Source organism: Dactylosporangium sp. CA-152071 (genome assembly GCF_050936335.1).
Taxonomy (GTDB): domain Bacteria; phylum Actinomycetota; class Actinomycetes; order Mycobacteriales; family Micromonosporaceae; genus Dactylosporangium; species Dactylosporangium maewongense.
Genome location: NZ_JBNJMZ010000002.1, coordinates 3743542 through 3799776, shown reverse-complemented (window position 1 = coordinate 3799776; position 56235 = coordinate 3743542). Strand labels below are relative to the sequence as shown.

Sequence of the window (56235 nt, the reverse complement as noted above, 5' to 3'; positions counted from 1 at the left end):
GGGCCGCCAGGAGCGCCGCCGCGACGCTCGCGGTCCAGACCGCCCACGCCAGGTGCAGCGACGGCATCGCCGCGTACTGGTCGGCGGGCACCTGGCCGCCGTGGTCGAGGCTGAAGCCGGCCTCACGGATCGTGTCGACGTAGCCGCCGCCGGGCATCAGCCGCGGCGGCATGACCGGCAGCAGGTAGAAGACGGTCATCCCGGTCACGTTGGTGATGACCAGGGCGTTGCGCATCGGCCGGTACAGCTCCGGCCCGGCGATGTAGCACCAGATGAGCGCCGCGAGCGCCACGCCGATGTGGGCGAACTGGTACCAGTACACCGCGGCCAGGGCGAGCGGCGGGTGGTCGGTCAGCCACCGGTTGGCGGCCAGCTCCCAGTCCAGGTGCAGCAGCCGCTCGATCGAGAGCACCTCGGCGCCGTGCCGGTGCGCGGGTGCCTCCCGGACCGCGGCCAGGGAGCGGATCAGGTCGTACACCTTGACCAGCAGCACCACGATCAGCAGCTCGCCCAGGATGTTGGGGCGGCGCCGCCGGGTGGCCGGAGCGGTGACAGGGCGTTCCGTGACGGGGTTCAGGGTCACGCCGCCGCCTCCGCTGCGCTCCGGAGCCGGCGCGACCCGGCACTGTGCCAATGGTGACCGGGCACTCCGCTGCGCTCCGGCCCGGTCACGCGCGGGCGCCGATCGGAGCGCGGTGCGCCGCGGCGGCCAGGTCGTACATGCTGGTGGTCCGGGCGAGGACGTCCGGCCACGCGACCGGTGGCGACGTCGCCAGGTTGTGCGCGGCGATACGGCCGCGCCGCTCCGGATCGGTGGCGAGCGCGGCGATCGCGTCGGCCATCGCGGCGTCGCTGTCGACCAAGACACCCTCCCTGCCATCGGTGATGAAATGGCCGATTCCGCCCTCGGCCCGCGCGACCACGGGAAGCCCGGCGCACCGGGCCTCCAGCGCCGCGATCCCGAAGGACTCCAGGATCGCCGGCGCGACGAACAGGTCGGCCTGCGCGAACAGCGACCTGATCTGCGACCGGGACAGCCTACCGGGCAGGCTCACCCATCCGGCCATTCCGTGGCGACGCAGGTAGCGCTCCATCGCCGGGCGGCGCGGGCCGTCGCCGGCGATCACCGCCCGCAGGCCGGTCGTCTCGGGCAGCGCCAGCCGGGCCCGGCGCAGCATCCGCAGCAGCTGCAGCGGGCGCTTGCGGGCGGCCAGGCGCATCACGGCGACGACCAGCACGCCCCGCGGGTCGGTGGGGTGCGGCTGGATCCGCCACCGGTCGGCGTCGATGCCGTTGGGCAGCACGTGCACCTGCGCGGGCCACACCAGGCGCCGCAGGGGCTCCGCGGCGACGTCGCTGACCGCCGTCCACACCGCCGGCCAGCGCGACCAGCCGGCGGCGCCGTCGAGGGCCCGGAACGCGTACTCCAGGTGTGACAGCAGTGAGTGGATCGTCACGACCGTCGGGACGCGCTCGGCGAGCCCGGCGGCGGCGAAGGCGAGCGGCGAGGCCGGCCCGGCGTGCACGTGCAGCACGTCGTACCGGCCGGACAGCAGCAGCGAACGGCCCGCCCGCAGCACGCCGGGGCGCACCTCGGCGGGCAGCACGAAGAGCCGCTCCGACAGCCGGTGCACCCGCAGCTCACCGTCGTCCGCGGAGGTGCCGGGCGTGGTGGTGACGATCTCGACGTCGTGGCCGGCCGCCTGCTGACGGAGGGCCAGGTCGTGCACGTGCATCTCGATGCCGCCGAGACGGGGAAGGTAGAAGTCGGTGACGTGCGCGATTCTCATGAACTGCGGCTCCGAGGTGGTGACGGCCGACGTCCCGGGAGAGATGGGAGCATTGGCCGGTGCCGTACACGATGGTGTCGTTTCATGCGCATCCCGACGACGAGGCGCTGCTGACCGCCGGGACCCTCGCCCGGGCCGCCGCGGAGGGGCACCGCGTGGTCCTCGTCGTCGCCACCGCCGGAGGGGCCGGGCTGGCGTCCTCGGCGGTGCTCGCGGAGGGGCCCCTCGCGCGGCGCCGCCTGGCCGAGCTGCACGCGTCGGCGGAGGCGCTCGGCTGTGCCCGGGTCGAGTGCCTCGACTACGAGGACTCCGGGATGGCCGACGCGCCGTCCGGGGCGGCCGGCGCGTTCGCCGACGCGGACCCCCGGGAGGCGGCCGGGCGGCTGGCCGCGCTGCTGGCGGAGGAGCGCGCGGACGTGCTGACCGTCTACGACCCGGCCGGCGGCTACGGCCACCCCGACCACGTGCAGGTGCACCGGGTCGGGACCCTCGCGGCGCAGCTCGCCGGGACGCCGGTGGTGCTGGAGGCGACGGTCGACCGGCGGCTGCTCCAGCGGGTGCTGCGCGCCGTGCACTGGCTGCCTGGCGTGCCGGCGGACTTCCACCCGGCGCGCTTCGCCGGCACCTTCGCCGACCCGGAGCGCATCACGCACCGTGTCGACGTGCGCCGCTACGCCCCGGCCAAGCGCGCGTCGATGGCCGCGCACGCCAGTCAGGCCGGCGCCGACACCGGCCGGCGCACGCTGGAGATCCTGCAGAAGCTGCCGCGGCCGCTGTTCCGGTTGCTGATGGGGCGCGAGTGGTTCGTCCAGCACGGCCGGGCACCCGGCCGTCCCCTGATCGACGACGTGTTCGCCGGTCTGCGGGACGGCAGGTGACCCGTTTCCCCGAGCAGGCAATGCGCCCCCGATCGTCGATCGCCCCTTGCGTCCGCAACCCAACGATCAGCGAACCGCTGGGGAATTGTAGGTGGTCCGCAGCCGACGCAGGGGGTAGGCACACCCCCTGATCGTCACGTTGTGCTCAGATGCGGGGCCCGGATGCCGAATCTGCCGGGGTGGGAGAACCGCGCCGGTCGATGATCCTCGCCCGGGACAGGACGGCCGCGACGCGCGCCGTCGCGTACTTCCTCATGCTCGGCGGCGCGGTGGTCGGGACCTGCGCATTGCTGGTCCCCGGCTTCGCCGGCAGCGCCGCGGGCATCGTCGCGACGGTGATCACCGCGGGCGCGATGATCTTCGCCGGGGCGTGCTGCCGGCTGGTTCCGCAGCGGGTTCCAGAGCCGTTCTGGGTCGCTGTGCCGATACTCGGCGTAGCGATCATCGGTGGGCTGAATCTCGCCACCGAGGACGTGAGCGTCAGCGCACACCTGTACTATCTGTGGCCGCTCATCTACGCCGCGACGTTCCTGCGCAAGGACGTGGCGTACGCGCTGCTCGCCGCGGCGAGCGTGACCGACGCCGCGGTGACGTTCACGCTGCAGCCGGTGGGGGTCGGGCTCACCGACGTCGCGGCCCTCGTCACCGCGTACTGCGTGCTGACGGTCGTGGTGACGAAGCTGCGCAGCCGCGAGGACGCGCTCGTCACGATGCTGGAGCGGCAGGCGACCACCGACCCGCTGACCGGCCTGCCCAACCGGCGGCGGCGGGCGTTCGACCGTGACCTCGCCACCGCGCTGGACGCGGCCCGGACGACCGCCGCCGAGCACTGCCTGCTCATCGTCGACGTCGACCACTTCAAGACCATCAACGACACGTGGGGGCACGCGACCGGCGACGCCGTCCTGGTCCAGGTCGCCGCGGCGCTGCGCGACGCGGCCGCGGACGGTGCCGTCGCGGCCCGGCTCGGCGGTGACGAGTTCGCCGTGATCGTCGAGGGTGGCGTGCCGGTGGCGCGGCGCATCGCGGCGGCGGTGCGGGCCGCGGTCGCCGGGATCACCGACCTGCCCGACGGGCTGCCGACGCTGAGCATCGGCCTCGCGTCCACCCGGTCCGGCGCCACGAAGGCGGAGGCGCTGCTCGCCGCCGCCGACCGCGCCCTGTACGACGCGAAGGTCCGCGGCCGGGACCGGGTCTCGACCGTGGAGGCCACCCCGCGCCGGCGGTCGCACGTCCCGAACAGGTAGCCACCCGGCCAGTCCCGCGACTATTGACATGTTCCGATCTCGACCCGATGCTGTGAGAGCGCTCTCAGTTAAGAATCTTCACAGATTCGGTACTGGGCGCATGGCGAACCCAACGTCGCGACGGCCCTGCCCGGCCGCCACCGGGCGCGACCGGGGCTGTCCAGCGGAACCGAGGAGCCACCTTGCGCACCACGAGAAGGCTGCTGCGCGCAGCCGCAACCCTCCTGCTGGCGGTACCGGCCATATTGACGGCCGGCACCGCCGCGCAGGCGATCGGGCCCAACCTGCTGCCCATGACCGTCACCAACTCGACCGGCCGCGGCGACGCCGTCTACCTCTACGTGCTCGGCGTCAACCTGAGCACCGGGCGGCTCGGCTACGTCAACTCGGCCGGCACGTTCAACAACTGGCCGGCGGGCGGCCTCCCGCCGACCCCGGCGCCCGACGTGTCGATCGCGGGCCCCGGCAACGGCGGCTCGAAGGTCATCCAGATCCCGCGCGGGCTGTCCGGCCGGGTGTACTTCTCCCTCGGCCAGCGGATCAACTTCTACCTCACCCCGGACGGGCTCGTGCAGCCCGCGCCGTGGGCGGGCGGGGACTCCAACCGCGACATCCTCTTCGACTGGAGCGAGTTCACCTACAACGACTCCGGCCTGTGGCTCAACAGCTCGCAGGTCGACATGTTCGCGGTGCCGCACGCCGTGACCGTCACCGGCGCCACGGGCGCGACGAAGCGGACCGGTGACCTCGTCGCCGGCGGCCGCGACGCCGTCATCAACGGCATCCGGAACCAGGCCGGCTGGGGCGGCTCGATCTACACCCGCGGCGACGGCACCGTGCTGCGCGTCCTCGCCCCGGGCAAGGCGGCCGAGGCGGGCGGGCTCAGCTCCACGTACCTCGACTCCTACATCAACTCGGCGTGGGGCGCCTACGCGTCGAAGACCCTCACCGTGGTGCCCTTCGGCGACCAGCCGAACACGAAGTACTTCGGGCGGGTCTCCGGCACGACCATGAACTTCACCAACTCCGCCGGCCAGCAGGTCGCGTCGTTCCAGCGGCCGACGAGCGCCGACGTGTGGGGCTGCGCCGGCCGCCTCGCCGCGCCCAACGACCTCGTCGTCGGGCCGATCTCCCGCACGCTGTGCGCCGCGCTCAACCGCGGCACGCTCGGCACCATCGACACCCAGCCCAGCACCAACGCGGCGGACTTCTACAAGAACAACCCGACCAACCAGTACGCCAAGATCATTCACGCGAACATGGTCGACGGCAAGGCGTACGCCTTCCCCTTCGACGACGTGGGCGCCTTCGAGTCCCTCGTGCACGACGGCGACCCGCGGGCGGCCGGCATCGTGCTCACCTCGTTCACCGGCGGCGGCAACCCGCAGCCGACCGGCAACCGCATCATCAGCAACATGAACAACAAGTGCGTCGACGTGCCGTCGTCGAACTTCACCGACGGCAACCAGCTGCAGATGTGGACCTGCAACGGCACCGGCGCGCAGAACTGGACGTTCGTCGGCGACACCATCCAGGCCGGCGGCAAGTGCATGGACGTCGCGGCCGGGTCCCTCGCCAACGACGCGAAGATCCAGATCTGGACCTGCAACGGCACCGGCGCGCAGCGCTTCACGCTCAACGCCGCGGGCGACATCGTGAACCTGCAGTCCGGCAAGTGCCTGGACATCCAGTCCTTCAACAGCGCCGACGGCGCGAAGCTCATCCAGTGGACGTGCACCGGCAGCTCCAACCAGAAGTGGCGCCGGGGCTAGGTCCTCCGCGGAGTCGCCTGCACCTGACAGGGGGAACGTGGTCCCGGCCCGCCAGCCGAGACCACGTCTCTCACCGTGGAACGTCAGTGTCGCCGGACGGTTGTCAGAACGTGCCGGCGGTGTTGCACTTGGCCTTCTGGACGATGCAGTCCTTCACCCGCTGGCCGAGGGCCACGTTGTCCCAGGCGAAGAAGTTGTCGCCGTGCATCGACGACGCCATGCCCGACGCGAGGGTGTAGCCGTCCGCGCTGCCGTGCGTGTTGTAGTCGATGACGAAGGAGACGTTCGGGATCGCGACCGGGAACGCCCCGCCGCACTGCCCGTTGACCAGGTTGGTCGACACGTGCGACTTGTGGTCGGGGCTGTCCAGGTTGATCCCGTCCCAGCAGTCCTGGAAGACGAGCTGGAAGGTGAGGTTGGCGGTCTGCGCGCAGATCGGCCAGTTGCCGTCGGCGCTGCGCCCGATCTCGCCGCCCGGACCCGCGCACCAGAACTGGCCCGGCGCGCCGGACGGGGTCGCCACCTGCCGCTTGGCGTCACCGGCGATCATCCGGAAGCCCTGCGGGAACGGCACCGTCTTCGTCGGGTCCTGCAGGCGCGAGCCGTAGTACACGGTCACGCCGCGCGGCTCGATGGCCACGCCCCGCTCGTACAGCGTCGGGATCCAGTAGGCGGAGTGGTCGAGTGCCGGGCCGCAGCTCGACGACGTGTTCGCCAGCAGTGACTCGGTGGTGGTGTTGGCGTTGGTACCGCGGTTGCCCAGGAAGCTGTGCATGTGCGACGCGCCCGGCAGGCCGGGGAAGACGATCGGGTCGTCCTTGAACGAGTGGCTGTAGGTGCACGCGGCGTTGAACTCCGAGACCCGCACGGCGTTGGCGGGCGCCGGGTGCATGGTCATCGCGTTGAACTGCGCGAGCTGCGCGGCCCACTTCGCCTGGTCCATCTTGATCCAGCCGGCGCCGGACGACGCGCTGCCGGTCGGCGTGGGCTGGACGCCGCCGGTGCCGAACACCTGGAACTCGAACAGCGACACCCCGTACTGCGTGGCGCGGACCGTGGTGTTCAGCCGCACGTACCGGCCGGATCCGTTCACGGTGAGCGTCTGCACGCCGCCCGTGCCGTTGGTGGTGGTGTTGATCGTCGTCCACGAGGTGCCGTTCGCGGACGTCTGGATGGTGAAGCCGCGCGCGTAGGCGGCCTCCCAGTTGAGCACGACCTTGGTGATCGTGGCGGTCGCGCCCAGGTCGACCTGCAGCCACTGCGGGTCGCTGAACGCGCTCGACCACCGGGTGCCGGTGTTGCCGTCGACCGCGTTGGAGGCGGGGGTGCCCCCGTTCTCGGTCGAGGACGCCGTCGTCGGCCGGCCCTGTGACAGCGGGGTCTCGGCGGCGTCGGCGGACTGCAGGGCCTGGGCGGTGAGGAACGTGCCGACCAGCGCGGTGAGCGCGGCACCGAGCACCAAGGTGCGCAGCCGTGTTCTGCCCGCGAGGGCACTACGGGACATGACGGGTCCTCCGGTTCTGCGGGAACGGCCGGGGGCGGGGCCCGGCCGGCACCGGGCCCGTGGCAGCGGGCCCAGCGAATGATCTTGCAAGAGAGCGCTCTCTGTAGTTTCACAGTGAACCTCGTACGGGATCGGTGTCAATGGATTCCGACAAATGGGAGAGCGCTCTCCAAGAATCCGCTTTCCCGCAGCCCGTACGCGTGTGTGACCGTCCACGCACCGCGACCACCCCTCACCTCGGTGTCGAGGGAGCGCTCTCCGCGGCGCGGTCCCTGCGAGGGAGTGGCGCTTCCGGTCGCAGGGACGACAGACACAGCGGGGTCACAGCGAACGCGGAAGGTCGGCACACGTTCGGTCCGTATCCGGGACGAACATCGTGGAGAACACGTCGCGGATCGCGGCGGACAACGACGCGGTGTTCGCGGGTCGGGGTCGTCGACGCGAACCATCTCGTGTTCGTCGTCGTCGACGGGCGCAGCAGCGGATACAGCGCCGGGGTCACCATGACGACGTGGTCTGCGCGGACGCCGACGGGCAGCATCGGGTCGAGGACGTCCTGCGGGTGGCGGCGCACGTACGGCGGACGCGGCGGACGACCCTCGGCGTGCGGTGGTTCACCGGGCCGGTGCCGCTGCGCAGCCGGGTCGGCAACGCGCTGACCAGGGTGTGCTTCGCGGCCGTCACCGGCAGCCGGGTCCAGGACACGCAGATGAAGGATCTCCCGTGGACGACTTGATGATCATCGGTGTCGACCTGGTCGCCATCGCCGTACTGACCTTCGGGGTGTACTTCCCCCGCCACCACCGCCGGGACCTCGTCGTGGCGTTCCTGGGGGTGAACCTCGGCGTCCTCGCCACCTCGATGGTGCTCGGCTCGTCGTCGGTCGGCGCGGGCCTCGGCCTCGGCCTGTTCGGGGTCCTGTCGATCATCCGGCTGCGCTCCAACGAGATCGCCCAGCACGAGATCGCCTACTACTTCGCCGCCCTCGCGCTCGGCCTGCTCGCCGGGCTCAGCCGGTCATCTCCAGCGACGACGGCCTCAACGCCTCGGGCTCCTCCAGCAGCTCATCCGGCGGCGACTCGTCTGGCGGCGGCACGGGTGCGCAGGGCGGGCCCGGCGGGCGGCAGGGCGGCGGCGGGGGCTTCGGTGGCGGCGGCGGTGGGGAGGAGGTCGGCGACTTCACGGCCACGATCACCGGCGGCACCCTCGTCAACGGCAGCTTCACGATCAGCGGCGGCGTCCTCGCCGCGGCCGGCAGCTCCGGCATGGTGGTCGCGCCCGGCACCGACTCCCCGCAGGGCTGGCTGTCGGCGACCTTCACGGGCACCGTCGCCGCCGGCACCGCCGTCCAGGTCGTCGACGGCTCGGGGAAGGTGGTCGCCACGTTCGTCACGTCGAAGGCGACCCAGAACCTCGTCTACTCCGCACCCGGGATCACCGGCGGCAGCCAGTACAAGATCTACACCGGCGGGACCCCGACCGGCACCTCCACCGGCGGCCTCGCCCGGGGCGGCACGCTCGGCTCGGCCACCCTGGCCGTGACGGTCACCGCCGGTCAGGCACCGGCCGGCGGGGGGATGGGCGGCCGCTAGGCGGGCGGCAGGCCGGGCGCGCTCCGCTTCAGGAGGCGTCCGGCCCTTCCTTCTGGGTGACCTCGATGACCTTGGTGAGCGCGGCGTGCAGCTGGAGCAGCTCGTCGAGGGGCATGCCGAGCCGGGCGAACACGGCCGGCGGGATCAGCTCCGCCTGCCGCCGCAGCTCCTGCCCCTCGGCGGTCAGCGTGACCGCGAGGAGCCGCTCGTCGTCGCGTGCCCGCTGCCGGCTGATCAGCCCGGCCGCCTCGAGCCGCTTCAGCAGCGGCGACAGCGTGCCCGGGTCGAGCTGGAGCAGGCCGCTGAGCTCTTTGACCGACAGCGGGGCCCGCTGCCACAGCGCCAGCATCACCAGATACTGCGGGTGGGTCAGGCCCATCGGCTCCAGCAGCGGCCGGTAGAGCGCGATGACGTTGCGCGAGGCCACCGCCAGGGCGAAGCACACCTGGCGCTCCAGGGCGAGCGGATCCTCGAGGTTGTCGGTCACGAGATCGAGTGTACACTGACGATTGGTACACCAACTATTGGCACACCAAGCGATTGGGTCTCGGGCATGTTCAAGCGGTCGCAGGGCACACCGAAAGATCGGTTCGGCGAGTTCTTCTTCAAGATCTTCGGCCCGGCGACCGTGGAGGGCGCCATCCAGGGCTGGCACCCCGAGGCCCGTGAGCAGTACAAGCAGCTTCGCGCCCGGCAGAAGGAGGCCGCCGCGCGCCGCGCCGAGGGGCAGTCGTGACACGAACGGGTGCGTCCTGACGGCCACCCGCACCCGACCGTCGGCAGCCGGGTCGGCCCCGACGGAGGTGTCGCCGGCCGTGTGCCCGTCAATACGCTCGGTGGCATGACGTGCCCGATCTGCGCCTTTCCGGGCAACGACGCCGCCGCGATCCGGTGCGCGAACTGCGGCTTCTCGATGCGGCCCGCACCGCCAAACCCCGAGCCGGCCGTCATCGCGCCTGAGCCGGGCCCGATCCCGGACGCCCACGGCCTGCCGCCGCTGCCCCCGCCGCACGTCTCGTGGCCGCCGGTCGCCTGGTCGCCGTCCCAGGACGCCCAGGACGCCGCCGTGCCGGCCTCATGGCCACCGATCTCCGGCCCACCGACCCCGGACCCACTGATCTCCGACCCACCGGTCTCCGGCTCGCCGGACTCCGGGCCGCCGTACGGCATGCCGGTCCCTGGGGCGCCGGTCTCCGGGCCGCCCGTCTCGCTGTCCCCGGCGCCGGGTCCGCCGCGCGGGCTCTACGCGGCGCCGCAGCGGTCCCGCGCCGGCGTCCCGCTGACCGTGATCGTCGCGGTGCTGGTGCTCGCCGGCGCCGTCATCGCCGTCGTACGGATGACCGGCGGGACCCGGTCCACCCCCGCGTCCGCCGGATCGACCGCCGGCGCGGCCTGGCCGAAGATCCCCGGGCAGTCAACCGGCCAGTCAGCCAGCCAGCCAACCGGGCAGTCAACCGGGCAGCCGGCGAGCCAGGGCCAGCCGACGCGGGTCGCGGCGCCGGGCGCGGCGACCGGCGACCCGCGGGCCCAGGCCGCCGCCGTCGACGCGGTGCTCGACGCCAGCGTCGCCAGCAGGACCAAGCTCAACGCCGCCATCGCCCGGGTCGACGACTGCACCGCCGTCGAGCAGGCGGTCGCCGACCTGCGCGCCGTCGGCACCGAGCGGCAGGCCCAGCTGGACGCCGTGGCCGCGGCCGACCTGTCCGCGCTCCCCGAGGGCGAGCAGCTCCGGGGCCTGCTCACCGACGCGCTGCGCTACTCCCTCGCCGCAGACCGCGGCTTCGTCCTGTGGGGCCAGGCCGTCCAGGCCGGCGGCTGCGACGGCGGCGGCCGGGCCGACTACCAGGCCGACTACCAGGAGGCGCAGCGCCAGTCGAGACTGGCCGGCGACGCGAAGGCGCGGTTCCTCGTGGTTTGGAACCCGGTCGCCGCCCGTCACGGCCTGCCCGACCGCTCCTCGGCCGGCATCTGACGCCACCGGACCGGCAGGTCAAGGGCCAGGACGAGGGCCGGAAGGCGGCGGACCCTCGATAGCGTGCATCGACGTACTCGAAATCGTCGATGGGAGGGCGCGATGACACGCTTCAGGCGTGTGCTGGTGTCGATGGCAGTGCCGCTGCTCGGGCTGGTCGGGGCGGTGGTGGCCGGGAGCCCCGCGGCGGCCGCGACCGACATCCGCGACCAGCTCGAGGCGGCCCCGGGCGTGACCGTGCTGGAGGAGCAGCCGGTCGCCGCGCCGTACCGGTTCTTCGTCCTGAGCATCACCCAGCCGGTCGACCACCTGCGGCCGTCGGCGGGCACGTTCCAGCAGCGGTTCACGCTCCTGCACCGGGGCACCGACCGGCCGACGGTGCTGCACACGACCGGCTACAACGTCCCGGGGTACGCGTTCCGCTCCGAGCCCACCCGGCTCGTCGACGGCAACCAGATCTCCGTCGAGCAGCGGTACTTCACCCCGTCGCGGCCCGACCCGGCGGACTGGTCGAAGCTCACGATCTGGCAGGCCGCCACCGACCACCACCGTCTCGTCGCCGCGCTCAAGCCGATCTACTCGCAGAAGTGGATCTCGACGGGCGCCAGCAAGGGCGGCATGACCTCGATCTACCACCGCCGCTTCTACCCCAGTGACGTCGACGGCACGGTCGCCTACGTCGCGCCGCAGGACGTCAACAACGCGGAGGACTCGGCGTACGACCGGTTCTTCACCAAGGTGGGCACCGCGCAGTGCCGGGCCGCGCTCGACGCCGTGCAGGTCGAGGCGCTGCGCCGCCGCGCGGAACTCGTCGCCCGCTACGAGGCGTGGGCCGCGGCCAACGCCCGCACGTTCACGGTCGTCGGCAGCGCCGACAGGGCGTTCGAGTTCATGGTGAACGGCACGACCTGGGCGTTCTGGCAGTACAGCCTGGAGAGCGACTGCGTCGACGTGCCGGCGCCGACCGCGTCCAGCGACGACATCTGGGCGTGGCTGGACGCCATCTACGGCATCGACTCCAACACGGACCAGGGCGTGAACCCCTACGTCCCGTACTACTTCCAGGCGGCCTACCAGCTGGGTTACCCGGACGTGTCGCTGCCGCACCTCGCCGGCCTCCAGCACTACCGGGGCCAGGACCGGGCGCAGTCCTATATCCCGCGCGACATCGTGCCGCGCTTCCAGCCCTTTGCGATGGACGACATCGACGTGTGGGTGAAGCTCTTCGGTCGGCGGCTGCTGTTCGTGTACGGCCAGAACGACCCCTGGGGCGCGGAGCCCTTCCGCCTCGGGCCGGGCACGAGGGACTCGCTGTCCTACACGGCGGCCGGCTACAACCACGGCTCGAACATCAGCCGCCTCACCCCGGCGGAGTCCGCGACCGCGACGGCGGCCGTGCAGCGCTGGGCGGGGGTGTCCGCCCCGGCGGCGCTCGCCCCGGCGGCCCCGTCGTACATCTCCTCCCTCGACGACCGCGACCCGGCCCTGGACCGGCGGTTCAACCTCCGCTAGGAGACCGTGGGCCCGCCCCGTTACGGGGCGGGCTCATCCGAGCGGCGGCGTGCGCCGGGCTTCTCCACGTCTGGAAGCCGGCTGGGGGGTCGCCGCGGCGGCTGTCCGGTCCGGGTCAGGAAGCGGACGGGGCCGGGACGGCGGTCGTGGGGGCCGGGGCGGTGGACGCGGCCGGTGGGCCGGGTCGGCGGTTGCCGCCCTGTCCGGGGCCCTGTCCGGGGTTCTGGCCCGGGTTCTGCCCGGGACGGACCCCGCGGCCGTTGCCTTCGCGGCTGCTGGGGCGGAATCCGTTGTCGCCGCGGTCGTTGCGGTCGATCTTGATCCGGTCGTCGCCGCGGTGGCCGTCGCCGAAGACCGCCACACCGGCGGCGACGATGCCCCCGCCCAGGCAGCAGCCGAGCACCAGGCCGGCGGCGCCGACCAGCACCGGGACGCGGGACCTCCGCCAGCGGCTGCCCGCCGGGTGGGTCCGGAGCGGGGCCGCGGGTGCCGCGTGGCCCGCGGGCGGCGGCTCCGCCGCCCAGACCGGCTCGCCCGGCGCGGGGTCGGGCGTGGCGGCGGCGGCCGGGGCAGCGCCAGCGGCGGCCGGGGCAGCGGCGGCCGGGGCAGCAGCGGCCGGGGCAGCAGCGGCCGGGGTGGCAGCGGCCGGGGTGGCAGCGGGCGCGGCGGCAGCAGGAGCGGCCAGGGGCGCGGCGGCCGGGTCGCTGTGGGCGGGGGTGCTCACCGTCGGGGCGTCCCGGGTCGGGTCGGCGGCAGGCCGGTCCGGGTCGTCCGGGAGTGGTTTCGTGTCGCTCATCAGTGGTCCTCCGGTGCGGGGCGGTGTGGGGCCGACGCTGCCAGCATCGGCCCCGCACCTAAGCTTCGTGTTTAACGTCGTTTCGCCTTCCGGTGGGGCCTGGCGTTGGTCTTCTTGACCGCTGGATAGCGGGTTGCGGGTGTCGACTTTCGACCTTTCGGTCGTCCGGGGCCTGGGCGGGAGGGTTTCGGTGGGTTGGTTGGGCTGCCGATGCGTGGCAGTAGGTGGGCGAAACCGGCCCGGACCCGGCCGGGGGTCATCTTCTCGGCCGCCAGTGGTGGCTGCCAGGGCAGCCGGTGGTCGCCGACGTGGTCGCGGGCCAGGCGCAGTTGGGTCAACGCGGCGAGGATGAGCCAGGTCCACCGGTCGGCTTGCTCGGGGGTACGCACTTTCGGGGTGGTCGCGCCGAGCGTTTGTTTCGCGAAGCGGATCGTGTGCTCGATATCGAACCTGCGGATGTATGCCCGCCAGACCCGGTCCAGGTCGACGGTGGTGCCTGGGGGTCCGGTCCACCACAGCCACAGGGTCTTGGGTTGGCGGTGGCGTCGGCCGGGCAGGCGGGAGACCCGCAGCCGGATGATGGTGCCCTCCACGATGGTGATGGCCCCGTTCGGGTCGCGGTACGTCTGCTGGAGGGGGTGCAGCCGGTGCCAGGCGTGTACCTCGACGTGGCCGTACTGCTCGTTTTCACCGGTGTGTTTCGCGTCCGGTGCTGGCCAGGTGCCCGGTTCGTCGCAGCTGAACCGGGCGCCGTGGCGGCGGGGACGCCCGCCCCGCCCTGGTTGGTGTGGCGGCGGTGGGCCGAAGAATTTTCGGTCGTCGCGGATACGTACCACGATCTGGGCATCGGCATCGCGGAGCCCGACGGTGAGTTGGACGGGGTCGAAGCCGGCGTCGAAGGCGAACAGTGGGGTGGCCGGTGGCGGGCCCAGCCGTGGCAACAGGGCCTGGATGTGGGCTACCGCGACGGTGTTGAGGTTGTCCTGGACAGCCAGGCGGTGCACGTCGGTCGGCGCGGTCCACGAGTCCGCCGTCTGGGACAGCCCGGCGAGCCACAGGTACGACCAGCCGGCCACGATGGGTTGCCCGTTGGAGTGTCGGGACGGGTGGTAGTAGAACCCCCGCTCGGGGGAGCATTCTGCGTCGCAGCGCGCCCAGGTCGTGGCGTCCACGGCGAAGTCTGGCGGCCAGCCGGCGGGCCGGTGCGCGGCCAGCGTGTCGCGCAGCAGGTCGGTGTCGATGTCGCCGTGGGCGAGGGCGGCGTATGCGCTGCCGTGCCCGCGGTAGGCGCTGGGGGCCAGGGTGAGGTGGGCGACACCGGCCACCGGCATCGGGCAGCACAACCCATCAAGCAGTTCGAACAGCCCGTCCGCGCGGGCGGTCAGGCAGTCGTAGCACTCGTTGCGGAAGCGATGCAGTTCGTCTTGGTCGGTCTCGGCCGGGTGAGGGACACTAGCTGGGACGGTCATCTTGTCACCACTTGGGCAGATTCTTCTCTACTCCCAGAGTGGCAAGATGGCCGCCCCACGTCGACATCGGGGTGCGTAAGCCCAGGTCAGAGGTTAAAAGCGAAGCTAAGAGCGACCGGCAGTAGGTGTCACTTGAGTCTGCGGGTGGTGGGTCGGGTGTCCCAGCGGTAGAGGGTGCGGGCTCGTTGGATGAGTTGACGGATTGTGACGATGGCGGCGGCCAGGTACAGGTAGAAGTCGATGGTCTGGGCGTCGCGGTCGGTGCAGCGGCGGATCTTGCCGAAGCCGTTCATCCACGAGTTCGTCCGCTCTACCACCCAGCGTTTGCCGATCTGGATCGGGGCGGGTACGCCCTTGCGGGCGATCTGCGCGTCGAAGCCGAGCTCGTCGAGCAGGTCACGGCTGCGGTTGTTGTCGTAGCCGCGGTCCAGATGCGCGGTGACCTGATCAGGCCAGTGGTGCCGCAGCTGGGTGCTGCACGCGGCGAAGGTGTCGCGCAGCAGCGGGGAGTCGTGCCGGTTGGCGGTGGCGCCGACGATGCCGAGCGGGATGCCGTACCCGTCCACGCCGGTCGAGCGTTTCATGCCGCCCTTGCCACGGTCGACCGGTGACCGGCCGGCCCGGTCCCCGCCGCACGGTGCTTTCGTGATCGCGCCGTCGGCGCTGACGTCGGCCAGGTCCAGGCCGATCATCCGGTCGTAGGCGTCCAGGGCCAGCTCGTGGATCTGCTCGCCGAGCCCGGCGTCGGCCCACAGCCGCAGACGCCGGCGGATCGTGCGGTCAGAACAGGTGTCCGAGGCGACGCGTTCATACCCGGATCCGTGGACCAGCGCGGCGATGACGTGCTCGAACACGACCCGGTCCGGGATCCGGCGGCGGTGACAACCGAGGGGATGCGCCGGGTCGAACTCGGGTTGTTCAGGCCACAGCGCGGCGAACTGGACCCAGACAGGCTCGAACAACGATGATGGCAGCGCAGGCACGGGACTCCATCGGTTACGAAGCGTAGAGAACTCCGATAATCAATGGACCCGTGCCTGCCTCGCACCCGGGGTCCCCACCCGCCCAGATCCTGACCTATTGCCGGTCGCTCTAAGCTTGAGTTTTATCCCTTGAGTGCCTGATTGTTGACTTTTGGTGTGTCCACTGTGGACTTCTTCTTGCCGACTGGGTAGCGGGTTCGCGGAGGCCGGGTGCTACCCACGGGACGGCCGGGACCAGGATTGGTGGTTTTCGGCCTACCGGCCGGAGTGCCCAGATGCCGGCGCAGGTTACGGAAACCCCGGCGGACCCGTCCAGGGGTCATCGACCGCCCCGCAGGGATCGTCTTCTCCCAGGGACGGCGTAGATCAGTCGTGAGGGTCTTCGCCAGCCGCAGCTGGGCGTGCGCGGCCAGGATCAGCCATGTCCAGCGTTCACCCTGCTCAGGAGTACGAATCTGCGGGGCGGTCCAGCCCAGGGTGGACTTGAGCAGCCGGAAGGTGTGTTCCACATCGAACCGGCGGAGGTAGGTCTTCCACAGCAGGTCCAGGTCAAAGACGGTGCCCGGTGGTGCGGTGTGCCACAGCCACAGGTCTTGCGGCGCCCGGTTGCCGGGCAGACGCTCGACCTGGATGCGGATCACGGTGCCAGCCACGACCGGTAGCACCCCCTCGAAGTCGGTCCAGCCGGCCTGTCTGGACAGTTTCTGGTGCAGCCCGTGCCACGCGCTGACCATCACCTCGCCGTATCGCGGGTTCTGCCCACGCAGCCGCTGATCGGGCGCCGGAAGCGCTGTCGGCTTGGACAGTTCGAACCGGCTGCCGTGCTTCCTGGGCCGGCCCGGCCGACCGTCCTTGCGTCGCTTGGGTGCCGGTGCGTAGAACACCCGGTCGCTGCGCACCCGACCCAGGACCTGCACACCCAGACCGTCGAGTCCGGCGAGATAGGTGATGCGGGTCAGGTCGTATCCGGAGTCGAACGTGAACACCGGCGCGGGCCGCCGCGCGAGCGTCCCGGCCTCCTCCAGACGGGCCAGCACATTGGCGATCTGGGCGACCGTCACCACCGTCACGTCGTCGTCCGGGCCGATACGCACCACGTCCAGCAGCGCGGTCCACGACGACGCACCCCACTCCAACCCGGCGGCGAAGGAGAACGGCCAGCCCGGAATCGTCTTGCGGGATCCGTCGCAACGGCAGGAGGTGTAGCAGTGACACAGCCCCGCAGAGGTCACCGCGTCCGGCCGTGGCCACGCCGAGGTATCCACCGCGATCTTCACCGGACCGTCGTCGGCGGGCTGCCACGACGACGCGATCAGCCCAGCCAGCTGTTCAACGTCGAGATCACCACAGGCCAGCGCGTCATACAACGCCCCGTGTCCACGCCGGAACACCTTCTCCTGCGACAGTTCCACCAGGGAGTCCACCGGACCATCAGCGGTCAACACCGCATCCACGAGCTCGAACAACGCGTCCGCGCGTCTGCTGAAGCACGCATACAATCCGGCTCGGAACGCGACCAATGCCGCACGACACACCGAGGCATCTGTTGCCACCACAGCCTGCAAACCTGGCATAGTAGGCCCCACGGCCACCCCGCATCCTTCGAAGCTTCAGCACTCCGAATGATCACGGGTGGCCGTACCCATATCCTTGCGACACACCGAAACGGCCCGGACGATCTTCTGATCGCCCGGGCCGTTGGTTAAATCTCAAGCTAAGCTTGAGTTTTATCCTTTGAGTGCCTGCTTGCGGGCTTTCAGAATGTCCACTGTGGACTTCTTCTTGCCGACTGGGTAGCGGGTTCGTGGGGGCCGGGTGCTGCCCTTGGGACGGCCGGGGCCGGGAGTGGTCGTTTTCGGCCTACTGGCCGGAGTGCCCAGATGCCGGCGCAGGTTACGGAAACCCCGGCGGACCCGTCCAGGGGTCATCGACCGCCCGGCAGGGATCGTCTTCTCCCAGGGACGGCGTAGATCGGTCGTGAGAGTCTTCGCCAGCCGCAGCTGTGCGTGTGCGGCCAGGATCAGCCATGTCCAGCGTTCACCTTGTTGTGGAGTACGGATCTGCGGGGCGGTCCAGCCCAGACTGGACTTGAGCAGCCGGAAGGTGTGTTCCACATCGAACCGGCGAAGGTAGGTCTTCCACAGCAGGTCCAGGTCAAAGACGATGCCCGGTGGTGCGGTGTGCCACAGCCACAGGTCTTCCGGCGCCCGGTTGCCGGGCAGACGCTCGACCTGGATGCGGATCACGGTGCCAGCCACGACCGGCAGGACCCCCTCGAAGCCGGTCCAGCCGGCCTGTCTGGACAGTTTCTGGTGCAGCCCGTGCCACGCGCTGACCATCACCTCGCCGTATCGCGGGTTCTGCCCACGCAGCCGCTGAGTGGGTGCCGGAAGCGATGCCGGCTTGGACAGTTCGAAACGGCTGCCGTGTCTCTTGGGCCGGCCCGGGCGGCCGTCCTTGCGCCCCTTGGGTGCCGGTGCATAGAACACCCGGTCGCTGCGCACCCGACCCAGGACCTGCACACCCAGACCATCGCGTTCGGCGAGATAGGTGATGCGGGTCAGGTCGTATCCGGAGTCGAACGTGAACACCGGCGCGGGCCGCCGCGCGAGCGTCCCGGCCGCGTCCAGGCGGGCGAGCACGTTGCCGATCTGGGCGACGGTCACCACCGTCGCGTCGTCGTCGGGGCCGATACGCACCGCGTCCAGCAGCGCGGTCCACGACGAGGCACCCCACTCCAACCCGGCGGCGAAGGAGAACGGCCAGCCCGGAATCGTCTTGCGGGATCCGTCGCAACGGCAGGAGGTGTAGCAGTGGCACAGCCCCGCAGAGGTCACCGCGTCCGGCCGTGGCCACGCCGAGGTATCCACCGCGATCTTCACCGGACCGTCGTCGGCGGGCTGCCACGACGACGCGATCAGCCCAGCCAGCTGTTCAACGTCGAGGTCACCACAAGCCAGCGCGTCATACAACGCCCCGTGTCCACGCCGGAACACCTTCTCCTGCGACAGTTCCACCAGAGAGTCCACCGGACCCTCGACGGTCAACACCGCATCCACGAGCTCGAACAACGCGTCCGCGCGTCTGTCGAAGCACGCATACAACCCGGCCCGGAACGCGACCAACGCCGCACGACACACCGAGGCATCCGTTGCCACCACGGCCTTCAAACCTGGCATAGTAGGCCCCACGGCCACCCCGCATCCTTCGAAGCTTCAGCACTCCGAATGATCACGGGTGGCCGTACCCATATCCTTGCGACACACCGAAACGGCCCGGACGATCTTCTGATCGTCCGGGCCGTTGGTTAAATCTCAAGCTAAGCTTCGCTTTTAACCTCTGACCTGGGCTTACGCACCCCGATGTCGACGTGGGGCGGCCATCTTGCCACTCTGGGAGTAGAGAAGAATCTGCCCAAGTGGTGACAAGATGACCGTCCCAGCTAGTGTCCCTCACCCGGCCGAGACCGACCAAGACGAACTGCATCGCTTCCGCAACGAGTGCTACGACTGCCTGACCGCCCGCGCGGACGGGCTGTTCGAACTGCTTGATGGGTTGTGCTGCCCGATGCCGGTGGCCGGTGTCGCCCACCTCACCCTGGCCCCCAGCGCCTACCGCGGGCACGGCAGCGCATACGCCGCCCTCGCCCACGGCGACATCGACACCGACCTGCTGCGCGACACGCTGGCCGCGCACCGGCCCGCCGGCTGGCCGCCAGACTTCGCCGTGGACGCCACGACCTGGGCGCGCTGCGACGCAGAATGCTCCCCCGAGCGGGGGTTCTACTACCACCCGTCCCGACACTCCAACGGGCAACCCATCGTGGCCGGCTGGTCGTACCTGTGGCTCGCCGGGCTGTCCCAGACGGCGGACTCGTGGACCGCGCCGACCGACGTGCACCGCCTGGCTGTCCAGGACAACCTCAACACCGTCGCGGTAGCCCACATCCAGGCCCTGTTGCCACGGCTGGGCCCGCCACCGGCCACCCCACTGTTCGCCTTCGACGCCGGCTTCGACCCCGTCCAACTCACCGTCGGGCTCCGCGATGCCGATGCCCAGATCGTGGTACGTATCCGCGACGACCGAAAATTCTTCGGCCCACCGCCGCCACACCAACCAGGGCGGGGCGGGCGTCCCCGCCGCCACGGCGCCCGGTTCAGCTGCGACGAACCGGGCACCTGGCCAGCACCGGACGCGAAACACACCGGTGAAAACGAGCAGTACGGCCACGTCGAGGTACACGCCTGGCACCGGCTGCACCCCCTCCAGCAGACGTACCGCGACCCGAACGGGGCCATCACCATCGTGGAGGGCACCATCATCCGGCTGCGGGTCTCCCGCCTGCCCGGCCGACGCCACCGCCAACCCAAGACCCTGTGGCTGTGGTGGACCGGACCCCCAGGCACCACCGTCGACCTGGACCGGGTCTGGCGGGCATACATCCGCAGGTTCGATATCGAGCACACGATCCGCTTCGCGAAACAAACGCTCGGCGCGACCACCCCGAAAGTGCGTACCCCCGAGCAAGCCGACCGGTGGACCTGGCTCATCCTCGCCGCGTTGACCCAACTGCGCCTGGCCCGCGACCACGTCGGCGACCACCGGCTGCCCTGGCAGCCACCACTGGCGGCCGAGAAGATGACCCCCGGCCGGGTCCGGGCCGGTTTCGCCCACCTACTGCCACGCATCGGCAGCCCAACCAACCCACCGAAACCCTCCCGCCCAGGCCCCGGACGACCGAAAGGTCGAAAGTCGACACCCGCAACCCGCTATCCAGCGGTCAAGAAGACCAACGCCAGGCCCCACCGGAAGGCGAAACGACGTTAAACACGAAGCTAAGAGCGCCGGTCCGCGACCTTAAGAGTTGGATGAGAAAACGAGCGCTTCCCGTGCCTCGGTGAGCACGGCGTGCGATGTCGACGTGGTCAGGATGTGCTCGAGGGCCTTGCGGTGCGCGACGGTGAGCGCGTCGCCGGCCGCGACGGCGATGTCGGGGACGACGCCGGTGCCTTCCCAGTTGGTGCCGGTGACCGGGTTGACCGAGCGGGCGTTGGGCACCGCGACCTCCAGCGTCGGCGAGACCGGGAAGCGGTCGGTCGGGTGCGCGCCGCCCCGGGTCACCTCGCCGACGAGCGTGGCCCTGCCCAGGGCCTTGAGGTTGTAGGCGAACTCTTCCCCGGCGGAGAAGGTGAAGGCGCTGGTCAGCACGTAGACCGGCCGGTCGAGGTAGCGGCGGCCCGGCACGTACGCCAGGGTCCAGAACTGCCGTGTGCGGGTCGTGCGGCCGTCGTAGATGTCGTTGAGGTGGGTGTCGGAGTCGGGGAACAGGTAGCTGAGCCACAGCTGGACCCCGTCGGGGTCGCCGCCCTTGTTGCGGCGCAGGTCGAAGACGAGCGCGCCGGTGTGGGCGACCAGCTCCATCGCGGCGGTGACCGCGGCGCCGGCGGTGCCCGGTGCGGCGACGCCGCGCAGGTCGATGTAGCCGACGTTGCCGTCGAGCCGCTGCACGGCGGCGATGTGGTGGCCGGCGAGCCGCTGCGCTTCCAGCCAGGCGGCCTCGGCCTCCTCCGGCGTGACGGCGGCGCGGTGGTCGGGTGAGCGGACGAGCAGCCGCAGGTGCTTGTCGCCGCTGACCGCGTGGAAGCACTCGGTCACCCGGGCGGCGAGGTCGTCGTCGCCGAGGTCGTCGAACTCGCCGGCCGCGGCGCGGGCCTCGATCGCGGTGACGACCTCCGCGGCGACGGACGGGAAGATGTAGTGCTGCCGGACGAGGTCGAGCACGTCGGTGAGCAGTTGCATGGGTGGATCCCTTCGCACTTCAGGTCACAGGTGGTCGCAGACCCGGGCGTGCGTGGTGCCGCGAGAAGGCCTCAGCGGCGGACGGTGACGCCCGGGCGGTGGCAGGCGCGCTCCATGGCGTCACCCCCTTCGTCGTGCATCGGAGAGCAGCAGCATAGCCGCTCGACGGTTGACGGCCGTCCCGAAAAACATACACTCCAAGTGCATATACTCCGCTGGGATCGAAGGAGGGGCATGAGCGAACATGTGGGGCGGCTGGCGGGACGGGTCGCCGTCGTCACCGGTGCGAGCCGGGGCATCGGCTTTGGCATCGCCCGGCGGTTCGTGGAGGAAGGCGCCAAGGTCTGCATCACCGCCCGCAAGCCGGACGCCCTGGAGGAGGCGGTCGGCGCGCTCGGCGGGCCGGTCAACGCGGTCGCCGTCGCGGGCCGCGCCGACGACCCGGAGCACCGCGCCGAGACGGTCCGGCGCGTCGCGGACCTGTTCGGGGTGCCGGACATCCTCGTCAACAACACCGGGATCAACCCCGTCTACGGGTCGCTGCTGGAGCTCGACCTGGACGCCGCCCGCAAGATCTTCGAGGTCAACGTGGTCAGCGCGCTCGGCTGGGTGCAGGAGGTGTTCCGCAAGCCGCCGCCGCGGGGCGGGGCGGTCGTGAACGTGTCGTCGGTGTCGGCGATCCACCCGCCGGCCGGGATCGCGTTCTACGGCGTCACCAAGGCGGCGCTCAACCACCTGACGTCGTGCCTGGCCACCGAGCTGGCGCCGGCGGTGCGGGTCAACGCGGTCGCGCCGGCGGTGGTGAAGACGCGCTTCGCCGCCGCGCTGTACGAGGGGCGCGAGGAGGACGTCGCCGCGCTGTACCCGATGCGCAGGCTCGGCGTGCCGGGCGACGTGGCGGGTGCCGTGGCGTACCTGGCCTCCGACGAGGCGAGCTGGGTCACCGGCCAGACCCTCGTCGTAGACGGCGGCGTCACCCTGGCGAGGCGGGCCGGATGAGCGGGCTGCAGCTCAACGGCGCCGCGGTCGTCATCACCGGGGGAGGGTCCGGGATCGGCGCCGCCCTCGCCCGCCGGCTCGCCGGCCTCGGCGCGCAGATCGTCGTCAACGACCTCGACGCCGGCGCCGCCCGCCGCGTCGCGTACGAGATCGACGGCCTCGCGTTCTCCGGCGACGTCGCCGACCCCGACGAGGTCGACCGGCTCGTCGACTTCGCCTGGGACAAGCTCGGCGCCCTCGACCTGTTCTGCGCCAATGCCGGCGTCGCCCCCGGCGGCGACGCGACCGCCCCCGACGCCGCCTGGCAGCAGGCCTGGCAGGTGAACGTGATGGCGCACGTGTACGCCTCCCGGGCGCTGCTGCCCCGCTGGCTCGCCAAGGGCCGCGGCCGGCTCCTCGCCACCGTGTCCGCGGCGGGCATGCTGACGCTGCTCGGCAAGGCGCCGTACGCGGTCACCAAGCACGCCGCGTTCGCCTACGCGGAGTGGCTGCGCGTCACGTACGCCCACCGCGGCATCGTCGTGCAGGCGCTGTGCCCGCAAGGGGTGAAGACGCCGATGCTGGCCCGCGGCGAGGGCCCCAGCCGCGGCCTGCTGGACCGGTCGGCGCTCACCCCGGAGCAGGTCGCGGACCGGGTCGTCGAGGGGCTCGCGGGCGAGGAGTTCCTGATCCTGCCGCACCCCGAGGTGGCCACGTACTACGCCCGCCGCGCCGAGGACCCCGACCGGTGGCTCAACGGCATGAACCGGCTCCAGCAGAAGATCGACCAGGGCAGGCTGTGATGGACTTCGAATTCGACGCCGTGACGCAGGGCTACCGCGAGCGGCTCCTGGCGTTCATGGACGAGCACGTGTACCCGGCGGAGGCGCGGCCGCACGCGGAGGCCCTCGACGAGCTCCGCCTGGAGGCCCGCCGGCGCGGGCTGTGGAACCTGTTCCTGACCGGCGAGCACGGCCCCGGGCTGACGAACCTGCAGTACGCGCCCCTCGCCGAGATCATGGGTCGCAGCCCGTCGCTGGCCCCCGCCGCCCTCAACTGCGCCGCCCCCGACACGGGCAACATGGAGCTCCTCGCCGGGTTCGGCACCGGGGAGCAGCGCGACCGGTGGCTGAAACCGTTGCTGGACGCCCGGATCCGGTCCGCGTTCTGCATGACGGAGCCCGACGTCGCCTCCTCGGACGCCACGAACATCGCCACCCGCATCGAGCGCGACGGCGACTCGTACGTCATCAACGGCCGGAAGTGGTTCGCCACCGGCGCGATGAGCCCGCACTGCGAGCTGCTGATCGTGATGGGCAAGTCGGATCCGGCGGCCGACCGGCACCGGCAGCAGAGCATGATCCTGGTGCCGCGCGACACCCCCGGCGTCGTCATCCGCCGCGGCCTGCGCACCTTCGGCTACGACGACGGCGACCACGGCGGTCACGCCGAGATCGATTTCGCCGGTGTACGGGTCCCGGCCGGCCATCTGATCGGCGGCGAGGGCGACGGCTTCGCGATCGCCCAGGCGCGCCTCGGCCCGGGCCGCATCCACCACTGCATGCGGCTCATCGGCATGGCCGAACGCGCCCTGGAGCTCATGTGCCGGCGGGTCACGGCCCGGGTCGCGTTCGGTCGGCCCCTCGCGGAGCAGGGCGTCGTGCGGGACTGGATCGCGGAGTCGCGGGTCCGCATCGAGCAGGCCCGGCTGCTGGTGCTCAAGACCGCGTGGCTGATGGACCGCGTCGGCAACCAGGGCGCCCACACCGAGATCCAGGCCATCAAGATCGCGGTTCCGTCCACTGTGGAATGGATCGTGGACAAGGCGGTCCAGGCGCACGGCGCGGCCGGCGTCAGCCAGGACACGCCGCTGGCCGGGCTGTGGGCGAAGGCCCGCACGATCCGCATCGCCGACGGGCCCGACGAGGTGCACCGGCGCTCGCTCGCCCGCCGCGAGCTGCGCCGGTGGGTCAGCTCTTGAGGAAGTCGACGAGGGCCGGCGCGTACGCGGGGGACCGCAGCGCGGTCATGTGGTCGCCGCTCACCGCCTTCCAGCGCGCGTCCGGGATCGCGGCGGCGAGCACCTCGGGGCGCGCGGCGAGGACGTCGTCCTGCCCGACCAGGACGAGCGTCGGCGCGGTGATCCGGTCGAGCGCGATCGGCGTGCGGTGTGCGGCGTGGACCTGCGCGGCGAGGGCGGCCCGGTCCGCGCCGACGGCGTCGGCGAGCATGCGGAACGCGGCGGCCGGGGACGCCTCGACCGCCGCCGGCGACGACGTGAGCAGCACCGCGGCGACCTCGGCCGGCGGCATGACCCGGGTGTCGAGGCCACCGAGCTCGACGACCCCCGCGCCGACCCCGGACAGCACCAGCCGCCGCACCCGCGGGCCGTTCCCGGCGGCGAAGATGGCCGACACGACCGCGCCCATCGAGTACCCGACCAGGTCCACCGTGTCGAGGCCGAGGGTGTCGAGCAGGCAGCCGAGGTCGCGGGCCATGGCGGGCTCGCCGTACCGGGCCGGGTCGTGCGGCTTGTCGGAGGCGCCGTGCCCGCGTGCGTCGGGCGCGACGACCCGCCGGCCGGCCGCGACCAGCGCGCCGACGACGCCGGGGACGGCGAAGTTGGTGGTGGCGTCGACCACGAAACCGTGGTGCAGCACCACGGGTGGCGCCTCGGAAGGCTCGCCCCACACCTGGTAGGCGATGCCGGTGCCGTCAAACGAAGTGAACCGCTCCATGTCGGCGAAGATTAGTGCACTCGAAGTGCAAATAGGAGAGGAAAGCGATGGATTTCTCGCTCAGCGACGAGGAGAAGGCGGTCCGGGACACCGCCCGGACCTTCATCCACAAGGAGGTCGAGCCCCTCGAGCAGGAGGTGCTGCGCCGCGAGCGCGAGCACCGGACCGGCCTGGACCGCAGCGAGCTGCGCGAGCTGCAGCTCAAGGCGAAGCAGTTCGGGTTCTGGGGGCTGTCGACGCCGCAGGAGTACGGCGGGATGGACCTGCCGGCGGTGCTGCAGTCGCTCGTCTGGACCGAGGTCGGCCGGTCGTTCGTGCCGTTCCGCTTCGGCGGCGAGGCCGACAACATCCTGTACTTCGCCAACGACGAGCAGCGCCGCGAGTACCTTGTGCCGACCATCGAGGGCGAGCGGATCTCCTGCTTCGCGATCACCGAGCCCGGCGCGGGCTCCGACGCGGCGAACATCAGGTTCACCGCCCGCCGCGACGGCGACGACTGGGTGCTCAACGGCGAGAAGACGTTCATCACCAACGGCAACGACGCCGACTTCACGATCGTCATCGCCGTCACCGACCGCGACAAGGACGTCCGCAAGGGCGGCGCGACCGCGTTCCTCGTCGACCGGGCGATGGGCTGGCGCTCCGAGTTCATCCAGACGATGGGCGAGGGCGGCCCCGCGTCGCTGGTCTTCGACGACGTCCGCGTGCCCGGCCGCAACGTCCTCGGCGAGATCGGGCAGGGCTTCGACCTCGCGATGCGCTGGATCGGCAAGGGCCGCTACATCATCCCCTCGCACGCCCTCGGCATCGCCGAACGCGCGCTGCGCATGGCGATCGAGCACGCCAACACCCGTCACACCTTCGGCCGGCCGATCGGGCAGAACCAGGCGATCCAGTGGATGATCGCGGACTCGGAGGTCGAGCTGGAGGCGGCCCGCTGGCTCGTGCTCCGCGCCGCGTGGACCGTCGACCAGGGGATCGACCCGCGCCACACGTCGTCGATGGCCAAGCTGTACGGCGCGAACATGGTCAACAACGTCGTCGACCGGGTCATGCAGATCCACGGCGGCATGGGGTACACCCGCGAGCTGCCGATCGAGCGCTGGTACCGCTCCGTGCGGCTCCTGCGCATCTTCGAGGGCACCGACGAGATGCAGCGCATGATCATCGCGCGGGACCTGCTGCGCGGCTACACCCAGATCGGCGGGCACCTCGCATGAGCGGCCAGCGAAGCGGCTCGGGCCGCTCGTCATGGATGCAGTGTTGGGTCAGGCCGACGCCGGAGGCGGCGGAATGACCGCGACGCTGTCCGTCGCGGCGATCCTTGCCGAGTCGTCTCGCCGGTACCCGCGGCGCACGGCCGTCGTGGACGGGGACCTCCGGGTCACGTACGCCGACCTGTGGCGCGAGGCGCTGACCGTCGCGGGCGCCCTGCGGGACCTCGGGGTGCGGCCCGGCGACCGGGTCGCGCTGCAGTGCCCGAACACGGTGGACTTCCCGCGGGCGTACTACGGCATCCTCGCCCTCGGCGCCGTCGTCGTGCCGGTGCACCTGCTGCTGACGCCCGCGGAGGTGGCGTACACGCTGCGGGACAGCGGCGCGCGGCTGCTCGTCGCGCACCCGGCCGTCGCCGCCGGGGACTTCGACATCCCGGTCGCGGCGCCGTCGTCGCTCCTGGACGCCGGACCGCTGCGCTCCTACGTGTCGCGGGATCCGTCGGACCCGGCGGTCGTGCTGTACACCAGCGGCACCACCGGACAGCCGAAGGGCGCCGTGCTGTCCCACCTGAACCTCGTCATGAACGCGACCGTCAACGTCTTCGACGCCAACGACGCCCGCCCCTCCGACGTGGTGCTCGGGTGCCTGCCGCTGTTCCACACGTTCGGGCAGACCGTCGGCATGAACGGCACCTTCCGCCTCGGCGCCACCCTCGTCATGCTGGCCCGCTTCACGGGCCCGGCGGCCCTCGACCTCATGGTGGCCGAGGGCGTGGACGTGTTCCACGGCGTGCCGACCATGTACCTGGCGCTGCTCGACGCCGCCGCGGGACGGACCGACCTGCCAAGGCTGCGGCTGTGCATCTCGGGTGGCGCGTCGCTGCCGGTCGCGGTGCTGGAGCGGTTCAACGAGGCCTTCGCGACGTCGATCTTCGAGGGGTACGGGCTGTCGGAGACCTCACCGACCGCCACCACCAACCAGCCGCACTTCGGCACGCGGGCCGGCACCGTCGGCCACGCGGTCTGGGGCGTGGAGGTCCAGGTCGCCGACGCCGCCATCGACGAGCGGATCGAGCTGCTGCCGTCCGGCGCGCTCGGCGAGCTCGTCGTGCGCGGGCACAACGTCTTCTCCGGCTACCTCGACCGGCCCGGGGACACCGCCCTGGCGGTCGTGGACGGCTGGTTCCGCACCGGCGACCTGGGCACGGTCGACGAGGACGGGTTCGTCACGATCGTCGACCGGAAGAAGGACCTCGTGATCCGGGGCGGGTTCAACGTGTACCCGCGGGAGGTCGAGGAGGTCCTGGCCCGCCATCCCGGGGTCGCGCAGGTGGCGGTGATCGGCGTGCCCGACCCGGTGCACGGTGAGGAGATCTGCGCGGTGGTCGTGCCGGGGTCTCCCGCGCCGTCGGGGGACGAGCTCATCGCCTGGTCGAAGGAGCGTCTCGGCCGGCACAAGTACCCGCGCCAGGTCAGGTTCGTGGAGTCGCTGCCGCTCGGCCCGAGCCACAAGGTCCTGAAACGGGAACTGCGCAAGGCCGTCGTTGCCTCTTCCATTGGTGTTACCGAGGCGTAACACTGGCTGGCATGGTTAGTGCATCGACCGTGCAGAAAGTTTCGTTGCGAGGCCGGGACGCCGACCGTGCCGCCGTCGCCGCCCTGCTGACCGCCGCGGCCGCTGGGCACGGCGGCGCCCTCGTCGTCGCCGGCCCGGCCGGCATCGGCAGGACCGCCCTGCTCGCGGACGCCCCTGACGATGCCGCCGTCGCGCTGGCGGTGACCGGCTGCCCGGCGGAGGCGGCGCTGCCGTACGCCGGCCTGCACCGCCTGCTCGCCGGCTGCCCGCCGTCCCACCGCCCACCGCTCGACGGGCGCCCGCCGCATCCGGCGTCGCGCGATGGCTGCCGACCGGCTTCCGCTTCGGGTTTGGCGCTGGCTTCGGCTTCGAGGCTGGGCTCGGCGCCGGGTTTGGGGCGCGGGGATGCGGGCCGGCAGGGCGGCGCGGTGCCGGACCAGCTTGCCGCGGGGATGGCGACCCTGGCCGCGCTGCGGGCCCTGGCGGCGAAGGCGCGCGGACCCGTGCTGTGCCGGATCGACGACGCTCAGTGGCTGGACAAGCCGTCGCTGGACGCCCTGGCGGTGGCGGCCCGGCGGGCGGGCGGGGACCGGATCGCGTTCCTGTTCGCGCTGCGCGACACCCCCGCGTGCCCGGGCGCCGAGGCGTCCCTCGCCGGCCTGCCGGTCCGGCGGCCGGCGCCCCTGGACCTGCGCGACAGCCGCGACCTGCTCACCGCCGCCCTGCCCGACCTCGCCGGCGACGTGGCGGGCGTCCTGGCCGGGATGGCGTCCGGCAACCCCCGCGCCCTCGCCGAGCTGGCCGCCGCCCTCACTGCCGAGCAGCGCCGCGGGCAGTCCGCCCCGCCCGCCACGCTGCCCCGGGACAGCCCGCTGCGCCGCGAGTACCGCGCCGTGCTCCGCACCCTGCCCGCGCCGACCCGCCGCGCCCTGCTGCTGGCCGCCACCGCGGCGCTCACCGGCGCCCAGGACCCCACCGCCGGCGCACCCACCTGCCCCGTCGCCCCGCTGCTCGCCGCCGGCCACCACCCCGCCGACCTCACCCCCGCCGAAGACGCCGAGCTCATCCACATCGACGCCGACCTCATCCGCTTCGCGCCGCCCCTGTTCGCCCAGGTCCTCTACGCCGAGGCCACCCTCACCGACCGCCACACCGCCCACCACCGCCTCGCCGCCCTGACCCTCGCCCCGCCACCCGCCCCAACCTGCAGCGGGCCGCCACCCGCCCTGACCTCCAGCGGGCCGCCACCCGCTCCAACACTCGCCGCGCCGTCACCGGTCGCCACTCCGCCAGCGCCGCCACCCGTCGCCACGCCCACCGCTTCCACGTCCGAAGCGGCCCCGCCCGCCACCGCGGCTGCCGTGACGCCGTTCCGCACATCCACCGCGCCGCCAGCCGCTTCCACGTCCGCTGCGCCGCCAACGGTCGCTGGTTCGGCCGCGCCGCCATCCGCCGTGACGCCGTCCGATTCCACGTCCGCAGCGCCGCCGCCCGACTTCACGTCTGCTGCGATGCCGTCCGCTTCCGCGTCTGTTGCGGCGCCGGCCGATTCCACGGCCGCTGCGGCGCTCGGCGTTCTGACTGCCGCGTTGCACCGGGCCGCTGTCGCCGACGGGTTGGACGATGCGTTGGCCGGTACACTCGCCGCCGCCGCTGAAGGAGTCCCGCCGGCGCTCGCGGCCACGGCGCTGCGGCATGCGGCGGTGCTCACCAGCGGGGCGGTGCTGGCGGCCGAGCGGACCCTGGCGGCGGCCCGGCTCGCGTGGCGGGGCGGGGAGCCGCACCAGGCGAGGATGCTGCTGCGGTCGGTGTTCGGGCCGGGGGTGCCGGAGCACCTGCATGCGGAGCGGGAGCTGCTGCTCGGCGAGATCGACCTGCGCACCGGGGCGAGCGGCGGGGAGCAGCACACCCTCATCGCCGCGGCGGGGCGGCTCATCGCGCGCGACCGGCAGCGCAGCCTCGGGGCGCTCATGCTGGCCGGGGAGGCGCTGCTCGCCACCGGGCGGCACGACCAGTTCGGCGCGCTCGCCGAGCGGGCGCTGCGGCTGAGGAGGCCCGGCGACCCGGCCGGCGCCGTGCTGCTCTTCGAACATCTCACCGGGCTCGCCGCGATCTTCGCCGGTGAGCCGGCGCGGGCCGGTGAGCCGATGCGGCGGGTCCTGCACCTGGCCGCCGCGGTCGACGACCCGCCGACGCTGGTCCGCGCGGCCGGCGCAGGGATCCTGATCGGCGAGGACCAGCAGGCGTACCGGCTCGCGGTCCGCGCCGCCCGGCTCGCAGGCGGGGCCGGCGACCGGGTCACCGTGCCGCACGCGCTCGACCTCGCCGCGACGGCCGCGTTCGCGCTCGGCGACCTGGACCTCGCCGTGGCGACCGCGACCGAGGGGCAGCGGCTCGCCGCCGCCACCGGGCAGGACACGGTCGCCGACAACTGCCGCGGCATGCTCGCCGTCGTGCTCGGCATGCTCGGCGACGGGCCGGCCAGCCAGGCGTGGGCGCGCAGGTGCCGGGCCAGGGCGGGCGTCGACGTCGACAGCCAGGCCCGGGCGATGTGCGTGTGGGCCGCGGCGCTGCTCGACGTCGCGGAGGGCCGGCACGCCGACGCCGCCGGCCGGCTCTGGGGCGTCATGCGCACCGCGGGCGGCCGCGGGCACCTCGGCGTGCAGATCCCCGCGACGCCGACACTGATCGAGGCGGTCGCCCGCTGCGGCGACCGGGCCCCCGCGCGGGAGATCCTGCGCGCGTACGACGTCTGGGCCTCCAGCACCGCGAACCCCACCTGGCTCGCCCTCTCGGCCCGCTGCCACGCCCTGCTCGCCGACACCGACGACGAGGCCGACGACCGCTTCCGCGAGGCGATCCGGCTGCACCTGGCGGGGGACTCGCCGTTCGCCCGGGCCCGCACCGAGCTGCTCTACGGCGAGGAGCTGCGCCGGCGCCGCCACCCGGCCGCGGCCCGCGAGCACCTGCGCCGCGCCCTGGCGACGTTCGAGCAGTTCGGCGCGGTGCCGTGGGCCCAGCGCACCGCCGCCGAGCTGCGGGCCGCCGGCGACCACGTGGCCGCGGCGGCGCCGGAGGACACCAGGGCGGCGCTCACCGCGCAGCAGGCCCGCATCGCGGAGCTGGTCGCGGGCGGCGCCACCAACCGCGAGGTCGCCGAGGTGCTGTTCCTGAGCCCGCGCACCGTCGACCACCACCTGCGCAACATCTTCACCCGGCTCGGCGTCCGCTCCCGCACCGAGCTCGCCAAGGTCGTCTCGTAGGCCGGTGATTTCGCCGATGTCCGGCCGTGCCGCGGGCGCCAGGATGGGCTGACAGCCCGGGTACGCACATCGACGTGCGTGCCCGGGTTTGCGTTTGCTCAAATTTGACGGCGCGGGGGTCAACCGCGCCGGTCTCCGGCGGGTGTTGCCTTCAAGTGGATGCCGGAAGGGGACACGGGGTTGGCCGAGGAAGACGGCTTCGAAGAGTTCTATCGGGGGACCCGGCAACGGGTCATGACATTTCTGTACGCCATGACCGGCGACCGCGTCGAAGCACAGGACGCGGCGCAGGAGGCGTACGTCCGGGCGTGGCAGCGGTGGAGCACCATCCGCGGCTACGACGACCCGGAGGCGTGGGTCCGCACCGTCGGGTACCGGCTGTGCGTGAGCCGCTGGCGCAAGGCCCGCAACGCGATCACCGCCCACCGGCGCCACGGCACCGACGCACCGGCGGAGCCGCCGAGCGAGAACACCGTCGCGCTCGTGCGGGCGCTGCGGCAGCTGCCGGCGGCGGACCGCGAGGCGATCGTCATGCACCACCTGCTGGACCTGACGGTCGTGGACGTGTCCGCCCACACGGGCGTGCCCGCCAACACGATCAAGACGCGGCTCGTCCGGGGTCGCAAGGCGCTCGCCGGGCTGCTCGGCACGGATCTGACGGGGGACTACACCAATGCCTGACCCGCTGTTCCAGACACTGTTCGACGACACCGAAGCGGTCCCGTGGGCGCCGAGCGGCGTCGTGCGTGACCGGGCCCGCGCCCGGACCCGCCGGACCCGGGCCGCGGCCCTCGCGGCCGCGACGGTCGCGGTGGTGATGGTCCTCGGCGGGGTGGCGCTCGCCGGCCGCGGCCCGGAGAGGCACGTCCAGCCCGGCATCTCGCCCACCGCCGCACCGTCGGCGACGCCGTCGCAGCCGGCACCGACGACGCCGGCCGCCCCGTCGACCGGCGCGTCCTCGACGAGCGCGTCGTCGCAGCCCGCCGTCGAGCCGACGGCGATCGTCGACAGCCTGTTCCTGCAGCTCGCCGACGTCGGCGCCGGCTACAAGTGGGCCGCCACGGAGGACTTCGGCGGCGGTGACTGGACCGTCGAGTACGCCTTCTCCGCGCTGCAGTGCACCGGCAGCAGCATGCCGGGCAGCGGCGACCGCAAGGAGAGGACGATGGTCAAAGGCACCGGCCCGAACGCGTCCAGCCTGACTCAGTTCGTGGCCCGGTTCAGGCCCGGCACCGCCGCCCGGTACCTCGACGAGCTCCGTACGAAGATCCCGGCGTGCAAGCCCGCCAACGGCATGTCGATCAAGATCGCCGACCAGCGCTTCGCCGGCCAGGACGCGCTGCGGGTCGAGGTGACGTACGGCGAGGGGTACACGCCCGTCGCGCTGATCGTCGTCCGGCAAGGTGACCTGGTGTCGCAGTTCTCCGCGCGCGCGGCCGACCGCGACCAGGCGGCAGCACTCGCCCGCAGGGCGGCCGAGCGCATGTGCGGCGGCACCCCGGTCTGCTGACCCCGCGACCCGCCCCCGCATCCGGGTGAACCCGGCTTGCGGGGGCGGGCGTGCGTGGCAGGATGCGAACTATGAGCGGCCAGCGGAGCGGCTCGGGCCGCGAGTCGGCATTGCAGGGTGGCGCTCAGGCTGGCGCCGGAGCGCAGCGGAGGTGACAGCATGAGCGGCGTAAGAGTGCTGGTGGGAACACGCAAAGGTGCGTTCGTCCTGACCGCGGACGGCGCGCGACGCGACTGGAGGATCGACGGGCCGCACTTCGGCGGTTGGGAGGTCTACCACGTCAACGGTTCACCCGCGGACCCCGACCGGCTGTGGGCGTCGCAGTCCGGCGGCTGGTTCGGCCAGCTGATCCAGCGCTCCGACGACGGCGGCGCCACCTGGGAGCCGGTCGGCAACGACTTCACCTACGAGGGCAAGGTCGGCGACCACCTCTGGTACGACGGCACCCCGCGCCCGTGGGAGTTCAAGCGGATCTGGCACCTGGAGCCGTCCCGGGACGACCCCGACACGGTCTACGCCGGCGCCGAGGACGCCGCCCTCTTCCGCTCGACCGACGGCGGGCACCAGTGGCAGGAGCTGACGGGCCTGCGCACGCACGAGTCCGGCCCGCGCTGGCAGCCCGGCGCCGGCGGCATGTGCCTGCACACGATCATCCTCGACCCGGTCAACCGGGACCGGATCTTCGTGGCGATCTCGGCGGCCGGGGCGTTCCGCTCCGACGACGCCGGCGCGACGTGGCAGCCGATCAACCGCGGTCTCGTGTCGGGGCAGATCCCCGACCCGGACGCCGAGGTGGGGCACTGCGTCCACCGGCTGGCGATGCACCCGTCCCGCCCAGACGTGCTGTTCATGCAGAAGCACTGGGACGTGCTGCGCACCGACGACGCCGGCGGGCAGTGGCGCGAGATCAGCGGCGACCTGCCGACGGACTTCGGCTTCCCGATCGCGGTGCACGCGCACGAGCCCGAGACGGTCTACGTCGTGCCGATCACCAGCGACTCGGAGCACTACGTGCCCGACGGCAGGCTCCGGGTGTACCGCAGCCGCACCGGCGGCGACGAGTGGCAGCCGCTCGGTAAGGGCCTGCCGCAGGAGCACTGCTACGTCAACGTGCTCCGCGACGCGATGGCCGTGGACACCCTCGACGACTGCGGCATCTACTTCGGCACGACCGGCGGGCAGGTGTACGTGTCGCCGGACGGCGGTGACAGCTGGTCGGCGATCGTGCGGGACCTTCCGGCGGTGCTGTCGGTGGAGGTGCAGACGCTGCCATGATCCGCGTCGTGCTCCCCGCGCACCTGCGGCAGCTGGCGAAGGTCGACGGCGAGGTGCGCTTCGACCTCGACGGGCCGGTCACCCAGCGCCTCGTCCTGGACGCCCTGGAGGAGCGCTTCCCGGTGCTGCGCGGCACCATCCGGGACCGGGCCAGCGGCCGGCGTCGCGCGTTCGTCCGCCTGTACGGCTGCGAGGAGGACCTCTCCAACGAGTCCCCGGACGCGCCGCTGCCGGACCGGGTCGCCAGCGGCAGCGAACCGCTGCTCATCATCGGCGCGATGGCCGGCGGCTGAGTCGGCGCGATGGCCGGGGGCTGACACGGGTGTCCCCGGTGCCCGAACGGACACCGGGGACGTCGTGACGGGTGGGTCAGCAGGCGTTGCTGCGGAAGTCCGACACCGCCAGCCCGGAGAAGCCGCAGGTGTACGGCGTGAACCGGGAGTCCTGGTTGAGCCAGCGCTTGAACCAGGAGACCAGCGCGCGGGACGTCGTCGCGTTCGTCGACTGCGGGAAGAAGTGGCTCGCCCCCGTCAGCTCGACGTACGTCTTCGGCCCGGCCAGGGTCGAGTAGAACGGCAGCGAGTGGCTGGAGACCGGCGCGATGGTGTCGGACTGGCCGCCCACGATCAGGACCGGCTCGCTGACGTTGTTCCACGTCTTGTCGCTGTTCCAGGGCGCGAGCGGCACCCCGGCCTTGACCAGCCCGCTGGTGTCGGCGGCGAGCGCCTCCAGCGTGCCGCCGCCACCCATCGAGTGGCCGGCGACGCCACGGCGGCTGCCGTCGGCGCGGGCCCGCACGGCGGAGGACGAGGAGTTGACGGCCCAGTTCAGCGCGGCGAGGAGCTGGTTGCCGCGGCTGCCGGGCTGGTCGTAGATGCTGTTCGTCTCGATGCCGACGACCACGAAGCCCCACGACGACAGCCGCGGGCCGATCCACGCGAGGCTCGACCAGGTGGCGGTGAACCCGGGCGACACGGCGATCACCGGGTACTTGCCGGAGGCCGTCGGGTAGTACACCCGGCCGCCGCCGAACCCGGAGACCAGGCTGGAGATGCTCTCGGACGTGGTCGCGAAGCTGCCGTTGCCGGTGATGTTGGCGGCGGTGGGTGCCTGGCCGATCTCGTCAGCGACCGCCGGACTGGCGACCGCCGCGACCCCACCACCCATGAGCGTGAGGACGACGGCCAGCCTGAGCAGGATGGTTCGCAACGCTGCACTCCTCTCGAAACACCTTCGTAACTTCGATGGGTGTCAGTGTGTGCAGCTCCCGGCCCCGTCCGTATCGGCGAAATCACCGGTGTTCGCCGGTGAACCTCCGTTCGGCTACCGTACGGACATGATCACCGTCGGCGCCGGGGTCGACCTGCTCGTCGCCGCGTCGGTCCTCGCCGGCGTGCCCCTGGTCCTGCGCGCCGGTCGGGAGCCGGGGCTCCGCCCCGGCAGCCGCGGCCCGGGCTTCTGGCTGGCGCTCACGGTGGCGGCCATCTATCTCAATCAGGCGCTGTTCACGGTGTACGTGCTGCGCGTCCACCGTGGCGACCCGGGCTTCATCGCCCGCCACCTGCCGCCCGGCTGGTTCGACCTCGCCGGCGGTGCGGCGGTGCGGGCCGTCGCGGACGCGTTCCCCGCGCCGGAGGTCCTCGAGTTCAGCGTGCTGCGCGTGCAGGCGTTCCTCGAGCTGCCGTTCGTGATCCTCGCCTACCTGTGCGTGTGCCGGTGGCTGGACCCGGTCCGGGCCAGGGCGCTGACCGCGCCCGCGGTGCTGTGGGCCGCCTGCGTCGCGTACTCCGTGGTGTTCGGGCTCGTCGAGTGGGGGCTGCGCAACCCGTACACGACGGACGACCTCGTGCTGCGGGCCGCCTCCTGCGTCGTGACGGCGGCGCTGCTCACCCGCCGGCCGCCGCGGCTCACCGGCAGGGCGCCGGCGTCGGGGGTGGAGGTGCTCCTCGCGGTCGGGTCCGCCGCGGCGCTCGGCGTGCTGGTGCTGGTGGTGTACGACACCGCGCTGCTCTACAACCTCGGCCACCTGCCGCGCCTGCTGCCGGTCGTGGCCGCGGCGGGTGGCGTCCTCGCGCTCGCCCGCGGGCTGACCCGCCGGGCCGGGACGCCCCGCGAGCCGGGCCCCGGGATCCGCACCGTCGCGGCGGGGCTGGCCTGGTTCGCGGCGCTGTTCTTCGTGCCGGCGCTGCCCATCCGGTACGCCATGGACCTCGGCACCCCGTGGCTCACCGTCGCCGGCGCGTCCGTCGTCGCCGGCGCGGCCCTCGTGGTGACGGTGCGCGACGTGGTGGACCGGGCCGGCGCCGGGCGGTGGCTGGCGCGGATGTCGGTGGCGGTCCTGGCCGGCCTCGCCGCGGCGAGCGCCGCGCTGCTGCCCCCGCCGACCTACCCCGAGGTGCGGATCCTGCTCGCCGCGGCCCTGTTCCTCACCGCGCTGACCGCGGTGTGCGCCGCGACGGACAGGGCCGCCGCGCGGGGTCGATCCCGCACGACGGCCCTGGACTGACCGGCGTTACGCGACGAACTTGACCCGCTGGCGGCGGCGGTACGCGACGAAGAGGAACGCGCCGGCGGCGACGAGCGCGGCACCCGCGCCGGTGAGGACCCAGACGTTCGTGCCGGTGACCGGCAGCTGCGGGCCGGCGCCGGGGGTCGGGGAGCTCGGGACGACCGGGCTCGGGGTGGCCGGGTTGGTGGGCTCCGCGGCGGCGGCGCAGGCCCGGACCAGGTTGAACGTGCCCTGCTGCAGCGGGTAGGTGAGCGCGACGCCGACGGCGAGGGCCCAGCCGGCGGGGGTCTTCAGCCAGCCGCCGCCGTCGACGAGCGACCCGCTGACGCCGGCCGGAGCCGGGCCGGTCGGGAGGGGCAGCTTCTCGGCCTTGCGGTTGGGGAGGGTGTTGGCCGTCAGTTTCTTGGCCAGCGCGGTGGGGTCGTTCTCGACGAACGTGTAGACGCCGTCGGCGTCGAGGACGAGCACGACGAGGTCGTCGTACGTCTGGCCGCCGTTCTTGACGAACAGGAAGATGTACTGCAGGTCCGTCCACCGGCCCTCGGGCTTGTCGAACAGCCAGCCGTCCTTGTCGGCGACGGCCTTGCCGGTGTCGATGCCGGCGCAGCCCTTGGTCGGCGCGGTGGCGGCGTAGACAGGCTCCTCGAACACGAGCGCCGCGCCGGGGAAGTCGATGTCGCCGAGGCCTTCGCCGACCGCGGCGGACGAGGGGGCGGCGAGCCCGCCGACGAGCAGTGCGGTGGCGGCGGCGGCCGAGGCGGCGAGCCTGGCGATTCCCCGGAGCTTCATGCGGTCCTCTTCTGTGATCGACGACGGACCTGGGGAATCTCCCAGCAAACTCCCAGTGCGGCAACACGCACCATTCGGACGCAAGCGGCATACGCCCGCAGGGTGGATCGGCCACCTGGCAGGTCTGACCGAAAGTACGAGCGGCCGGTCAACGCAGCGTGGTGAGCCTGGCCTTGATCCGTTGCAGCAGCGAGAGGCGCGCGACCGGCTGGGCCGGTGCCGTCATCGTGGGGAACGCGCCCTCGTCGACCCGCACCACCGTCCGCGTGGCCGGTGGGACCGGGGCGGTCGGGCGCGGGCCGGCCGGGAGCGCCTCCGGAGGGTGCGCGGTGACCCCGTGGAGCCGGCGCAGCCCGTCACGGACCTCGACCCGGGTCCAGTTGCCGGGGGCCTGGACCGTGTGGTCGAGGAGGTGCTGTTCGTACCAGAGCGACACCTCGGCCGGAGGGGATGCCGTCGCGAACCAGGTCGTGGTGATGTGCCCGCCCGCCGCGGCGTGGGTGCGCAGCGTGTCGAACGGCGTCAGCCCCGGGAAGTGCTCCACCCCCGTCAGCCTAGGCGCGGACCCACTCCCGCGGCTGGATCGACTACGACGCGACGGTTGCCACGTACTGGCCCGAGTTCGCGCGCAACGGCAAGGAAGAGCGGTGACGGTCCGGCGGCGTGCCGGACTCCGTCGACCCGGACCGGATCGCGTTCCTGCACGGGTACCGCCCGGCCGAGCTCCTGCTGCACCTGGGCACGATGCCGCGCGGGTTCGTGTTCGGGTTCCTCAACCCGCGCAGCGTGACCGCCCGGTCGTTCGCCAACCCGAAGGTCCTGTCGGAGATCGGCAACTACAACCTGCCCGAGGTGCGCCGTCTCGAGCTGCCCGCGGCCAACGGCACCGGCGAGGTCCGCGCGGTCGCCCGCGCCTACGGCGACGCGGCCACCGGCGGCGCTGCCCTCGGTCTTGCCCCGTCCACGCTGGACGCTCTCACCCGCCCCGCCGCGCCCCCGACCGGCGGCGTGCGGGACGTGGTGCTGCGGGTGGACACCGCGTTCTCGCTCGGCTATCTGAAGCCGTTCCCACGCCTGCGGTTCGGCGCCTCCGGCGACCGGGCGTTCGGCACCCCGGGCGCCGGAGGTTCGTTCGGCTTCGCCGACCCGGAGACGGGCGTGGGCTTCGCGTACGCCATGAACCGCGCCGGCTTCCACCTCTGGGACGACCCGCGCGAGCTCGCCCTCCGCGAGGCCCTCTACCGGATCGTCCTCGGCGAGCGCTCCCAGTGCCCGGACTAGATCCGGAAGCGGCCGACGGCGAGCTGGAGGTCGGCGGCGAGGCTGTTGAGCTCGGCGACGGTCGCGTCGACCTCGGTGAGGGTCGAGGTGGTGGTGTCGGCGGCGTCGGCGACACCGGCGATGTTGCCGGCGATGTTGGCCGCGCCGTGGGCGGCGTCGCCGACGCTGCGGCTCATCTCGCTGGTCGTGGCGGTCTGCTCCTCGACGGCGGAGGCGATCGTGAGCTGGTAGTCGTTGATGCGGGCGATGATCCGGCTGATCTCGCCGATGGCGTCGACGGCGTTGGCGGTGTCGGACTGGATCGCCTCGACGCGGCGGGAGATGTCCTCGGTCGCCCGGGCGGTCTCCTGCGCGAGGTCCTTCACCTCGCTGGCGACGACCGCGAACCCCTTGCCCGCCGCGCCCGCGCGGGCGGCCTCGATGGTGGCGTTGAGGGCGAGAAGGTTCGTCTGCTCGGCGATCGAGGTGATCACCTTGACCACGTTGCCGATCTCCGCCGAGGAGTCGCCGAGCTTGGACACCGTGCGGTTCGTCGACTCGGCCACGCCGACCGCCTCCGAGGCGACCCGGGCGGCGTCGTTGGCGTTCTGCGCGATCTCGCGGATCGAGGCGCCCATCTCCTCGGAGCCGGCGGCGACCGTCTGGACGTTGTGCGACACGGTCCCGGCGTCGCCCGCGACCACGTTCGCGCGGGCCGCCGCGGCCTTGGCGCTGTCGGCGATGCGGGTCGTGACGCTGGTCAGCCGGCCGGTGCTGCCGCCGAGGGTGCCGGCCGCGGCGGCGAGCGTGTGCACGGTGCGCCCGACGCTCTCGTTGGCGCGGTTCATCGCGGCCGCCATCGCGCCGAGCTCGTCGCGGGCGTACACGTCGGCGCGCAGGGTCAGGTCGCCGTCGGCGACGCCGCGCAGGGTGTCGGAGACCGACCGCAGCTGCAGGTTCATGCGGCGCGCGATGCCCAGCGCCAGCAGCAGCGCGAGCCCGAGCCCGACGATGAGCGAGCCGACCGTCCAGTTGCGCGCGCTGGTGTAGTCGTTTCGCGCCGCGGCCGCCATCGCGTCGGACTCGGTGGTCTCCTGCTGCTGGAGCTTCGCCAGCGACGCGTTCATCTGCGCCTCGAGGCTCTGCCAGAGGGTGTTCGTGGCGGCCATGTCCGACGGCACGGTCAGGCCGGGCGCCGGCTGCTTGCGGAAGACGACCACGTCGCGCAGGTTGCTGTAGTCGGTGAACGCCTTGGCGAAGTCGTTGAGGGCGGCCTCGCGGGTGGCGGAGCCGGCGAGCCGGGTGCGGTACTTCGCGATCGCCCCCTCGATCATCGCGTCGCCGCCCTCGACCGCCTGCGTCCCTCGCGGGCCGAGCGTCGGGTCGTAGGCGGACCAGGCGAACAGCGACTGGCCCCGGTAGTTCTCGCTGACGCCCTGCCGGATGACGACGAGCTGCTCGACGCTCTCGAGGTGCCGCGTCTTCAGCTGGCCGAAGCGGTCGTTGAGCCGGGCCATGCTCGTGATCGACAGGATGCCGACGCCGATCGCGACCAGCGCCACGAGCGCGATGCCGATCAGGTTCTTCGTCCCGACGGACCGGTCGGCGACCCAGCCGGCCAGCTGGCCACGGCGGACCGTCACCTGGATGGGGGCGCTGTCAGTGGTCATGCGGGGTCCTTGCCGACGACGGGAACAACCGGGCCGTCCGGTGCATCGGCGTTGCGATCGCGGTATTGAGGGTTTAGACCGCGACAGTCTCGGCAAGAGCGGCGGCCACGACCAGCGACTCGATGCCGCGCAGGCACACCTCCAGCATCGCGGGCGAGACGGCCGCGGTGTCGACCCGCCAGGTGAGGTCCACGGCGTCGGTGGCCGCGCCGGCCGCCGGGTCGACGTGCAGGAAGCAGGTCGCGTCCCACTCGTTGGAGCTCGGCCCCCACCGCAGCACGCTGCCCTCCAGCGCGGCGGTGACCTCGGCGGGCGAGGGGATCCCGCTCGGCGGCGGAGCGGAGCGGCGGCGGTCGTTGAAGTAGCAGCCGGTGTCGAGCTCCACACCGCGTTCGGCGCCGACCCGGTCGACGAGCGCCCACAGGTCGCGCGGATGGTAGTAGGCGTACATCCCGGCGGTCAGCTGGCTCTTGAACGTCCGCGCGATCACCTCGGCGAACGAGGCGGCACCCGTGTCGATGACGGCGAGCCCGGCCTGGGCGAGGTTGCTGACCGACTCGGCGAAGCCCGGGCGGAAGCGGTTGCTGACCACGATCCGGAACGCGCCGACCGGCTGGCCCGACAGGCGGCCGAGCATCATGGCGTACGCGGCGAGCAGGATCGTGCCGCTGTGCACCTTCGTCCGCTCGGCCACGGCGGCGAGCGCGAGGTGCGTCGCGGGTGACGTGAGCGTCGCCTCGCACCAGCGCTCGGGCCGCGGCTCGAGCGGCACCGGGAACCGGCGGGGCTCGATCGTGCGCAGGTGCTTCTCCCAGTAGCGCAGCGACGCCTGGTGCTGCCGCCGCGCGCCGGCGCCCTGCTGGGCCGCGGCGAGCTCCAGGGGCTGGATGCCGGCGACGGGCGCGAGGTGGCGGCCGGTGGCGGGGTCGAGGTTGGCGAGGTCGGCGATGAGCGCCTCGAAGCCGTAGCCGTCGATGACCATGTGGCAGTACAGCGCGACGAACCACAGCGCGTCGCCGGTGCCGGGGCGTGCGACGACCGCCATCCGCACCGGCCAGTCGGTGTACGGGTCCCACGGCGCCGCCTCGTACCGGGCACGGATCGTCGCGGCGAGGCGCTCCGGGTCGCCGTCGTCGTCGTACACCTCCAGGACGACGGAGCCGGAGGACGACAGCACCTGCTTCGGCGGCGCGTCGGTCCCGGGGCCGTCGGGGACGAGGCGGGTGCGCAGCGACTGGTGGCGGCTCATGATGAACCCGAGCGTGGTGGCGACGTCGCCGACGGTCGTGCCGGCGGCGAGGGCCATGGTGCCGCCGGTCCACTCGGTCGCCTCGACGACCTGCATGGACCGCCAGGCGGCGAACTGTCCCCAGGTAAGTTCCCCGATGCCGCTGCCATCCCCTTGAAAGGGCACGGTGATCCGATGTGTCACGACAGTCCCCAAAAGATGGCCGGCGGCATCGAGGTCAGAGCAATACTCAGAGAGAGCGGACGGCCTTCATGGCGGTCTCCTTTCTGATACTCGCCCGTCGATCGATAATTGCCCGCGGGCAGTGCCGGGAGCGTATCGGCAGGGCCGCGTGAAGCGGAAGAGCCGGCGGTGCCGATTGCGGCGGTTGTCCGCATTCAGAGCACCCGTTAGGGGTATTGAAAGGGTCTCTTGGGCGGGCGGGATGAATTGATTTCAGTAACTGATACGAGGTTATCGTCGTCAATTCGTACCGGTCCGGAAATTTCCTGCCGACTACGACAAAGGCGCCGCGTCGCTTACTGTCGTGACCATGAAGGCGGGCATGGCGACGATCGGTGACGTGGCACGGCAGGCGGGCGTGTCCCCGAGCACCGTCTCGTACGTCCTGAGCGGCAAGCGGACGATCTCCGAGGAGACCCGCCGCAGGGTGCTCGCCGCGATCGACGTGCTCGGCTACCACCCGCACGCCGGCGCCCGGGCCCTGGCCAGCAACCGTTCCAACGTGATCGCGCTGATCATGCCGCTCTACACCGGGCTGTACGTGCCGGTGCTGATGCAGTTCGTGATCTCGGTCGTGGCCGCGGCCCGCCGCCACGACCACGACGTGCTGCTGCTCACCCAGGACGAGGGCGTGCAGGGCCTGGAGCGGGTCGCCGCCAGCTCGCTCGCCGACGCGCTCATCGTGATGGACGTCGAGCTGCACGACCGGCGGCTGCCCCGGCTCCGGACGCTCGGCCGGCCGTCGGTGCTCATCGGGTTCCCCGCCGACGCCGACGGCCTCACCTGCATCGACCTGGACTTCGCGGCGGCCGGCGCGGCGTGCGTCGAGCACCTCGCCGACCTCGGTCATGCCTGTGTGGCACTCGTCGGGTCGCCGCCAGAGGTGTACGAGCGGGAGCTCGGCTTCGCCAGCCGCACCGCCGCCGGATTCGACGAGGCGCTGCGGCGGCGTGGCCTGCGGGGCACGACCGTCCCGTGCGAGCCGACCCCGGACGCGGTCCTGTCGACGGTGCGCGGCCTGCTGGACCGCCACCCGGACCTGACCGGGGTGGTGGTGCACAACGAGCCGACCGTGCCGCCGCTGCTGGACGCGTTCGCGGCGCTCGGCCGGCGGGTGCCGCGGGACGTGTCGGTGGTGGCGATCTGCCCCGACGAGGTCGCCGAGCGGGGCAAGCCGCGCCTCACGTCGGTGAGCATCCCGGCGGAGGAGGTGGGCCGGCGGGCGGTCGACCTGCTCATGGCGAAGCTCGACGGCCGCCAGGTCCCCGAGGCGACCCTGCTCCCGCCGGCCCTGACGGTCCGCGACAGCGCCGCCCCGGCCCGCCGGCCCTGAACCACGGCCCGGCGCTGCCCGCGCGGCTCGTCCGGCCGGGGGAACCACGCAACGGTGCCGCCGCGGCCGGGAACACTCGATCCTGACCGCGGCGGCGCCGCTCCACACCCCTGGGAAGTCGCTAGTGCGGTGTCCACGAACGTTGGCCGGGGTTTTCTGTCGTACCCCCGTGCTTGAGTGTTCGTATGCCTCGCCGTCGTGATCCTGCTGCTGCTCGGGTGGTGCACCGCACCTGCCGGGTCGGGTTGCGGACCACCCGTGGCCAGCGGGAGCGGTGCTACGGGCTGCTGCGCTCTGCCGGCGACGTGTGGGCGTGTGTGCTGGAGGTCAACCAGTGGCGGTGGCGGCATGACGCGCCGCCGATGGTGTCGTATCAGGCGCTGTGCCGGGAGCTGTCCACGGCCGGGCCGGGCGTCTTCGGCGACCTGGACACGACCGGCGCGAGGTCGGTGCTGCGCCGGTACTCCGACGCGTGGTTCACAGCGGCGAAACGCCGTCGAGCCGGTGACCTGACCGCACGGTTCCCGCGCCGGCGGCGTGGACTGCTGCCGGTCCGCTACTACCACGGCACGTTCACCCTGGACGAGCGGCGGCTGCGGCTGCCGGTCACGCGTGGGCGCGCGCCGTTGTGGCTGCGCCTGGACCGGGCGGTGCCGTACCCGCCGGACCAGGTCCGTTCGGTGACCCTGCTGGCCGACGGTGGCCGGTTGTGGATCGAGGTCACCGCCGAAGTCCCCGTCACCGTGTATCCAGCAGGCACAGGTCCGGACCCGACCCGGGTCGCCGGCGTCGACCTCGGCGTCATCCACCCCTACGCGGTCGCCGGACCCGACGGGCACGGGCTGCTGGTCTCCGGGCGAGCCGTCCGGGCAGAGCATCGCATGCACCTCGCCGACACGAAACAGCGCCGCCGAGCCACCGCCGCCCGGGCACCGAAACCCGGCGAGCGTGGATCGCGGCGGTGGCGCAAGACCCGCCGCCGCGCCCGCCTCGTCGAGGGCCGGCACCAGCGCCGCGTCCGGCAGGCGCAGCACGAGGCGGCGAAGACCGTGATCGGCTGGGCGGTGCAGCAGCAGATCGGGACCCTGACCGTCGGCGACCCCCGCGGCGTGCTCAACCTCCCCGCAGGGCGCCGGCACCACCTGCGGCTACGCCAGTGGCAGATCGGCCGCACCATCGCAGTGCTGCGGGACAAGGCCGAACTCGCCGGTATCACCGTCCACCTCGTCGACGAACGCGGCACCTCCTCAACCTGCCCCGGCTGCCGCAAGAAGATCACCAAACCAGCCGGTCGGACCATGACCTGCCGGCACTGCAACCTCTCCGGGCACCGCGACCTGTTCGCGGCCGCCACCATCGCCACCCGCGCCCCCAGGCACACCGGGGTTGCTGCAGGCGGCGGCACCAGCACCCCGACAGCAGCAGTCGTGCTGCCGCAGGTGCTCACGCACCGTCGAGCAGGACGACACCTCCCCGGTGCCGGACTGTCCCGGCGTGACCCACGCCGACCCCCACCACGCCATCACGTCACCACCGCACCAGACAGCGGCACGACGGCAGGCACGGCGGAGGCGGCGACACAGGTCCGTTGGCCGGCTGAGGCCCGCCCCACCAACACAGTGGGGAGTCGCTCGACGCAGCAACGCGGCGAGGAACCACAACACCACCAACCCGGTGAACGTTCGTGGTCACAGCACTAGGCGAGCCTGACGGTCAGCCGGTCCACCTCGGCATCCACGGCGATCAGCACGCCGGAGGGGTCGCGAGTGAGCCGGCCGGCATCGACGGCCGCCACCGTGTCGATGCCGGCCAGCTGCACCCGCCAGGGCGCCGGGCTCCCGTTGTCCCGGCGCACCTCGACGGTCGTCCCGGCCCTGCGCACCGTGAAGCTCGCTCCGGCGGTGCCGCTGAGCCGGCCCTGCGGCGAGGGGATGTCCACAGTCGTGCCCGCGCCGTCGGGCAGCTCGTGGACCCGCAGGGTGACGCCGTCGGCGTATGGGTAGTCGGGGCGGTCGTCGCACGCGCCGAGCGGCACGACCGAGCCGGGACGGGCGAGCACCGGCAGGTCGCCCATGCCGTAACGGCGCCGGATCCAGCCGGGCCCGCTCAGCACCTCGCCGCTGCGCAGGTCGGTCCACCGCCCCGCCGGCAGGTAGAAGCTGACGTCGCCGTCGGCGCTGAACACCGGCGCGACGAGGATCGAGCCACCCAGCATGTACTGCCGGTCCAGGTGCGCGCAGGCGGGATCGTCGGGGAACTCCAGCGCGAGCGGCCGCAGCACCGGCAGGCCCTCGCGGTGCGCGGTGACGGCCGCGCCGTACAGGTACGGCATGAGCCGCGCCTTGAGCCGCGTGTAGTCGCGCAGGACGGCGACCGCCTCGTCGCCGAAGTGCCACGGCACCCGGTAGGACTCGTTGCCGTGCAGCCGGCTGTGCGAGGACAGCAGCCCGAACGGGATCCAGCGCATGAAGACGGCCGGGTCCGGCGTACCTTCGAAGCCGCCGATGTCATGGCTCCAGAACCCGAACCCCGACATGGCCAGTGACAGCCCGCCGCGGAGGCTCTCGGCCATCGACTCGAAGGTGGCGCTGCAGTCACCGCCCCAGTGGACCGGGAACTGCTGCCCGCCGGCGGTCGCGGACCTGGCGAAGAGCACCGCCTCGCCGTCGCCGCGGCGCTCCCGCAGCAGCTCGAAGACGGCCTCGTTGTACAGGTGCGTGTAGTAGTTGTGCATCCGCAGCGGGTCGGCGCCGTCGGACCAGACGACGTCGGTGGGGATGCGCTCGCCGAAGTCGGACTTGAAGCAGTCGACGCCCAGGTCGAGCAGGTGTTTCAGCTTGTCCTGGAACCAGGCCCGCGCGGCCGGGTTCGTGAAGTCGACGAGGCCCATCCCGGCCTGCCACTGGTCCCACTGCCACACGTCGCCGCCGCTCTTCCTCACCAGGTACCCGGCGGCCGTCGCCTCCTCGAACAGCGCGGAGCGTTGCGCGATGTACGGGTTGATCCACACGCAGATCCGCAGGCCCTTCGCCTTGAGCCGGGCCAGCATCCCGGCCGGGTCGGGGAAGGTCACCGGGTCCCACTCGAAGTCGCACCAGTGGAACTCGCGCATCCAGAACGTGTCGAAGTGGAAGACCGACAGCGGTAGCCCGCGCTCGGCCATCCCGTCCACGATGGACGTCACGGTCGCCTCGTCGTAGGACGTGGTGAACGACGTGGACAGCCACAGGCCGAACGACCACGCCGGCGGCAGCGCGGGCCGGCCGGTGAGCGCGGTGTACTTGCGCAGCACGTCGCGCGGCGTCGGCCCGTAGATGACGAGGTACGACAGGACCTGCCCGGGGACGCTGAACTGCACCCGCGACACGGCCTCCGAGGCGACCTCGAACGACACCGGGCCCGGGTCGTCGACGAACACCCCGTAGCCGGCGCTGGTCAGGTAGAACGGGACGTTCTTGTACGCCTGCTCGCTGCTGGTGCCGCCGTCGGCGTTCCAGACGTCGACGGTCTGGCCGTTCTTGACCAGCGGACCGAAGCGCTCGCCCAGCCCGTACACCACCTCGCCGACGCCAAGGTTGAGCTGCTCGCGCAGGAAGTGGCCGTCCGCGGTGCGCAGGGCGGCGAGCGCCTTCGGGGCGCTGCTGGTGAGGACCCGCCCCTCGGCGATGAAGTCGAGCCGCCACTGCCCGCCTTGGCTGTTGCCCTGGTTGTTGGGTCCGTCCAGTGCGAAGCGGGCGCTGAGGGCGCCGGCGGTGAACGTGACGGCGTCGTCGTCGCGGGTCACCTTCGCGTCGGCGGCCGGGTCGGCGTCGATCCGGAACCGCGGCCCCCGCGGCGCGCCGCCGGTGTGCCGGCTGACCCGCACCGCGATCACGTCGGGCGCCGGCGTGGTGCACTCGATGGTGAACAGCGGCGTGTTGAGCGTGTCGCCACGGCCGGTGACCCGGCGGGTCGGCGCGTACACCGACAGGCTGTTCGCGCCGACGGCCACATCCCGGACGTGCACCGGGTACAGGGGGTGCACCCCTTCACGCAGCTGCCAGTACCCGTCGCTGAACTTCATGCACGACCCAATCCCTGTCGAAGCGCTTCGACAGGTGACGGTACGAACCCCTCACCGGCGTGTCAATCGGCCCGGCCCCCGCCGTGGACGCCGCCGGGCGGGGCTGTGAAACTTCCATCGTGGCTGTACCGGATGCGCAGTTCCTCGCGATGGTGGACCGGCTCGCCGAGGTCGAGCGGGCACACGCCGCGGACTACACGTCGTTCAGCGTGCGCGGCAAGCGGTTCGGCTATTACTGGCCCCGCACGCACACGGCCGGTCTGAAGCAGACGCTGTCGGAGCAGATCGCCCTTGTCGCGGAGCGCCCCGACGTGTTCGAGGTGCAGTTCACCTCCGGCGGTTTCGGCTGGGTCGTCGTGTACCTGGAGCGGATCGACGCCGACGAGCTGACCGAGCTGCTCTACGAGGCGTGGCAGCTTTCCGCCCCCGAGTCGCTCGTCCAGGATCACCCGCTGCGCTTGTAGGCTTCGGGGCATGTCCCTCACCGCGGAGTTCGAGCAGGCCCAGATCGACGTCAAGCAGCTCGACCAGCGCCCCGGCAACGACGTCCTGCTGCGGCTCTACGCCCTCTACAAGCAGGGCACCCACGGCGACGCCACCGGCAAGCGCCCCGGCGTCTTCGACATGGTCGGCCGCGCCAAGTACGACGCGTGGCACGCCTTGGCCGGCACCGCCCAGGAGGACGCCCAGCGCCAGTACGTCGCCCTGGTCACCGAACTGCGCGCCTGAGCCCCCGCTCCACCCTCCCGCCGGGGCACCTGTTCGGCGACACCTTCTGAGAGCGCTCTCTTGACGGGACTCCCCCGGGCTTTATAGGTTCGACCGAGGTCGATCTGTTAAGTAACCGTACGGACTCCGCCAGGTCCTCGGGAGGCCACATGCACGTGAAGTTCATCAAGGCTCGCACCCTGGTCATGCTGGGTGCGACCGTCCTGTCGTTCCTCACCGCGGTCGCGGTGCGGGACGCCGCCAGCAACCCGGCCGCCGCCGCCATCGGAGGACTCACCTGGTCCGACGAGTTCGACGGCGCGGCCGGCAGCGCACCCAACGGCAGCAAGTGGAAGTACGACGTCGGCGGGGGCGGCTGGGGCAACAACGAGCAGCAGTACTACACCACCAGCACGAGCAACGCGGCGCTCAACGGTGCCGGGCAGCTCGTGATCACCGCCCGCAAGGAGAACCCGGCCAACTACCAGTGCCACTACGGCCGGTGTGTCTACACCTCGGCCCGGCTGCTGACCGCGGACCGGTTCACCCAGGCGTACGGCCGCTTCGAGGCAAGGATGAAGCTGCCGCGCGGCCAGGGCATCTGGCCCGCGTTCTGGATGCTGGGCGCCGACATCGGCAGCAACCCGTGGCCGAACAGCGGCGAGATCGACATCATGGAGAACATCGGCAAGGAGCCGAACACGGTGCACGGCACGATCCACGGGCCGGGGTACTCCGGTGCGGAGGGCATCGGTGCCGGGTACACGATCGGGGCGCCGTTCGCGGACGCGTTCCACACGTTCTCGGTCGAGTGGGAGCCGAACGTGCTGCGCTGGTACGTCGACGGCAACCTGTACCAGACCCGGACCCCCGCGGACCTGGGTGGGGACCGGTGGGTGTTCGACCACCCGTTCTTCATGCTGCTGAACCTCGCGGTCGGCGGCTACTGGCCCGGCTACCCGGACGGCACCACCCAGTTCCCGCAGACGCTCACGGTCGACTACGTGCGGGTCTACGGGTACAGCGGCGGCGGTGGCGGCGGGAGCGCCGGTCCGATCATCGGCAACGGCAGCAACCGGTGCATCGACGTGCCCAGCTCCAACGCGGCCGACGGCAACCGGCTGCAGATCTGGGACTGCAACGGCACCGGCGCGCAGCAGTGGACGATCAACGCCGACGGCTCGATCCGCGCGCTCGGCAAGTGCATGGACGTCTCCGGCGGCTCCACCGCCGACGGCGCGGCCGTGCAGCTGTGGACCTGCAACGGCAGCGGCGCGCAGAAGTTCACGCTCAACGCCGCGGGCGACCTGGTGAACATCCAGGCCAACAAGTGCGTCGACGTGCAGAACGCGGCCACCGCCAACGGCTCCAAGCTGCAGCTGTGGACCTGTGGCGGCGGCAGCAACCAGAAGTGGCACCGCTGATCAGGTAGGTCAGGTCCGGCGCCACCGGAGCACCTCGAGGGCTGCTCCCACGCTCACCACGTTTTCGGACAGGGGGCGGGGGAGCAGCTCGTCGGCGCGGGCCAGGCGGCGCAGCACGGTGTTGCGGTGGGTGTACAGCCGTTCCGCGGCCCGGGTGGTGCTGCACTGCTCCCGCACGTAGGTGAGGACCGTCTCGTGGGTGGCCGCGTCGGCGTGCAGGAGGTCGCCGAGCGTGTCGGCGAGGAACTCGTCGGCCTGCGTCGGCTCGGCGGTGAGCAGCGCGACGAGCTGCACGTCCTCGTAGCGGGCGACCTGCTGCGGCGAGGTGAGCCGGGTCAGCATCCGCTGCACCGCCGCCGCGTCCAGGTGGCTGCGGCGGAAACCGGCGACGTCCGTGCCCGGCCGGCCCAGGGCGACCCGCACCTCGGGATGGCCCGGCAACGACGGCAGCGGCGCGGTCCGGGACGGGAACCAGACCCACAGCGCGGCCGTCCCGGCCACCACGGTCAGGCGGTGCGTGGCGCCGGCCGCCCGCATCACCGTCTCCGCGGCGCCCTCCAGGTGCTCGGTCGCGCCCCACACGATCGCGGCCGTGTGCGGACCGGCCAGCCCGTACCCGAGCTGCGCCTCGGCCCGCGACCGGCTGATCGGCGCGCCCTCCAGCAGCAGCGTCACCGCCGCCCGGCGCTCCGCCGACGCGCCCCGGGTGAGCTCGGCCCGCTCGGCCTCCATCCGCCGCGACACGGCGGCGACGGTGTCGTCGATGAACGTGGAGATCGACAGCGCCGACGCGTCCAGTAGCTCCCGCAGTCGCACCGGGTCGGAGGTCAGCTCGAAGCAGATCTCCATCCACCGCCGCCACGCGACGCTCTGCGCCGTGCGGTACGCGTCCAGCCCGCGCTCGTCGAGCCCGCGGCGCACCATGTCCCGGGCCGCGTCGAGCGCCTCGGCGCCGGTGTTCGCCGGCACCCGCCGCCCCGGATGCCGCACGTTCTGCTCCGCCCAGTGCAGCAGGTTGGCGAGGTTGGCCCGCTTCGTCGCCTCCGCCAGGACCGGGTCCGCGGCGACGGGCCGCATCCGGTCCCCGCCGAGCGCCGCCGCGTGCAGCTCCTCGATCCAGTCGGCCCGCGGGTCGAGGGCGATCTCCGCACCCCGGCGGAAGAGCTCCCTGACCTCCGGTGACAGCGCCGGCCACGGTACCGACGCAGCATTCTGCACCATCCGGCGAGTATTCCGGTGCACGTTGGACTGGCGCAAGGCCATGGTCGAGGCGCATCGTCGTGGTCATGGGCGAGGATTTCGACGTCGTCATCGTCGGCGCTGGCATCTCCGGCATCGGGGCGGGGCGCTACCTGACCACGCGGCTGCCGGGCAAGACGTTCGCGATCCTGGAGGCCCGGGCCGCGTCCGGCGGCACGTGGGACCTGTTCCGCTACCCCGGCATCCGGTCCGACTCCGACCTGCACACGTTCGGCTACGAGTTCAAGCCCTGGCGGGACGAGGAGTCCATCGCCTCCGCGCCCAGGATCCTGCGGTACGTGCGGGAGACCGCCACCGAGAACGGCCTCGACGCCCACATCCGCTACCACCACAAGGTGCTCGGCGCGGCGTGGTCGAGCGACGAGGCCCGGTGGATCCTCGACGTCGAGCGCACCGACACCGGGACGCGGACGCGGATGACCGCCGGCTGGCTGTTCTGCGCCGGCGGCTACTACCGGTACGACGCCGGCCACACCCCGCACTTCGAGGGCCGCGAGCGGTTCGCGGGCCCGATCGTGCACCCGCAGCAGTGGCCCGAGGACCTCGACCACGCCGGCAAGCGCGTCGTCGTCATCGGCAGCGGCGCCACCGCCGTCACGCTGGTGCCCGCCATGGCCGCCGGCGCCGCCCACGTGACGATGCTGCAGCGCACGCCGACGTACGTGATGCCGGTGCCGAAGAAGGACCCGATCGCCAACGCGCTGCGCCGGTGGCTCGGCGACGAGCGCGGCTACCGGGCGGCGCGCCGCAAGAACATCGCCCAGCAGCGCGCGGTCTGGCGCTTCTGCCAGAAGCACCCCCGCCTCGCCCGGCGGATCATCCGGCGGATCAACGTCAAGCAGCTGCCGCCCGGGTTCCCCGTCGACGAGCACTTCAACCCGCCCTACGGCCCCTGGGACCAGCGGCTGTGCGCGGTGCCCGACGGCGACCTGTTCCGGGCGATCCGTCGCGGCACGGCGAGCGTCGTCACCGACCGGATCGCCACCTTCACCGAGCGCGGCGTGCTGCTCGAGTCCGGGCGGGAGCTGGCGGCGGACATCATCGTCACCGCGACCGGCCTGCAGGTGCAGGCGCTCGGCGGGCTGCGGCTGACCGTCGACGGCGCGCCGGTGCACCTGCCGGACACGGTCGCGTACAAAGGCATGATGCTGTCCGGCGTGCCCAACCTCGCCTTCGCGATCGGCTACACCAACTCGTCGTGGACGCTGAAGGTCGGGCTGCTGTGCGAGCACTTCTGCCGGCTTCTCGCGTACATGGACGCCCACGGCCACGACGTCTGCCGCCCATCGCTGGGCGACACGCCGATGCCGACCAGGCCGTTCCTCGACTTCGCCGCCGGCTACATCCAGCGCGCCGTCGACCAGCTGCCCCGGCAGGGAGACCGCATGCCCTGGCTCACCTCCATGGACTACCACTCCGACGTGAAGCTGCTGCGCGACGGCCGCGTCGACGACCCCGCCCTGCACTTCTCCGAGGCTCCCGTGAAGGTGACCGCATGACCGAGGACCTGTTCGCCGAGCTGCCCGGCGGCATGACCATCTGCCACCGCGTCGAAGGCCCGGCCGACGGGCCGGCGCTGCTGCTGGTCGCCGGGCTCGGGCTGGACCTCACCTCGTGGCCGCGGCGGATGGTCGACGGGTTCACCGGCCGCGGGCTGCGGGTGATCACGCTCGACAACCGCGACACCGGCCGCTCCACGCGCGTCCGGGCCCGCCCGCCGGGCATGCTGCGGCAGCTGCTCGCCCGGCCCGTGCCCGGCGCGTACGACCTCGGCGACATGGCCGCCGACGTGGACGGGCTCCTCGGGCACCTCGGCGCCGGCCCGGTGCACGTGCTCGGCATGTCGATGGGCGGGATGATCGCGCAGACCCTCGCCGCCCGCCACCCCGCCCGCGTCGCCACGCTCACCTCGGTGTTCTCCACCACCGGCGACCGGCGGGTCGGGCAGCCGGCCCGCTCGACGCTGCTGCGGATGGCGAAGCGGCCGGCCCGCACCGCCGAGGAGTCCGTCGAACGGCACCTGTCGCTGCTGCGGCACATCGGCTCCACCACCGACTTCCCGCCCGACGTTGCGCTCGAACGCGCGTGGGTCACCGGCGTCTGGGACCGCGCCGAGGGGCGGCCCAACCCGGCCGGCGTCGCCCGGCAGATCGGCGCCATCCAGGCCTCCGGCGACCGCACCGCGGAGCTGCGCTCGATCACCGCCCCGACGCTCGTCATCCACGGCGACACCGACCGCATGGTGCACCCCAGCGGCGGCCGGGCGACCGCCGCCGCGATCCCCGGCGCCCGGCACGTCGAGATCGCCGGCATGCGCCACCACTTCGCCCCCGGCGTCATCGACCGCGTCGTCGACCTGACCGCCGACCACATCACCGCCACGGCAGGGGTCCGCGAATGAGCAAGGTCTCCGGCAAGGTCGCCGTCGTCACCGGCGCGGGCTCCGGCATCGGGCGGCAGCTCGCCGCCGAGCTCGCCCGGCGCGGCGCGCGGCTCGCCGTCAGCGACGTCGACGAGGCCGGGCTCGCCGCCACCGTCGAGGAGGTCAAGGCTCTCGGCGCGGAGGTGCACGCGACGCCGCTCGACGTCGCCGACCGCGCCGCGGTGCTCGCCCACGCCGCCGCCGTCGCCGCGCACTTCGGCGTGGTGCACCAGGTGTACAACAACGCCGGCGTCGCGGGCGGCGGGCGCAGTGTCCTGGACAGCGACTGGGCCGCGTACGAGCGGACCATCACCGTCGACCTGTTCGGCGTCATCCACGGCACCAAGGCGTTCCTGCCGCACCTGATCGCCTCCGGCGACGGCCACGTCGTCAACGTCTCCAGCCTCAACGGGATCATGGCGCAGCCGGCGCTCAGCGACTACTGCGCCGCCAAGTTCGGCGTGCGCGGCTTCACCGAGGCGCTGCGCGGCGAGCTGCTCGCCGCCGGGCACCCGGTCCGCGTCAGCGTCGTGCACCCCGGCGGCGTCCGGACCAACATCGCCACCGCCGCCCTGGTGCACGCCCGCGGCCAGGGCGCCGACGTCACCGCCCGCGACGAGGCCCGCACCCGCCTCTACAACGAGAAGCTGCTGACGATGCCCGCGGACCGCGCCGCCCGCATCATCGTCGCCGGCGTCGAGGCGAACCGGCCGCGGATCCTCGTCGGCAACGACGCCAGGTCCGCCGACCTCCTCGTGCGGTGGCTGCCGCGCTGGTACCCGAGGCTGACCGCCCGCCTGGAGCGTCGCCTTTCCGCCGCCACCTGACCGCGGTTGCGCCGGGGTGGCAGAGTGCGGGCGTGCACGAGATCGTCACCTGGCTGCGGGACCTGCCCACCGGCTGGTTCGCGCTCCTGGCCCTGGCCGAGAACGCGGCGCTGGTCGGGGTCACCGCCCTGCTCGGGCACTGGGCGCTGAAGCTGCCCGGCGCGCACCGGGTCACCCCGCCGCCCGGCCCCGTCAGCCGCCTCGAGCTGGCGCTGGTCGCCGTCGCGACGGTGCTCAACGCGGCGGTCACCGTCGCCGGCTGGTGGCTGTGGCGCGCCGGGATCATCACGTTCACGCTGCCGCTCACCTGGCGGGCGCTGCCGGACCTCGTGGTGCTGCTGGTGGTCATGGACGTGTTCCTGTACCTCAGCCACGCGACCGCGCACGTGCGGTGGCTGTTTCCGCTCGCCCACCGGCTGCACCACGTCTTCGCCGACCCGCGGCCGATCACCCTGTTCGCGCTGCACCCGGTGGAGGTCGCCGGGTTCGGCGGGGCGTGGCTGGCGATCCTCGCCGTGCACCCGTTCTCGGCGTGGGCGGTCGCCGCGTACACCCTGCTCAACCTGCTCTTCGGGATCCTCGGGCACCTCGGGGTGGAGCCGCTGCCGCCGCGGGTGCGGGCCTCCGCGGTCTTCAAGTGGGTGGCCACGCCGGCCATGCACGCGGGGCACCACGCGACGCCGCGGTACAACCTCGGCTTCTACACGACGGTGTGGGACCGGCTCTTCGGCACGCTCGAACCCGGCTACGACGCCCGCCGCACGGGCGCTCCGCCCAGAACGCCTGTAGGCGACACAACGGGCATCGGCATCCCGACAGCGCCGTCCGCCGGATGATCCAGAATAGGTGCTCCACCCCCCTGAGACGGAGAAGCGAATAGCCATGCGAGCCACCCGATCGATCGTCGCCGCCACGACCATGCTGCTCCTCGGCGTGGGGCTCGCCGCCTGCTCGTCGCAGTCCGACGACCTGGAGAAGCAGCTGACCAAGGCCGGCTACACGAACGTGTCCGCCGAGGCCGACTACGACACCGTGTACGACAAGAAAAAGAAGAAGAACGTCAAGAAGCTCGACGACTACGAGGCCGACGCGAAGGCCGGCAGCTGCAGCGTCGAGATCGAGCAGGACTCCGGCGACCACGACTACGTCATCGAGACCGTGAACGGCAAGGAGGTCAACTTCAGCAACCTCACCGCCAGCGCCCTCATCGCCGAGCTCGCCAAGCAGAACGTCCGGTGCTGACCCGGGCGTTCCGCCCACCGGCGTATGGTCCGCCACCGCCACACCGTAAACGGCCGCGGCGGCTCGTCACGTGAGCTGCCGCGGCCGTTGCGCCGGTTCGGTTACCTGCTGCAGTACAGCCAGACGCCGGCGTACTGGGTGCCGCTGGAGTTCCAGTTGGTGAACGTGGTCCAGATGCGGCGCGTCTCGGGTTCGTAGGACAGCACTGTCACGCCGGCGTCGCTGTTGTTGGAGGCGCTGGGCAACGCGGCGACCGTGCCGCCCGTCTGGCACATCTGGACCGGGCCACCGCCGAACCCGTCCGCCGCTACGAACACCCCGCGCCGGGCGACCTGGTCCACGTCGACGTGAAGCAGCTGGGCAAACCCCGACGGCGGCGGCTGGCGCACGCACGGCCGAGCGCACGGGACCTGCAATCACCACCGCCGCCACACCGCGATCGGCGGACCACCCGCCAGCGGTTCCCAACCCCTCTGGGCAGAACACCTAGACGGTCTAGGTGCGGGACCAGATGTCTGATGGCCTTGCGGCTCAGCGCCTGCGGCGCTCGCGGGGTCCCGCCTCGGCCGTCTTGTACGTGACCAGCGGGACCGTGGTCGCCACCGGGGTGGCCAGGCCGTGCGCCTCCAGGTCGCCGATCACCTGCTCGATGCGCTTGTACGCGGTCGGCGCCTCCTCGAAGAGCAGCTGCCGGTCGCCGCACACGACCAGCGAGCCGACCGGCGTGCGGCGCAGCTCCTCGACCGTGTGCTTGGCCTTGCCGCGGCGCAGGGCGTCGGCCCGGGACATCTTGCGGCCGGCGCCGTGCGCCACCGAGTGGTTCGCCTCCGCGCCGGCGTGCGCGGCGACGAGGTACGACGGGGTGCCGCGGGTGCCGGCGACCAGCACGTCCTGCCCGTCGCCGGGCGCGGCGCCCTTGCGGTGCAGGTAGACGCGGTCGCCGTCCTCGCCGGCGCGGACCTCGGCGAGGTTGTGGCACTGGTCGACGACGGGTTCGGACAGCTGCGCGCCGAGGGCGTCGGCGACCCGGGCCGCGAGCAGCCGCCGGTTGAGCGAGCCCCAGCGCACCGCGTCGTCGTGCGCCGCCAGGTACGCGGCCGGGTCGGCGGCCGGTCCGGCGCCGTGGACCTCGGTGTGCGCGCGCAGGATCCGCTCGCCGAAGCCGCGGGACCCGCTGTGCACGACGAGCACCAGGTCGCCGGCGGTGAGCCCGAGCCGGGCGGCGTGCCCCTCGTCGAGGACGGTGCCGACCTTCGCCAGCTCCACGAAGTGGTTGCCGCGGCCGACGGTGCCGAGCCCCTCGACGTGACCGCCGGGGATCTCCCCGTCGACGAGGCCGGGGTCCAGGGGGACGTCCAGGTCGGGGAACTTCGCGGCGAGCTTCTC

The 56235-nt window shown here is 72.4% G+C and carries 50 protein-coding genes and 3 pseudogenes (2 of these 53 cut by a window edge); 33 read left to right on the top strand and 20 right to left on the bottom strand.

Annotated features, from left to right (window positions below):
• Positions 1-412 (bottom strand): annotated as a pseudogene (locus ACQEVZ_RS56990) (phosphatase PAP2 family protein); its annotated part reaches 122 nt to the left of the window's first position; the annotation flags it as partial.
• Between the two features lie 256 nt (positions 413-668).
• Entirely contained in the window at positions 669-1790 is a 1122-nt protein-coding gene (locus ACQEVZ_RS56985) for a glycosyltransferase family 4 protein (protein ID WP_433384699.1), read from the bottom strand.
• A gap of 59 nt (positions 1791-1849) precedes the next feature.
• On the opposite strand from ACQEVZ_RS56985, the gene ACQEVZ_RS56980 reads away from it, so the two are divergent.
• The 3 genes from ACQEVZ_RS56980 (at position 1850) to ACQEVZ_RS56970 (ending at position 5687) form a co-directional block, all read left to right on the top strand.
• A complete protein-coding gene (locus ACQEVZ_RS56980) occupies positions 1850-2668 on the top strand; it encodes a PIG-L deacetylase family protein (RefSeq protein WP_344504794.1) in 819 nt (272 codons plus the stop codon).
• A 179-nt stretch (positions 2669-2847) separates the two neighbouring features.
• On the top strand, positions 2848-3915 hold the full coding sequence (locus ACQEVZ_RS56975; RefSeq protein WP_433384695.1) for a GGDEF domain-containing protein: 1068 nt from the start codon (positions 2848-2850) through the stop codon (positions 3913-3915).
• Between the two features lie 182 nt (positions 3916-4097).
• Positions 4098-5687, top strand: coding sequence for a beta-1,3-glucanase family protein (locus tag ACQEVZ_RS56970; RefSeq protein WP_433384692.1), 1590 nt, complete (start codon positions 4098-4100; stop codon positions 5685-5687).
• A 103-nt stretch (positions 5688-5790) separates the two neighbouring features.
• Here ACQEVZ_RS56970 and ACQEVZ_RS56965 read toward each other — a convergent pair whose 3' ends face one another.
• On the bottom strand, positions 5791-7191 hold the full coding sequence (locus ACQEVZ_RS56965; protein ID WP_433384689.1) for a DUF1996 domain-containing protein: 1401 nt from the start codon (positions 7189-7191) through the stop codon (positions 5791-5793).
• Positions 7192-7702: 511 nt separating this feature from the next.
• On the opposite strand from ACQEVZ_RS56965, the gene ACQEVZ_RS56960 reads away from it, so the two are divergent.
• Both ACQEVZ_RS56960 and ACQEVZ_RS56955 read left to right on the top strand, forming a co-directional pair.
• Positions 7703-7927, top strand: coding sequence for a hypothetical protein (locus ACQEVZ_RS56960; RefSeq protein WP_433384686.1), 225 nt, complete (start codon positions 7703-7705; stop codon positions 7925-7927).
• A pseudogene (locus ACQEVZ_RS56955) lies at positions 7927-8166 on the top strand (DUF4956 domain-containing protein); the annotation flags it as partial. The gene ACQEVZ_RS56960 and the pseudogene ACQEVZ_RS56955, both read left to right, overlap by 1 nt.
• 34 nt (positions 8167-8200) lie before the next feature.
• On the opposite strand, the gene ACQEVZ_RS56950 reads toward ACQEVZ_RS56955, so the two are convergent.
• The gene (locus ACQEVZ_RS56950; RefSeq protein ID WP_433386250.1) at positions 8201-8458 is read right to left on the bottom strand and encodes a hypothetical protein; all 258 of its coding nucleotides are present in this window, start codon (positions 8456-8458) and stop codon (positions 8201-8203) included.
• Between ACQEVZ_RS56950 and ACQEVZ_RS56945 the strand changes: the two genes are divergently transcribed.
• Entirely contained in the window at positions 8457-8783 is a 327-nt protein-coding gene (locus ACQEVZ_RS56945; protein ID WP_433386248.1) for a hypothetical protein, read from the top strand. The genes ACQEVZ_RS56950 and ACQEVZ_RS56945 overlap by 2 nt on opposite strands.
• Positions 8784-8811: 28 nt before the next feature.
• Here the strand turns inward: ACQEVZ_RS56945 and ACQEVZ_RS56940 are convergent, their stop codons facing one another.
• A complete protein-coding gene (locus ACQEVZ_RS56940) occupies positions 8812-9270 on the bottom strand; it encodes a MarR family winged helix-turn-helix transcriptional regulator (RefSeq protein ID WP_344504801.1) in 459 nt (152 codons plus the stop codon).
• A gap of 66 nt (positions 9271-9336) precedes the next feature.
• Here ACQEVZ_RS56940 and ACQEVZ_RS56935 point away from each other — a divergent pair, with 66 nt between their 5' ends.
• From ACQEVZ_RS56935 to ACQEVZ_RS56925, 3 genes are all read left to right on the top strand, one after another.
• Positions 9337-9519, top strand: coding sequence for a hypothetical protein (locus tag ACQEVZ_RS56935; protein WP_433384683.1), 183 nt, complete (start codon positions 9337-9339; stop codon positions 9517-9519).
• A 105-nt stretch (positions 9520-9624) separates the two neighbouring features.
• On the top strand, positions 9625-10755 hold the full coding sequence (locus ACQEVZ_RS56930; RefSeq protein WP_433384680.1) for a hypothetical protein: 1131 nt from the start codon (positions 9625-9627) through the stop codon (positions 10753-10755).
• 102 nt (positions 10756-10857) lie between these two features.
• The gene (locus ACQEVZ_RS56925) at positions 10858-12267 is read left to right on the top strand and encodes a S28 family serine protease (RefSeq protein WP_433384677.1); all 1410 of its coding nucleotides are present in this window, start codon (positions 10858-10860) and stop codon (positions 12265-12267) included.
• A 115-nt stretch (positions 12268-12382) separates the two neighbouring features.
• On the opposite strand, the gene ACQEVZ_RS56920 is transcribed toward ACQEVZ_RS56925, so the two are convergent.
• The 5 genes from ACQEVZ_RS56920 to ACQEVZ_RS56900 form a co-directional block, all read right to left on the bottom strand.
• Complete coding sequence (locus tag ACQEVZ_RS56920; RefSeq protein ID WP_433384674.1) at positions 12383-13063, bottom strand: hypothetical protein; 681 nt, start codon at positions 13061-13063, stop codon at positions 12383-12385.
• A gap of 71 nt (positions 13064-13134) precedes the next feature.
• Positions 13135-14532 (bottom strand): NF041680 family putative transposase, encoded by a 1398-nt coding sequence (locus tag ACQEVZ_RS56915; protein ID WP_433384668.1) that lies wholly within the window; start codon positions 14530-14532, stop codon positions 13135-13137.
• A 128-nt stretch (positions 14533-14660) separates the two neighbouring features.
• Positions 14661-15515: an IS5 family transposase gene (locus ACQEVZ_RS56910; protein WP_433384671.1), complete on the bottom strand. Its 855-nt coding sequence runs from the start codon at positions 15513-15515 to the stop codon at positions 14661-14663.
• 122 nt (positions 15516-15637) lie between these two features.
• Entirely contained in the window at positions 15638-17089 is a 1452-nt protein-coding gene (locus tag ACQEVZ_RS56905; protein ID WP_433359946.1) for an NF041680 family putative transposase, read from the bottom strand.
• A gap of 153 nt (positions 17090-17242) precedes the next feature.
• The gene (locus tag ACQEVZ_RS56900; RefSeq protein ID WP_433386196.1) at positions 17243-18676 is read right to left on the bottom strand and encodes an NF041680 family putative transposase; all 1434 of its coding nucleotides are present in this window, start codon (positions 18674-18676) and stop codon (positions 17243-17245) included.
• A 268-nt stretch (positions 18677-18944) separates the two neighbouring features.
• On the opposite strand from ACQEVZ_RS56900, the gene ACQEVZ_RS56895 reads away from it, so the two are divergent.
• On the top strand, positions 18945-20342 hold the full coding sequence (locus ACQEVZ_RS56895) for an NF041680 family putative transposase (RefSeq protein WP_433384668.1): 1398 nt from the start codon (positions 18945-18947) through the stop codon (positions 20340-20342).
• A 30-nt stretch (positions 20343-20372) separates the two neighbouring features.
• Here the strand turns inward: ACQEVZ_RS56895 and ACQEVZ_RS56890 are convergent, their stop codons facing one another.
• A complete protein-coding gene (locus ACQEVZ_RS56890) occupies positions 20373-21314 on the bottom strand; it encodes a S41 family peptidase (protein WP_433384665.1) in 942 nt (313 codons plus the stop codon).
• A 234-nt stretch (positions 21315-21548) separates the two neighbouring features.
• On the opposite strand from ACQEVZ_RS56890, the gene ACQEVZ_RS56885 reads away from it, so the two are divergent.
• The 3 genes from ACQEVZ_RS56885 to ACQEVZ_RS56875 are packed head-to-tail and all read left to right on the top strand — an operon-like array spanning position 21549 to position 24273.
• Positions 21549-22313, top strand: coding sequence for an SDR family oxidoreductase (locus ACQEVZ_RS56885; protein ID WP_433384662.1), 765 nt, complete (start codon positions 21549-21551; stop codon positions 22311-22313).
• A 5-nt stretch (positions 22314-22318) separates the two neighbouring features.
• A complete protein-coding gene (locus ACQEVZ_RS56880) occupies positions 22319-23095 on the top strand; it encodes an SDR family NAD(P)-dependent oxidoreductase (protein WP_433386194.1) in 777 nt (258 codons plus the stop codon).
• Positions 23095-24273: an acyl-CoA dehydrogenase family protein gene (locus ACQEVZ_RS56875; RefSeq protein WP_354891045.1), complete on the top strand. Its 1179-nt coding sequence runs from the start codon at positions 23095-23097 to the stop codon at positions 24271-24273. Before ACQEVZ_RS56880 ends, ACQEVZ_RS56875 begins: the two co-directional genes overlap by 1 nt.
• Here the strand turns inward: ACQEVZ_RS56875 and ACQEVZ_RS56870 are convergent.
• A complete protein-coding gene (locus tag ACQEVZ_RS56870; RefSeq protein ID WP_433384659.1) occupies positions 24263-25030 on the bottom strand; it encodes an alpha/beta fold hydrolase in 768 nt (255 codons plus the stop codon). The two genes, ACQEVZ_RS56875 and ACQEVZ_RS56870, sit on opposite strands and share 11 nt — an antisense overlap.
• A 47-nt stretch (positions 25031-25077) precedes the next feature.
• On the opposite strand from ACQEVZ_RS56870, the gene ACQEVZ_RS56865 reads away from it, so the two are divergent.
• The 7 genes from ACQEVZ_RS56865 (at position 25078) to ACQEVZ_RS56835 (ending at position 34164) form a co-directional block, all read left to right on the top strand.
• Positions 25078-26250, top strand: a complete 1173-nt coding sequence (locus ACQEVZ_RS56865) for an acyl-CoA dehydrogenase family protein (RefSeq protein WP_433384656.1) — start codon at positions 25078-25080, stop codon at positions 26248-26250.
• 73 nt (positions 26251-26323) lie between these two features.
• Positions 26324-27823, top strand: a complete 1500-nt coding sequence (locus tag ACQEVZ_RS56860) for a long-chain-fatty-acid--CoA ligase (protein ID WP_433384653.1) — start codon at positions 26324-26326, stop codon at positions 27821-27823.
• Positions 27824-27834: 11 nt separating this feature from the next.
• Entirely contained in the window at positions 27835-31086 is a 3252-nt protein-coding gene (locus ACQEVZ_RS56855; protein WP_433384650.1) for a LuxR C-terminal-related transcriptional regulator, read from the top strand.
• 180 nt (positions 31087-31266) lie between these two features.
• Entirely contained in the window at positions 31267-31767 is a 501-nt protein-coding gene (locus ACQEVZ_RS56850) for a SigE family RNA polymerase sigma factor (protein ID WP_433384647.1), read from the top strand.
• Entirely contained in the window at positions 31760-32596 is an 837-nt protein-coding gene (locus ACQEVZ_RS56845) for a hypothetical protein (protein ID WP_433384644.1), read from the top strand. The genes ACQEVZ_RS56850 and ACQEVZ_RS56845 overlap by 8 nt, the downstream gene beginning before the upstream one ends.
• Positions 32597-32755: 159 nt before the next feature.
• Positions 32756-33871 (top strand): WD40/YVTN/BNR-like repeat-containing protein, encoded by a 1116-nt coding sequence (locus ACQEVZ_RS56840; protein ID WP_433384641.1) that lies wholly within the window; start codon positions 32756-32758, stop codon positions 33869-33871.
• Positions 33868-34164, top strand: coding sequence for a MoaD/ThiS family protein (locus ACQEVZ_RS56835; protein ID WP_344501932.1), 297 nt, complete (start codon positions 33868-33870; stop codon positions 34162-34164). The genes ACQEVZ_RS56840 and ACQEVZ_RS56835 overlap by 4 nt, the downstream gene beginning before the upstream one ends.
• Positions 34165-34240: 76 nt before the next feature.
• Here ACQEVZ_RS56835 and ACQEVZ_RS56830 read toward each other — a convergent pair whose 3' ends face one another.
• Positions 34241-35080, bottom strand: coding sequence for an alpha/beta hydrolase family protein (locus ACQEVZ_RS56830; RefSeq protein WP_344501933.1), 840 nt, complete (start codon positions 35078-35080; stop codon positions 34241-34243).
• A 127-nt stretch (positions 35081-35207) separates the two neighbouring features.
• Between ACQEVZ_RS56830 and ACQEVZ_RS56825 the strand changes: the two genes are divergently transcribed.
• Positions 35208-36377: a hypothetical protein gene (locus tag ACQEVZ_RS56825; RefSeq protein ID WP_433384637.1), complete on the top strand. Its 1170-nt coding sequence runs from the start codon at positions 35208-35210 to the stop codon at positions 36375-36377.
• A gap of 6 nt (positions 36378-36383) precedes the next feature.
• On the opposite strand, the gene ACQEVZ_RS56820 is transcribed toward ACQEVZ_RS56825, so the two are convergent.
• Complete coding sequence (locus ACQEVZ_RS56820; protein WP_433384634.1) at positions 36384-37169, bottom strand: LPXTG cell wall anchor domain-containing protein; 786 nt, start codon at positions 37167-37169, stop codon at positions 36384-36386.
• A 148-nt stretch (positions 37170-37317) separates the two neighbouring features.
• Positions 37318-37713, bottom strand: coding sequence for a hypothetical protein (locus tag ACQEVZ_RS56815; RefSeq protein WP_433384631.1), 396 nt, complete (start codon positions 37711-37713; stop codon positions 37318-37320).
• A 119-nt stretch (positions 37714-37832) separates the two neighbouring features.
• On the opposite strand from ACQEVZ_RS56815, the gene ACQEVZ_RS56810 reads away from it, so the two are divergent.
• Positions 37833-38450 carry a hypothetical protein gene (locus ACQEVZ_RS56810; RefSeq protein ID WP_433384628.1) on the top strand — a complete coding sequence of 206 codons (618 nt, stop codon included), beginning with the start codon at positions 37833-37835 and terminating at the stop codon, positions 38448-38450.
• Here ACQEVZ_RS56810 and ACQEVZ_RS56805 read toward each other — a convergent pair.
• Entirely contained in the window at positions 38447-40099 is a 1653-nt protein-coding gene (locus tag ACQEVZ_RS56805) for a methyl-accepting chemotaxis protein (RefSeq protein ID WP_433384625.1), read from the bottom strand. The genes ACQEVZ_RS56810 and ACQEVZ_RS56805 overlap by 4 nt on opposite strands.
• Before the next feature lie 73 nt (positions 40100-40172).
• Positions 40173-41444 carry a condensation domain-containing protein gene (locus tag ACQEVZ_RS56800; protein ID WP_433384622.1) on the bottom strand — a complete coding sequence of 424 codons (1272 nt, stop codon included), beginning with the start codon at positions 41442-41444 and terminating at the stop codon, positions 40173-40175.
• Between the two features lie 436 nt (positions 41445-41880).
• Here ACQEVZ_RS56800 and ACQEVZ_RS56795 point away from each other — a divergent pair, with 436 nt between their 5' ends.
• Positions 41881-42903, top strand: coding sequence for a LacI family DNA-binding transcriptional regulator (locus ACQEVZ_RS56795; protein WP_433384619.1), 1023 nt, complete (start codon positions 41881-41883; stop codon positions 42901-42903).
• Between the two features lie 185 nt (positions 42904-43088).
• On the top strand, positions 43089-44603 hold the full coding sequence (locus ACQEVZ_RS56790) for an RNA-guided endonuclease InsQ/TnpB family protein (RefSeq protein ID WP_433384616.1): 1515 nt from the start codon (positions 43089-43091) through the stop codon (positions 44601-44603).
• On the opposite strand, the gene yicI is transcribed toward ACQEVZ_RS56790, so the two are convergent.
• Positions 44600-46966: an alpha-xylosidase gene (gene yicI, locus ACQEVZ_RS56785; RefSeq protein ID WP_433384613.1), complete on the bottom strand. Its 2367-nt coding sequence runs from the start codon at positions 46964-46966 to the stop codon at positions 44600-44602. The two genes, ACQEVZ_RS56790 and yicI, sit on opposite strands and share 4 nt — an antisense overlap.
• A gap of 119 nt (positions 46967-47085) precedes the next feature.
• Here yicI and ACQEVZ_RS56780 point away from each other — a divergent pair, with 119 nt between their 5' ends.
• The 3 genes from ACQEVZ_RS56780 (at position 47086) to ACQEVZ_RS56770 (ending at position 49098) form a co-directional block, all read left to right on the top strand.
• Positions 47086-47430, top strand: a complete 345-nt coding sequence (locus ACQEVZ_RS56780) for an MmcQ/YjbR family DNA-binding protein (protein WP_433384610.1) — start codon at positions 47086-47088, stop codon at positions 47428-47430.
• A gap of 10 nt (positions 47431-47440) precedes the next feature.
• Positions 47441-47695: an acyl-CoA-binding protein gene (locus ACQEVZ_RS56775; RefSeq protein ID WP_433384607.1), complete on the top strand. Its 255-nt coding sequence runs from the start codon at positions 47441-47443 to the stop codon at positions 47693-47695.
• A gap of 149 nt (positions 47696-47844) precedes the next feature.
• Entirely contained in the window at positions 47845-49098 is a 1254-nt protein-coding gene (locus tag ACQEVZ_RS56770) for a ricin-type beta-trefoil lectin domain protein (protein WP_433384604.1), read from the top strand.
• A gap of 9 nt (positions 49099-49107) precedes the next feature.
• Here the strand turns inward: ACQEVZ_RS56770 and ACQEVZ_RS56765 are convergent, their stop codons facing one another.
• Positions 49108-50319, bottom strand: a complete 1212-nt coding sequence (locus ACQEVZ_RS56765; protein ID WP_433384601.1) for a PucR family transcriptional regulator — start codon at positions 50317-50319, stop codon at positions 49108-49110.
• Between the two features lie 59 nt (positions 50320-50378).
• Between ACQEVZ_RS56765 and ACQEVZ_RS56760 the strand changes: the two genes are divergently transcribed.
• The 6 genes and pseudogenes from ACQEVZ_RS56760 to ACQEVZ_RS56735 all read left to right on the top strand — a co-directional run.
• On the top strand, positions 50379-51857 hold the full coding sequence (locus ACQEVZ_RS56760; protein ID WP_433384598.1) for a flavin-containing monooxygenase: 1479 nt from the start codon (positions 50379-50381) through the stop codon (positions 51855-51857).
• Positions 51854-52759 carry an alpha/beta fold hydrolase gene (locus ACQEVZ_RS56755; RefSeq protein WP_433384595.1) on the top strand — a complete coding sequence of 302 codons (906 nt, stop codon included), beginning with the start codon at positions 51854-51856 and terminating at the stop codon, positions 52757-52759. The genes ACQEVZ_RS56760 and ACQEVZ_RS56755 overlap by 4 nt, the downstream gene beginning before the upstream one ends.
• A complete protein-coding gene (locus tag ACQEVZ_RS56750) occupies positions 52756-53607 on the top strand; it encodes an SDR family NAD(P)-dependent oxidoreductase (protein ID WP_433384592.1) in 852 nt (283 codons plus the stop codon). Before ACQEVZ_RS56755 ends, ACQEVZ_RS56750 begins: the two co-directional genes overlap by 4 nt.
• A gap of 32 nt (positions 53608-53639) precedes the next feature.
• Complete coding sequence (locus ACQEVZ_RS56745; RefSeq protein ID WP_433384589.1) at positions 53640-54443, top strand: sterol desaturase family protein; 804 nt, start codon at positions 53640-53642, stop codon at positions 54441-54443.
• A 46-nt stretch (positions 54444-54489) separates the two neighbouring features.
• Positions 54490-54849 carry a hypothetical protein gene (locus tag ACQEVZ_RS56740; RefSeq protein WP_433384586.1) on the top strand — a complete coding sequence of 120 codons (360 nt, stop codon included), beginning with the start codon at positions 54490-54492 and terminating at the stop codon, positions 54847-54849.
• A gap of 260 nt (positions 54850-55109) precedes the next feature.
• Positions 55110-55266 (top strand): annotated as a pseudogene (locus tag ACQEVZ_RS56735) (IS481 family transposase); the annotation flags it as partial.
• Positions 55267-55380: 114 nt separating this feature from the next.
• On the opposite strand, the gene ACQEVZ_RS56730 reads toward ACQEVZ_RS56735, so the two are convergent.
• Positions 55381-56235: the 3' portion of an RNA ligase RtcB family protein gene (locus tag ACQEVZ_RS56730; RefSeq protein ID WP_354891063.1), read on the bottom strand. The gene runs 249 nt beyond the window's last position; 855 of the gene's 1104 nt are visible here — the last part of the coding sequence; its start codon lies off the right edge, out of view; it ends in the stop codon at positions 55381-55383.

Bases quoted from the DNA above. Each gene is read 5' to 3' on its own strand.
- ACQEVZ_RS56985 (WP_433384699.1), bottom strand. From the start codon at position 1,790: ATGAGAATCGCGCACGTCACCGACTTCTACCTTCCCCGTCTCGGCGGC.
- ACQEVZ_RS56965 (WP_433384689.1), bottom strand. From the start codon at position 7,191: ATGTCCCGTAGTGCCCTCGCGGGCAGAACACGGCTGCGCACCTTGGTG.
- ACQEVZ_RS56945 (WP_433386248.1), top strand. From the start codon at position 8,457: ATGGTGGTCGCGCCCGGCACCGACTCCCCGCAGGGCTGGCTGTCGGCG.
- ACQEVZ_RS56950 (WP_433386250.1), bottom strand. From the start codon at position 8,458: ATGCCGGAGCTGCCGGCCGCGGCGAGGACGCCGCCGCTGATCGTGAAG.
- ACQEVZ_RS56935 (WP_433384683.1), top strand. From the start codon at position 9,337: ATGTTCAAGCGGTCGCAGGGCACACCGAAAGATCGGTTCGGCGAGTTC.
- ACQEVZ_RS56930 (WP_433384680.1), top strand. From the start codon at position 9,625: ATGACGTGCCCGATCTGCGCCTTTCCGGGCAACGACGCCGCCGCGATC.
- ACQEVZ_RS56925 (WP_433384677.1), top strand. From the start codon at position 10,858: ATGACACGCTTCAGGCGTGTGCTGGTGTCGATGGCAGTGCCGCTGCTC.
- ACQEVZ_RS56920 (WP_433384674.1), bottom strand. From the start codon at position 13,063: ATGAGCGACACGAAACCACTCCCGGACGACCCGGACCGGCCTGCCGCC.
- ACQEVZ_RS56915 (WP_433384668.1), bottom strand. From the start codon at position 14,532: ATGACCGTCCCAGCTAGTGTCCCTCACCCGGCCGAGACCGACCAAGAC.
- ACQEVZ_RS56905 (WP_433359946.1), bottom strand. From the start codon at position 17,089: ATGCCAGGTTTGCAGGCTGTGGTGGCAACAGATGCCTCGGTGTGTCGT.
- ACQEVZ_RS56895 (WP_433384668.1), top strand. From the start codon at position 18,945: ATGACCGTCCCAGCTAGTGTCCCTCACCCGGCCGAGACCGACCAAGAC.
- ACQEVZ_RS56890 (WP_433384665.1), bottom strand. From the start codon at position 21,314: ATGCAACTGCTCACCGACGTGCTCGACCTCGTCCGGCAGCACTACATC.
- ACQEVZ_RS56885 (WP_433384662.1), top strand. From the start codon at position 21,549: ATGAGCGAACATGTGGGGCGGCTGGCGGGACGGGTCGCCGTCGTCACC.
- ACQEVZ_RS56875 (WP_354891045.1), top strand. From the start codon at position 23,095: ATGGACTTCGAATTCGACGCCGTGACGCAGGGCTACCGCGAGCGGCTC.
- ACQEVZ_RS56870 (WP_433384659.1), bottom strand. From the start codon at position 25,030: ATGGAGCGGTTCACTTCGTTTGACGGCACCGGCATCGCCTACCAGGTG.
- ACQEVZ_RS56865 (WP_433384656.1), top strand. From the start codon at position 25,078: ATGGATTTCTCGCTCAGCGACGAGGAGAAGGCGGTCCGGGACACCGCC.
- ACQEVZ_RS56860 (WP_433384653.1), top strand. From the start codon at position 26,324: ATGACCGCGACGCTGTCCGTCGCGGCGATCCTTGCCGAGTCGTCTCGC.
- ACQEVZ_RS56855 (WP_433384650.1), top strand. From the start codon at position 27,835: ATGGTTAGTGCATCGACCGTGCAGAAAGTTTCGTTGCGAGGCCGGGAC.
- ACQEVZ_RS56845 (WP_433384644.1), top strand. From the start codon at position 31,760: ATGCCTGACCCGCTGTTCCAGACACTGTTCGACGACACCGAAGCGGTC.
- ACQEVZ_RS56840 (WP_433384641.1), top strand. From the start codon at position 32,756: ATGAGCGGCGTAAGAGTGCTGGTGGGAACACGCAAAGGTGCGTTCGTC.
- ACQEVZ_RS56835 (WP_344501932.1), top strand. From the start codon at position 33,868: ATGATCCGCGTCGTGCTCCCCGCGCACCTGCGGCAGCTGGCGAAGGTC.
- ACQEVZ_RS56825 (WP_433384637.1), top strand. From the start codon at position 35,208: ATGATCACCGTCGGCGCCGGGGTCGACCTGCTCGTCGCCGCGTCGGTC.
- ACQEVZ_RS56820 (WP_433384634.1), bottom strand. From the start codon at position 37,169: ATGAAGCTCCGGGGAATCGCCAGGCTCGCCGCCTCGGCCGCCGCCGCC.
- ACQEVZ_RS56805 (WP_433384625.1), bottom strand. From the start codon at position 40,099: ATGACCACTGACAGCGCCCCCATCCAGGTGACGGTCCGCCGTGGCCAG.
- ACQEVZ_RS56800 (WP_433384622.1), bottom strand. From the start codon at position 41,444: ATGCAGGTCGTCGAGGCGACCGAGTGGACCGGCGGCACCATGGCCCTC.
- ACQEVZ_RS56795 (WP_433384619.1), top strand. From the start codon at position 41,881: ATGAAGGCGGGCATGGCGACGATCGGTGACGTGGCACGGCAGGCGGGC.
- ACQEVZ_RS56790 (WP_433384616.1), top strand. From the start codon at position 43,089: ATGCCTCGCCGTCGTGATCCTGCTGCTGCTCGGGTGGTGCACCGCACC.
- yicI (WP_433384613.1), bottom strand. From the start codon at position 46,966: ATGAAGTTCAGCGACGGGTACTGGCAGCTGCGTGAAGGGGTGCACCCC.
- ACQEVZ_RS56775 (WP_433384607.1), top strand. From the start codon at position 47,441: ATGTCCCTCACCGCGGAGTTCGAGCAGGCCCAGATCGACGTCAAGCAG.
- ACQEVZ_RS56770 (WP_433384604.1), top strand. From the start codon at position 47,845: ATGCACGTGAAGTTCATCAAGGCTCGCACCCTGGTCATGCTGGGTGCG.
- ACQEVZ_RS56765 (WP_433384601.1), bottom strand. From the start codon at position 50,319: ATGGTGCAGAATGCTGCGTCGGTACCGTGGCCGGCGCTGTCACCGGAG.
- ACQEVZ_RS56755 (WP_433384595.1), top strand. From the start codon at position 51,854: ATGACCGAGGACCTGTTCGCCGAGCTGCCCGGCGGCATGACCATCTGC.
- ACQEVZ_RS56750 (WP_433384592.1), top strand. From the start codon at position 52,756: ATGAGCAAGGTCTCCGGCAAGGTCGCCGTCGTCACCGGCGCGGGCTCC.
- ACQEVZ_RS56740 (WP_433384586.1), top strand. From the start codon at position 54,490: ATGCGAGCCACCCGATCGATCGTCGCCGCCACGACCATGCTGCTCCTC.